Here is a 57671-nt window from a genome sequence, read left to right as displayed (position 1 = left end):
GAGAGATGGTCAAGGTGGCAACCGCATATCTGGTGGTGTCGGTGATGATACCTTCTACTTAGGTAGCAATGACCGCGCTTTGGGTGGTGATGGTAAAGATATCTTCAGAGTTAGTCTTGGTGGTGGTAACTTAATTTCCGGTGGTGCTGGCGCTGACCAATTCTGGATTGTCAACGCTGAACTACCCTCTTCGGCTAATACCGTGCTTGACTTCCAACTGGGTACTGATGTGATTGGGATTAGTGGTGCTGTCAGTTTAGGTATTACCACATCCACACTCAAGTTAAATCAAGTTGGTGCAGATACCGCGATTGTCTTCAACAATCAAACTTTAGCTACTCTGACTGGGATTCAAGCCAGTAGTTTGAGTTTGACAGATCCTAAACAGTTTATCCTTGCTTAGAATATAATTCTCCTGTTGGGGTTTAGCGCAATGCGTTAAGCCCCTGATTTTTAGTGTTACGAGGTACAGTTTTTCATCGCCAAAACCGTAGGGGCGCAGGGACTGCGCCCTCCATTGTATTTCATTAGAGCGAGAATTGCTGTAAATCTCATTTTCCCACATCCCTATCGCCTTCCCATCATCCCCCCAAACAGCGATTACTAGTACACTGCGGCGTAAATAAAACAACCATTCTCAATCACTAAAAAGCTTACGTCATATTATTTTTGACTTTTGACTTTTGACTTTTGACTTACGGTACTAGGTCGTGCTTCGCTATCGCTATGATTCAATTAAGTAGGTTGGCGTTGAAAATTGTCGTTATAGCACTAGGCTTGAGGCAAGAGTAAAGAAGTTCTCAGCGATTTTACGTTTCTTTACACAGTTTGGTTTTATTGTGTTCACCTACTTATCACATTTAGTAAACTTCATCATGAGTACCAACCGATTCTAAAAGGATTGCTTGTGATTCTTCATGTTCAACAAATGTAAAAATAATTCTCAAATCATATCCTGCACTACAAGCCCAAGAATCTTGTAAGTCTCCTTTTAATTTATGAGTTTTTAGGCGTGGATGAAATGGATCTGTAGATAATAACTCCAAAATACTTTGAAAATTTTCAGTAATTTCTGGTTGTTTTTTTAATATTTTGCGTGCTGCTCGAATAAATGCACTTGAACGTAATAAAACAAAATTCACGAAAGAAGCTCCTCCATGAGTTGTGCAGGAGTTGCCGTCCTACATTTGCCTTCTGAAAACTCTTTTTGTGCTTCCTGAACATCTTTCACTAGACTAGTTCTTCGGTGATCGCGTAGTCGTTTTTGTAAAATCTGAATTAAATTTTCCTGATCTTCAGGTGGCAATTGATCAGCAGCTTCTAATATTTCTGCAAAAGTTGTTCCTGTCATCATGTTCTTATTTTTGTCTTTACTTGGTCACCTTAATTATATTTTATCTAAAACAGTGACAAATAGCGATTCCTGCGGAGCGCTTCGCTATCGCATCATCTCCAAATATCGAACTGACAAGTCAGCGTTTGCGCTATCACGCTCCCACAACCTATACAGCAGCAAACTGCTTGCAGCAGCACTTCGCTATCGCACCTCCCAAGATCCCCAAAAAGCGATATCTTCGGTCAGCTTCACTATTCCTGTTTCATTAATTTCTTAATAACGCCCGAAATCCCATTTGATTGAAATGCTCATCCGCAGTTAGCACATCAGTAATTCTCCGATTTTGCATCACAATACATGATATGCAGTCAACCAATCCCCATTCTTTATCTTGACGACTTCTGAATAATTGAAAAACAGCATTGTACAGTTCATTAGTTAGAGGAACTATTTCAACGTTTGGATCTGATTCTGTGAGATTCAAGAAGTTGGATTGCGGCGGTTCTATATCTTTGCTTAGAAAGAGCATTGCCAATTTCTAGTAAAATTGCTTGAGTTGTAACGAGATAAGAATTTTGAGCCTCAATTTGTTCAGCAAGCTCAACTGCTCTGGCATGATTTTGATCTGTAATTGCAGATAAGGCAATTGTAAAAGATGTATCTAAAAAAATTTCATTCATTATAATCCGAACTCGCGTACCTGATTTGATGTTTAAAGGTACTTCAGGAAGAAGGGCTGCGCTATCGCATCCCATCCCATCATCCCCCAAAACAGCGATCGCATCCCCACATCCCAGCAATTACCATTCTTTCTTCAGCGGAATTAAATGGGGCAAATGGAGCTTTTGCGGCTACTACGAATACAATTTATCTATCGCAAGAGTTTATTGCAAATCATCAAGAAAATATCGCAAGTATCACCAGCGTTATTTTAGAAGAAATAGGTCATTGGGTTGATAGCCAAATTAATACTGTTGATTCACTGGGAGATGAAGGGGCGATTTTTTCGGCTTTGGTACAAGGTAATAGCCTTGATGATGCAACCTTAGTAGCTTTAAAAACGGAAGATGATTCAGGGATAATTATAATTGATGGGGAAGCGATCGCTGTAGAAAATGCTGTTACTCCTTCCATTGGTTTAAATGCTCTACTAAATGAGACAGGCAAAATTTATCTATCTGTCGATGGTAATGGAACTTCCAGTTCCACCGGAACTTACGGAAATGTTAGAATTAGCTAAAGCTAATAACACTGGTTATCTTGCTGCTGTTAATGCTGTAGAAAATGCTAAATTTGGGATAACAGAAGCTAAAAATCAACAACAATTGGATTTAAAATTAAATGTAAGTTATGGTTTTAATAGTGCTTCTAATATTCAAGATACAAATAATTTAAGTTCGTCTTTAGTATTAAATCGTGAGTTTGGTAATCTCAGTCAAGATAATGCTGTAGTTAAAAGTGAAATCAGTTTACAAAATGCTAATTATACTCTAGCAAAAACTCAGGATAATTTAAATGAAGAGTTAAAAAATAAAATTCGTAATGTTAAAGATACTTTTAAACAAATTGAATTAGCACAGCAAGCCCGAAAGTTAGCAGCATCAAAAGTGATAAATGCTAAGGAAAGAATGAGATTAAGTAGTAATATTTCAATGACGGATATTATTAACTTTGAAAAAAGTTTAGTTGATGCTCAAAATCAAGAACTTAATGCTATCATCAATCATCTTAATAGTATCACGCAACTAGAACAGTTTTTGGGAATTACTCTGAGTAAATGGGTTAAATAATGCGATTGTAATTTCAGAGGGAACAGGGAACGGGCAACTTTTTAACAGGAAAAACTCATGTTTAAAAACATGAGATTGAAATAATGACACGGTCACTGAGCGGTGTCGAAGTGCTGTTTTTTTGGTGCTTACCCATCTTTTAAAACATCTTTTTTTTTGACAGAAGCTCTAAACTGGTGCAAATGAGTGTTTCTTATCTGTTCCCTGTTCCCTTTTTTTGTAACTTTTCCTGGTCTAATGAGGTACAAAATTATCTATTCATTAATGTTGCTATGAATCTTAAACCAAATTCTTCTTCAAAAACTCCTTTTTTGTAATCTAAACTCCACATTTCTAAGGCACATTCATCATCAATTAATGATGGAAATATCAACATCTTAAATTCTTTGAAGTTGGGAATATATTCACATTGAACATGAGAAATAGCCCCTATTTGTCTTCTGTCTAAAGCAACAGCTAACCTTAAAATTGCACTGAGTTGATTAACCATTGTCCGATGTTCTTTGTGCAATAGATTCCGATAGCTTTCATGTTTTTTCTTGGGTGGAGATTTGCGGTGATAACGGGCTATATTGGCAATAATTTCGATTTCGGTTTCGTTATAACCCAGTAATTCACCATTTCTAATTAAGTAGTATGAATGTTTGTGGTGTGCAGAATGGCTGATATAGTGACCACTATTGTGTAAAATGGCAGCAGCCCATAGTAATTGACGTTGATCTGCATTCCAATAATGTAATTGTCCTTTGGTTTGGTCAAATATATTAAGTGCAAAAGCGGTAACACGCTCGCTATGTTCTAAGTTAGTTTGATATTTTTTGGCAGTTTTTAATACACTGCGTTCCCGAATGGAACTTTGAAACCGCAGTCTGTTGTCAATGAAGCCATGAGTTAGCATCCAGTCTACAATTACGCCTTCCCTAAGAGACCGTTCACAGACTGTTACGGATTGTACTCCTAACAAGGTCATTGCTTCCTGTAAAATTACTGCCCCTGAAAGTATCACTTCTGACCTTTTTTCTGGCATTCCCGGAACGGTAGCCCGTTCTACATTGGTCATTTTGCGTAAGCGATTTACCCAGGTTCGCAAGTCTTGGAGACTGAATTGATACCCATTGAGGGTGGAAGGAACAAGACCTAATTTTTCCCGCGCATGGATGGTAGCGATGGTTTCTATTGTCCCAGATGTGCCGATTAACTGGGGAGAATCGCCAATTTTGAGTTTTCCTTGCACTTCTTCCACAGAACGTTCTAGCATTCCTCTAGCGTAAGCTTGGAGGTATTTAAATTCGGTTTCGCTGATGGGATCTGAGGCGATTAATTCCCCAGTTAAGCGCACTGCACCAACTTTTGTACTGGTGAGGCTGCGAGGTTCTTCACTGTCTCCTAAAATCAATTCTGTTGAACCACCACCAATGTCAATTATGATGTGTGGTTTGTTGTTAAATTCCATCCCCGACAATACACCTAAGTAGATGCGACGGGCTTCTTCAGGTCCGGAAATCAAGTCAACGCTTAAACCGACTTCGGTTTCGACTTGGTGGAGAAAATCTTTACCGTTGGGAGATTCCCGGACTGCACTTGTCGCCACAGCAACAATACTATTTGTCCCTAAGCTGTCAGCAAGAGTTTTAAATCTTCCTAAACAGGCGATCGCTTTCATCATCACTTCCGGTTTTAATTCGCCAGTAATTAAATTGCGATCGCCTAATCTCACCGTTTCCTTTTCTCTGGCAATAATGGTAAAAGATGGTAAAGTTGCTTCAATTTTTACCACCACCATGTGTAAAGAATTTGTACCAATATCAATAGCTGCAATCATCTGATTTTCTTGAACTGATTCACTAGGTTTATTTTCCCAGTTAGCCGAGATTAAATTTACCATCTTGTTTTGTGAATAGATGAATAGGGACTGGAGGACAAATAGCAAATCAGGATATTCTATAAATGTAAAGATATGTTAAATAAGCAAATATGTTGGAGACACCAAAAACCAACCAAGAACCATTATGGCTTGTAATTATCCGGCTGTTAAGGTGGAATAAACCAGAAGGGAGGTTAATTCTGATGATACCCGCATTGTGGGCGGTATTTTTAGCCGCTGCGGGTAAACCACCGTTACCCCTGGTGGGAGTGATTATTTTTGGTAGTATTGCCACCAGTGCGGCTGGATGCGTAGTTAATGATTTATGGGATAGAGATATTGATCCCCAAGTTGAGAGAACACGCGATCGCCCCCTTGCATCTCGTGCCATTTCCGTTAAAATTGGCATTGTGGTGGGGATAGTCTCCCTCGTCTGTGCCGCAGTTGTCGCTTTCTATCTTAACCCTTTAAGCTTCTGGTTGTCTGTGGCCGCAGTTCCGGTAATTGTCCTTTATCCCGGTGCGAAACGGGTCTTTCCTGTTCCCCAATTGGTGCTTTCGATTGCTTGGGGTTTTGCGGTTTTAATTAGTTGGAGTGCTGTTACAGCAAATATTACAGCACCGACTTGGTTGCTTTGGGGCGCGACGGTACTATGGACATTAGGATTTGATACCATTTATGCCATGAGCGATCGCCAAGATGATCAACGCATTGGCATTAATTCTAGCGCTTTATTCTTTGGTAAATATGCCCCTACAGCGATCGCTGTTTTCTTGATTGGTACGGTTATTCTCTTAGCTGGAGTCGGTTTATTAGTTAATTTAAATACAGCATTTTGGATCAGTTTAATTTTGGCTAGTATCGGCTGGATTTGGCAAATTATCCGCTTACAACAGCCTGAAATTCCTCATTCTGCTTATGGAGAAATGTTTCGCCAAAATGTCTGGATTGGTTTTTTAATTTTAGCGGGAATGATTCTTGGTTCTTTGTGAATTTGTCATCAATTTAACCAAATCAAAATTTTTCTGTCAATCTAACTCAAGCTAGATTCAAAACTATCAGGACTACTGTTTTAAAGGTTGGGATATTAATCTACAAGCTAGATGCAACCAACGGAATGAAGCGATCTATTTTTGTTAAACTCGCTCCAATAATTTTACTGTCCCTGGGTAGTTTTGGTCTAGTTATTGGCAGTTTCTGGATGACTAAAGCTGCTAGTAAAACCAAACAATTACAGTTAATTACTGATACATCACAATATCAAGAAATCCGTAACCACCAATGGGCTGATATTCAACAAATCCAACATTTTCCCGGACAAATTCCTAGTGATTCTCAAGTTTTACAAATGGCTTATGCTTCAGGATTAACTCCAGGAAGTAATTCTTTACAACTTCGGATCAAAGAACCACAAGCAAAGATTAAAAACCTCCTGACACAGTACAAAAAAATCTCTCAGCATCAATACCAGGGTGGGAATACAAATACTCATAGTAACCAACCCAACGGCGTACCGACAACATTCTTTTATACTAGCGATTCAGAAACAGAAACCTTTCCTAGCAGTTATGAAATATTGGTATTAAAAGCCGAAGATAAAAGCCAACCTGGTGCAAAATGGAATCATGGTAATAGTCATGGAGTCGCAATTGATGTTGCATCTTCAGAAATTATCTATTGGGCGGAAAAATGGTAAAAGCAGGAGTAAATTCAATCCCTGAAGAATAGAAGTTATATTTGATTTGTGGAGATTGCAAAAGTCAGATCCCCGGCTTCTTAAATAAGTCGGGGATCTTGTGTTATGTAGTCTTTGCGTAAGTATTGGTAGCGATCGCTCTCCCAGCGGATTTACCTGACACGTGAATCAAATTCTGGATATAGAATTTTTACCATAACAATCACACAATCTGCAAAACCACCAACGTCATATCATCGGTATTTTGCCTATCAGCACCGATAAATTGCTGAACTTGATCAAATAGATATTCCACAATTTCCTGGGGACTATTGCAATACTTACAAGCCGTTCTGAAGGATATAACAAAATTATCTTCATCAAAGCGATCGCCACCAGCCGCCGCCGCATCAGTCAAACCATCAGTATAATAAATAACTGTGTCCCCAGATTCTAACTGAACCTGAGCATCTTCATATTCGCTATTGGCATCTAAACCAATTAACATCCCCAACGTATCCAAACGGCTCACAGTTTTTGTCGCTGAGTGCCACCATAAAGGCGGATTATGGGCGGCATTACTATAAGATAAAATTCGCGTTTGCGGGTCATATTCTGAATAAAACATCGTCACAAAGCGGTGGGAATTTTCCAAATCCGCATACATAACCCGATTCAAATTTTGCAAAATTCCCGCTGGGGAATTACCATGCAATACTTCACCTCGTAGCATTCCCCGCAACATCGTCATAATCAAACCTGCGGGAACACCTTTACCCATCACATCCCCAATTACCAAACCCCAACTGGCATTTTCTGGAGATGCTTGTGGTTTGGACTTTAACTGGTTTTGATTAGTGGGAATAAAATCATAGTAGTCACCACCAACATGATTAGCCGGTTTACAACGGGCTGCTAGAGACAAACCAGGAATATTTGGACATTGACGCGGTAAAAGTCGGCGTTGAATTTCTGCACCAATTTCTAATTCTTGATCTAAACGTGCTTTTTTTCTTAATTCTACAGATAATTCATCATTGTCAATCGCAACTGCGGTTTGGTCTGCCACTAACCGCACTAATTTTTGTCTAGTTTCTGTCCAACTATATTCTGGATCACGACTCAAAACATACAGCCAACCCCGTTCTGTATGCTTAACTAAAATAGCTGTCCCAAAGATTTGCACATCTGGACCTAAAACGGCGTGCATTTGGTCATCTAGAATGCCTGTGGAAATGGCAGCAGGAGCAGAATTAACTAAAAGAGTAATTTGACTACTGGCAGTTTCTAGGGCTTTTCTAATATTTTTTCGTTGCTGAGTATCTTGCCAATGTAGTTGTTCTAATCTAATTTGTCCATTGGGTTTATAAAGAAAAAGTGCGCTACCTTCCGCATCTGTCACTCTGGTAGCCATGAGGGGAATCAGTTCCAAAAACTGATTTAAATTATTAAAGCTTCTGAGGGCAAATCCTAAGGAACTCAGCAAGTCTTGAATTTTATTTTGTTCTCGATGCAGCCTGGACACAAGTTCTTTGAGTGCCACCACAGGAGTGACATCTGTGGTGGTGCTGCTATTACTATCAGTAGGATGGGGGGGAAATTGTGACACAGGTTAATATTGCAGTTGAGAATAGCAAATGTGTGATTCTTTATAAATACTCTTTCTTGATAAATTGTGAGATCATATTCAACGAAATTCGTGATTTTAGCAAGAGTAGAAGAAATGTTGAAAGTAATTTTTTAAGTCTTGGTTAATGCTGAGGACATTTTTGATGGTTAATTTTCCATGATGATAAATTCTCTAATTTGTCAAAAATAAATCTTTGGGAATTGGTAATTTTTATGATTAATTAACAGCCCCTAATTCTTTCACAACTGAATCAACCCTTCATATATCTTGAGAAATAAAAGTTTGCGATTAGCAAAATTACCTCTATTCCTAAGAGAATATATATTAAGAATCATCAAACTAAAAAACCAGATAGATTTTCAGTGAGTTAATTCATGGTTTTTGTGTTGCTGAGATTTTGGTTAAAACATAGTTGTCATCATGCTTTTAATCAAAACTTGTTCAATTATGGACTACAAACATTTAACCTATATACCATAAATTCTCGAAATGTTTCCTTAGATAGATTTCTTTTATGGAAAAATTTCGCTTATTTTTGCTTAATGCTCTAAATTCAGTATATTTTTATACTAACATTTGAATTAAAGCGTGGGATTAAATATAAGTGTGACATTGCGGGGGATTTAGCTGATCAAAGGACATTAATATTCTGCGTTTATCTGCGTTTATCTGCGTTTATCTGCGTTTAATTATTCTTTAAGGCTTATTTTGTGCAGATTCATCTTAATATAAACTATTAACCAATAGATTCAATCTCACCCATATCATTGAGCAATACAGAAGATCCTACTGATAAAGATGAGATAATTTCACTAATTTTTTCCATTAAAGGTAGTAAATGATCAGGACGAGTGCTGCGAGAATCTAAAACAATAATTCTCAAAATTATATTAGTTAAATTTTGTTGATAGGGAAGATTTTTATCGGCTGTAATAAAGGCATCAAAAGGATATTTTTCAGCTAAATCAATAATTTCTCGATCTTTCAACCCACGCCATCCCATATCATTAACATTGTAAACTATGTCGCCTTTCCTTAAAAAAGGTTGTTTGAGTTTTTTACTCAAAAGATTTTCATCTAGTAATATAATCATTAAGCACAGCGTTCTTGAGCGATGATCAATTTAGCTGTATTTTCCAAGACTTTCATAGTTTGAGTCTCCAGATAGGGAAAATCACTAATAAACTCAGCTAATCCATTCTCCCCTTCGAGATAGTCAAAAAATGTTTGTAAAGGAACACGAGTTCCCACAAAAACAGGAACTCCACCCATAATTTCGGAATCGCGGTGAATAATTCCTTGAATTTCTAATAAGTTATTTAGCGTCATTTCTCATTCTCTAAAGATAATTTCACTTTTGATTATAGCTTGAGAGTAAAGGGGGGAAGAAAAAGCCGACTTTTGTTAGCATTAGTTAGCTTTTTTGGATCGGTTTTATAGATTCCGCGCAGCATTTGGACTTTGTTTGTGTAGTTGCGTATCCCTGACGGGAGCCGGAGGCATCTTTATAATCGCCGGAAACTTTTCAAACATCCTCTGAGGACAATTATTTTTCGGCAACGATATTAATCGCTTAACAATGCTTCTACAAATTCATGACTAGAGAATGGACGCAAATCTTCAATTCCTTCACCAGCCCCAATAAAACGAATGGGTAAGCCTAATTGCTGGACAACGGCGAGGGCGACACCTCCTTTGGCTGTTCCGTCTAATTTGGTTAAAACAACGCCGCTGAGTTGGGCTGCTTGGGAAAATACTTCAGCTTGTCGCAATCCATTTTGTCCTAAAGTAGAATCAAGAACTAACAGCGATTCTACACGGGCATTGGGGGCTTTTTTATCAATGATTTTGCGGATTTTGCTGAGTTCGTCCATGAGATTTTTCTTATTTTGCAGTCTCCCAGCGGTATCTATTAATAGTAGTTCGGTTTCTCTAGATTGAGCAGCAGCGATCGCATCAAACACCACGGCTGCCGGATCTGTGTTTTTCCCAGGATTGGCGATAACTTCAACACCGCTTCTCTCTCCCCAAACTTTGACCTGTTCCACAGCCGCAGCCCGAAAGGTATCCGCCGCACCAATTAAGCACTTGTAACCGGATTTCTGTGCTAGGTGAGAAATTTTACCGATGGTGGTAGTTTTTCCCGCCCCGTTAACTCCGGTAATTAACCAAATGGTCAGGGTGTCTTTTGCCGGTGCAAAACTAGGTTTGTCTTGATTTTGCAAGGGTGCATCTAGGATATCTCGGAGAATTTCTTTGAGATAAGCGATCGCTTGTTCTGGGGGAGTAACTTCTGCGAGTAATTTCTTTTGTAACGCACTAATAATATAATCAGTTGCCTCTACCCCCACATCTGCCTGGAGAAGTAATGATTCAATTTCATTGACAGCCTCTTGATTAAGAGGCCCTTGACCAACAATTGATTTTAGTTGGTTAAGAATATTCCGCCGAGTTTTATCTAAACCTTGACGGAGTTTTTTCAACCAAGTAATTTCTTCCAGGGAAATATCTTCAGCTTTTCTCCCTTGGGCGGCTAAAACCTTTGCTGACCACTTAAACCCATCATCAAATACCAGTTCTGGAATCTCTATTTCTGGTGCTGTCGGAGTTATCTGTATTTCGGGAATTTCGGTTTCTATGGCACTAGCAATTAATTTCTCTTGTTTAGCTTGTCTTTCTGCCGCAGCCCGTTCTAAAAAAGATAAATTAGCTAATTCTGGTTCTGGTTGTAGTTCATTAACAACATCTTCAGTAATTTCTGCGATGGTTGCATCTATTTCTATCGGTGCAGTTATTTCCCCTACTTGAGTTTCTACTATTTCTTCACTGATAGTATCTTCTTCAACCGCTACAGATAATTCTGTTTCTAGTTGTTGTTTTTCTTGAATATTTTTATAAGCAGCTTTAGCAAAAGCCAACAAATCCGCCGTATCTGGTGCGGTTGTTTCTGGTTCAGTTGCTTCTACTGCGGGTGTTTCTTCCTGAGATTGGTTTTCAGGAGTATCAGCAGATTCATTATTTGGACGACGAAACCAATTAAAAGCCATTGTAGTTTATTTTAGATAAAAATTTAATTAGGATAGGAGTCAGGAGTCACCGAGTCAGGAGTTAAGAAAGAAAGAAAGAAGGAATAAAAGTCTTACCAATGACCAATGACCAATGACCAATGACCAATTTAAACAGTTTGTTTTTGTTCACTAACTCGACGGAGAACACCATTAATAAAACGGTGGCCATCTTCTCCACTGTAGCGTTTAGCTAATTCTACAGCTTCATTAATAGCAATGCTGTCGGGAACTTGCATGAATTTTATTTCTGCGGTGGCTATTTGGAGGATATCTCTATCAATTTGAGCTAGACGGGTAACTTGCCAATCTACTAAAGCATTAGAAATAGATTCTTCGATAGCTTGATGGTTCTCGCTGACAGTAATAATAATCGCTTTAGCGTAATTACGAACTTCTTTATTTTGATTGGCAGACTGAATTAATTCTGGAAAATCAACAGATGTACCTAATTGATTGATAGCTATTTGGGTATAGGAAATTGCCTCTTTCAGCATGGTTCTAGCTGTATTCAAATCCGCAGCTCTCGTTTCGCTGGTTAAGAGACGATCATTACTCCGTTGCAGTTCTCCTGCGGCATTGTTCAATGTGTCCTGTACCTCTACTGTGAGAGTCCGAACTGCTCCTAAAACTAGCTTAGAAACTAATTGCTCGTCTGATAGGCTTTCTAGTTTTTTAGGGTTGATTGGTAATTGGCTCAAGGCTAATAGTGCCAATTCGCGGGCTATTTGTTGGGGTTTACGATGCTGCATACAGTTGGGATGATGAAAAATATGTGAGTTCTAGCGCAGATGAACAATTAGCTTATCTATTTTTTGCTCACTTTGCTAGGTTGGTATCGAGTTTAGTTTCTATTTCTGGAATTTCCTGCTGTTTTATTTCCAAAGATGATATTGCAGGGAGGTGAGAAGGCTGGATATTGGGGGACACTATACCACCAGACACAACGATTTTAAAAGCATCTTCAACAGATATAGAGAGATTAAGTACATCCTCTTCTGGTACTATCGCATACCATCCTGTGGTCGGATTGGGTGTAGTGGGAATAAACAGGCTAATTACAGGACGAGATATTTGACTTTGGATTTCATTGCTCATTGCTCCAGTGACAAAGGCGATCGCCCAAATGCCCGGACGAGGGTATTCTACTAAGACTACCCGGCGGAATTTACCATGAGAATCTTTTAACAGAGTTTCTAATAGTTGCTTGAGGGTTTTATATACCTGTCCAGCTAAAGGAATGGCTTGCAATAGCCGCTCACCGAAATCCAATAACCATCGTCCAGCAATGTTTCTAGCCATTAAGCCAATAGCCAAAATACTTAATAATGGTACGGCTAATCCTACTAGTAAATTAAGTATATTTACTAAAATCGGATTTAAGCCATCAAAGGGATTGAGTTGTTTAGGAACTTGGGTGAGAAAGTTAATTACCCATGTGGCTATGGTAATTGTTAACCAGATGGTGGTTGCGAGGGGAATTACCACCAGCAAACCAGCAATCAGGTCATTTTTGAAGTCTTGTTTCCACCTTTCCATTCCCAAACCCCGATTCTCCTTATTTAGCTTCGTTAAACTGTTGTGATTATTTTCCATTTCAGCAAATTAGTCACATTGCGAATATCAGAAACTGATGACAACAGGTGTCAGTGTCTTACAATAGGCTACTTCTTACTGTTAAAAAACGCCTTTTGTATCCGTCTTTAATGGCAAAAAGTCAAACTATCGCTACAAAAGTTCACAATTTTCCTTGTTCAATGTAAATATAGCCATTAACCCACCGTAATAGCGGCTGACAAATCTTTTAGAGTGTTACTTATCTTTGTAATACTTGTAAATTATTGTTGCAAGTCTGAGAGATATTATCTATCCTACCGCGCTATATCGCCAAATGCTCACAATTTAGGAATGACTATTTGGAGTTAATGGGAATTAATTTCCGATCACTTCTCTCACCAAACTTGCCAATTTATCTACACTATCAGGAACAGCGATCGATGCAGCTTTCTCTGCCATTCTCCCTAATTCTGTCGGAGATTGCAACAAATTCAAAACCTGAGTCGTAAATATTTCTGGAGTCAAATCCGACTGTTTAAAGGATAAAGCCGCACCAGCTTTAGTAAACACCTCTGCATTATAAGACTGATGATCTTCCGCTGCAAAGGGATAGGGAATCAAAATTGCTGGAGTACCACAAACTGCCAATTCTGTCAAGCTACCCGCACCAGAACGACTAATAGCTAAATTAGCTCTTCGCAACAAAGCCGCCATATTATTATAAAAAGCCAAGGCTATATATTGAGGATGTTGAAGACTGTTAATATCGGGATCATTATCACCCGTCAAATGCACTATATAAGCCCCAGCTTGAAACAAAGCGTCCGCGGACTGTCGGACTAATTTATTTACGGCTACAGCCCCCTGACTACCACCAAACACCACAATTAGAGGAACACCATTAGGAATAGGTAAATCTAAAGTGTTATTAACAGGCTCATCTAAGAATTGAGAACGAACAGGAGTACCCACACAGACAGTTTTTGTCCGAGGTAAATATTGAGTAGTTACATCAAATCCTATCGCTACCACATTACACCAAGGACCAAAAAAGCGGGTAACTTTGCCGGGTAAAGCATTGGATTCATGAAAAACTACAGGTAAACCCAAAGAACGCGCTGCAATTACCGCAGGACCGGCAATATAACCCCCTGTGGTGAAAACTCCTTGGAACTTTCCTTGTTTAAGAATACGTCTGACTTTGAGAATCGAGCTGATCAATTTCCACAAGGTGCGGATAGAACCAAGACTCAAACCTTGCTGAAAACCTTCAACAGCGACCGTATTTAAAGGATATGTCTGGGGAACTAACTGAGTTTCTAGCCGATTTGGCACACCCAGCCATTCAATATTGTATTCTGGCAGTTTTTCAGCCAATGCGATCGCCGGAAACAAGTGTCCACCTGTCCCACTAGCTGCTATAAGTAATCTAATTGATGGATTTACCATTCCCGCCTATACCATTTATCGCCTAATTTCATTAAGATAAAACAAATTCCTGATCTTGTATCATCAAATCAGTAAAATCTTCCTTATGACTAAAATTATCCCTTTATTAATGAAACGTAATAAAACATTAACTGTGAGTATTTCCCTAATTTCCAGTTTACTGGCAATTGGTTTATCCAGCACTTGGCAATTGGCTCAAGCTGGTCAAACCGGAAATGCACCCGCTACACTCACGAATCTATTAACACAAATTGATAATGCTGCTAATCAAGGTAATGTCCATGGTGTAATGAAATTTTATAGCCCTACATTTACTCATGGTGACGGCTTAAACCGCAAAGCAATGGAACAAGCCTTAACAGGACTTTGGAAACGATATCCTAAATTGCGTTACACGACCAAGTTAGAATCCTGGAAATCGGAAGGCAATACAATTATTGCGGATACTGTCACCACTATTAGCGGTTTACCTGCATCTGGTAATAATAATTTAACCCTTAACTCTACCATTAAATCGCGTCAAAAAGTCACAGGTGCAAAAATCGTTCATCAAGATATTTTATCAGAACGGACTCAACTAACCTCTGGAAGTAAACCACCCCAAGTAGAAATTAAATTACCACAACAGGTAAAAGTTGGGGAAAAATATAGTTTTGATGCCATTGTCAAAGAACCATTAGGTGAGGATTTTCTGCTGGGAACAGCCATAGAAGAACCCATTCAAGGTAATAAACTCCTCAACCCCACAATTGCAAATTTAGAATTTCTCAATTCTGGTGGACTGTTCAAAACAGGACGCGCACCCTCTACTCCCGGACCTCAATGGATTTCCGCAGTAATTCGCCGAGGTGAAGATATGACTATTATTACTCAACGGTTACAGGTGGTTAAGAAGTAGTTATTGGTGATTGGTCATTGGTCATTGGTCATTGGTGATTGGTAATTGGTGATTGGTGATTGGCAAAGAAAAACAACTGACAACTGTACGGGCGAAGCATTTGGAGAAGTATTTTTGGCAATGACCGATAATTTATCTTCCAAATGCTTCGCCCCTACTGACAACTGACAATTGACAACTGACAAATTCATGCAAAATCAAATTGTTTTTATTACTGGTGCAAGTAGCGGTATTGGCGCTGCTTGTGCCAAGATTTTTGCTCATGCTGGTGCAAAACTGATTTTAGCTGCACGACGGTGGGAACGGTTACAACAATTAGCTGATTCTTTAGATATTCCATCTGACAAAATCCATTTATTACAACTTGATGTGTGCGATCGCTTGGCGGTAGAATCGGCTATTGCTAACTTACCCTCATCTTGGAAAAATATTGATCTTCTCATTAACAATGCTGGTTTAAGTCGCGGTTTAAGTAAATTACATGAAGGCGACTTTCAAGACTGGGAAGAAATGATAGATACTAATATCAAGGGTTTGCTTTACCTTACCCGTTATGTTGTACCAGGAATGGTAGAACGGAATCATGGTCATGTCATCAATATCGGTTCTATAGCGGGACATCAAACCTATCCTGGTGGTAATGTCTATTGTGGGACAAAAGCAGCCGTTAAAGCCATTTCTGAAGGCTTAAAACAAGACCTTTTAGGAACTCCTGTGCGGGTGACTTCTGTTGACCCTGGTATGGTAGAAACAGAATTTAGTCAAGTGCGTTTTCATGGTGACACAGAACGGGCTAAAAAGGTGTATGCAGGTATTAAACCCCTAACTCCTGATGATGTAGCTGATGTGATATTTTTCTGTGCCACTAGAGCGAGTCACGTTAATATTAACGAAGTTATACTTATGCCAGTTGACCAAGCCAGCGCCACCCTAGTAAACCGTCAAGTGTAACCCTCTTTCCCAGCCGGAGTCTGGGAACGAGTTGACAGTTTCAGATTTGTGTGTTATCGTGAATGAAACCAAGGCTGTGAAAGTTTCTGTTAAATTAAATAGCTCGAATTTCTGAAAAGTCACGAAGTCAAAAAAAAGATCGCTCCACTCCGTTACGCTTGGCAAGGGTAAAGAGGAAAAGAGCAGAGGGCAAAAGAGCAAGAGTGTAAAGGGCTACTAAGTCCTCGCCGCACCACCACATACAACCCGAAAACCAATACCGTGGTCGTAGGAGTCGAGGCCGTAGTAGTTGCGATAAGCAGAACGGCAATAATCAGGATTGCTGTCCCACGAACCACCGCGCAGCAGCTTAACGTTTTGATTAGTTTCGCTTATCCATGCACTTACATCATTAGGCGCATCCTCATAGCTATCATGCCAAGTATCAGCGCACCATTCCCAGACGTTGCCGTGCATATCATATAAACCAAAGGCGTTGGGCTGAAAAGTTCCTACTGGAGTTGTTCTTCCTCGATATTCCCCCTTGGGGGCATTACCATAGGTGTAGTTACCATCATAGTTTACCTCATTTGTGGTGATTGTGTCACCAAAAGCAAAAGGTTTTGCAGAACCGGCACGACAGGCATATTCCCATTCAGCTTCACTGGGTAAACGGTATTTTTGTCCTGTTTTGTGAGAGAGTCTAGCACAAAACTCAACGGCATCATTCCAAGATACTTGTTCTACAGGTAGTTTATCACCTGGGAAGTAGGCAGGACGAGAATTTAATTCTCTAGCAACTGGAGGACAGGAATAAACGACTTTTTCCCATTGTTCTTGAGTAATAGTGTATTTTCCCATGTAGAAGGGCTTCACCGTTACATAGTGTTGGGGACGTTCATCATCTAAACTGTCTTTCTCTGTTTTTGGTGCGCCCATGTAAAATGTCCCACCAGGAATATAAACCATCTCCAATTTTACACCAAAACCCAAATCTTGGCTAAAAGATTGATTTAAGGATGAATTTGGAGAAGTGATAGGTAATTTATTTAATTCTTCTTGACGGGTTTTGATTTCTTGTTTGATTGACTCAATTTTATTCTCCCACTTATTACGAAGTCCTGGATCATTTTCATTACGTTTCTCATTTTCATACTGTTTAAGAAGTTGAAAATCTTTTTCTAATTCTTCTTCAAGGTGCTGACGCAAATCCACAATTTACTTTCTCCCTAATTTTTTGATCACGAACTCCCAAGCAGACTTGATATTAAAACCAGTTCCCAATTCTAGCTCACCTTCATAATTAATTAAAAAAGGAACAATTGGTAAAGTGACAGTAATTTTATGTCTAGTATCTAATTCAGGAGATTTGATAATTTCGGCAATTTCTGCTTGACTGCTAGAAGGTAAAGAAGGTATGCGTGATTCTAGAACTGCCAACATTTGCAGCATTTCTGACTCAGATACTTGATTAGCTGCTACTGCATTTAACATATTTTCTGTAAAAGCTAATTGAGTCTGATTTAGCTGTTCAATAAAAACTCTCAAAATTGCTTGTTCAGAAACTTGATAACGAATTAAAAGTGAATCTTGGTTGATAAGAACAATATTTAATTTTGCGTCTATTTGCTGTAATTGGTTTTCTATTATTTGCAGTTGATTTCCTACTACCTGGATTTGCGGTGTAGATATACCAATTAACTGTTGTTCTAATTCTGTATATTCTTGTTTATAATTATCAATAGATTCCTGTTGTCGTTTAATTTCTTTTTTATATCTTTTTAATGTTCGAGGGTTGTCTTCAACAGTTAATTCTTCCTCAAATTCTTTCAGTAATTTTTGATCTTGAGTAATATTATCTAGTAAATCTGTCAATCTTTGTTGGAAAATCTGGGAAAGCATGAGTTAAATGCCTTAATTTGGGGATTGTTGAGGGTTTACGGAACTTTTCAACCTAGTGTATCATAAATATCCCCTAAATTAGCTATTAGTCATTTCAAACTTTTGCGCTATGCTATCAAATAGATAAATACAGATTATACTTAGCTAATGCACCCTGCCCGCCTGGGAATGAATTCTCAGTCTAATAGCTAAAGTGCGTTAAAACGCACTGTGGTTAACTCAAAATCAAAAATTACCCTATTTATGCCGAAGTAGTCGGTTTTAACCGACTTTAGCTTTTAGACAGGGAATTTATTCCCTGGCTGGAAGGGACATCAATTTACGTTAAGTTGACACCAATGAAGCTCTTGCTTTACCCCTACGAAAGATATAGTTTTCACCTAATACATATTTTGGGTTTTCTGTCAATGCTTGAGTCTTAATTACAAAAAATTTACAAGGTGCGCTACACTGAGTTAATCCAGATTAACGCACCCGATAGTTAATTAAGGAACAATCAAAACAGGACAGGGAGAAAGGTTAATTACCCGCATGGTGACGCTATCAGTTGCGCCTTCTTCCGTTAAACCTAGTCCTCGACAACCCATAATAATTAAACTGGCCTCAACTTCATCAGCAACATCACAAATAGTAAAGGCTGGTTTACCTTGTCTTTCTAGTAATTCGGTTATAATTCCTTGTCCAGAAAATAAGGTTTGGGCATTTTCTAGAAGTTTGGCAACTGCTTCTGGAGATACCATAGGACTGGTAGCAGGTGCTTCTGGGTCGGGTTCTTCAACGACTGAAAGCAAAATTAAGCGACTGCCATAAGTTTGCACAATATTGGCAACTATATCAGCGGCCTCTCTGGCTTCTCGACTTTGATCAATGGGAAATAGAACTGTTTTAAACATATCTCACCTCTGCGCCCCTCACTCCGGTAAAATCTTGATGGTCATATTTTGAAGACAATAACAAAAAAGTAATCAGGAGAGTTGTACTGTGTCTAAAAAAAGTTTAGCAAGTTTATCTGCGGCTGATATATCTGGAAAACGCGCTTTAGTACGAGTTGATTTTAATGTGCCTGTGGATGATCAAGGAAACATTACCGATGATACCCGGATTCGGGCAGCGCTGCCAACTATCCAAGATTTGACCCAAAAGGGTGCTAAGGTCATTTTAACAAGCCATTTCGGTCGTCCCAAGGGTGTAGATGAAAAATTGCGTTTAACCCCGGTTGCTAAACGTCTTTCTGAGTTGTTGGGACAGGAAGTTATCAAAACTGATGACTGTATTGGTGATGATGTTGCTGCTAAAGTTGCGGCTTTGGACAATGGCCAAGTGCTATTGTTAGAAAATGTCCGCTTTTACAAGGAAGAAGAAAAGAACGACCCCGAATTTGCTCAAAAATTGGCTGCAAACGCTGATTTTTATGTAAATGATGCTTTTGGAACTGCACACCGCGCTCACGCTTCTACTGAGGGCGTAACTGAGTTTTTAAGTCCTTCTGTGGCTGGTTATTTGGTTGAGAAGGAATTGCAATATTTACAAAGTGCAATTGAAGAACCTAAGCGTCCTTTGGCGGCTATTATTGGCGGTTCTAAGGTTTCTAGCAAAATCGGTGTGATTGAAACTTTGTTGGAAAAGTGCGATAAGTTGATCATTGGCGGTGGGATGATTTTCACCTTCTATAAAGCCCGTGGTTTGAATGTTGGTAAGTCTTTGGTGGAAGAAGATAAGCTAGAATTGGCTAGAGAGTTGGAAGCTAAAGCCAAAGAACGTGGTGTGGCTTTGTTGCTACCTACAGATATTGTTTCTGCTGATAAGTTTGCGCCTGATGCTAATGCTACTACTGTCAGCATTGAAAATATCCCTGCCGATGGTATGGGTTTAGATATTGGTCCTGATTCTATCAAGGTTTTCCAAGCGGCTTTGGCTGATTGTCAGACTGTGATTTGGAATGGGCCTATGGGTGTGTTCGAGTTTGATAAATTTGCTGCGGGTACGGAAGCGATCGCTCATACTTTAGCAGAAATTGGTAAAACCGGCGCAACTACCATTATCGGTGGTGGTGACTCTGTAGCGGCTGTAGAAAAGGTAGGTTTGGCTGATCAAATGAGCCACATTTCTACCGGTGGTGGTGCGAGTTTGGAGTTGTTGGAAGGTAAGGTTTTACCTGGTATTGCAGCTTTAGATGAAGCGTAAGCTGTTAAATTCCGCTAATTGATAACAAATTGAGTAGGGGTGTAGTTTTGCATTACCTTACTCTTTTTGTTAGCATTTATCTACTAGCATTAGGAAGTTAGCCAAAGGTAAAATTATGGAAACCCAAGAACTGAAAGCCTTGATTAAAGAGATAGTTCAAGAAGTATTGCAACAAGAAAAACTAACGCTTTATAATACCTTGTTACCATATATAAATAATACAGAAAATCAAGAATGGAATCAATTTTCTCTTGAACAGGCTATGAGAGGTTTTGAAAATGATCATCTTCCCGAATACACAGAAGCGGACATTATAGAAAAATGGCAATAGTTGGTCAAATTGTTTTATTCAAATTTCTCCAAACGAATCTGGCAATTGGAAAGTTACGCCCAGCACTTCTAATTAAGCCATTAATCAACAATTATGATGATTGGCTAGTTTGTATGATTTCCACTAAAACAGGGCAAGAATTGACTGGAATTGACGAAATTATTACACCCAATGATCAGGATTTTAAACAAACAGGCTTAAAATCAGAAAGTGTTTTTCGAGTCTCACGGTTAGCAGTTGTATCAGAAAAGATATTATTAGGAAATATTGGTGAAATTTCCACAGAAAGATTAGAGCGAATTAAAATGAATCTGGCTAACTGGATTTTAAGTAATTGAGTTTAGGAAGTATTTATTATGTTACATAATAACTTATAAATAAGATTCATAAGCAGCTATTTCTGCATCTAATTCACGGCGATTTGCAGCCATATCTTCTACAAATTCATCAAAAAGTGGATCGTCTTTGAAAATACCATCAAACTGAACAAAAGGATTAGATTTTTCAATATCTTCTGGCAAAATGTCTATGTTTTGAACAATCTCAGTTTGTTCGATTTTGTGATCAAGATTAATCTGATTAATTTTTTCATCAACAATTCTATTAATCAAGGATTCTAAATCCTGTAAAGTCAGTTCGGTAATAGACTGATTATTTAGCATTTATGATTTACCTCCAGTGGTAATATCAGGTTTGTTTTAACTACAATTTATATAATATCAAAATTGTCTGTTAACTAAACTGGTTTAATTCTAGCATACTTACTTACTGGGGAAAAAATCAGTCAATTGTCGATTTAAGTATATTTCGTGTATATTAGTAGATATTTAATCATAAACGTATCTACTACTACACAACCATGAATCAGATATGTTGTCTCAACCCGGAATGTAATAACCCCTCAGTTCCCGAACACACCCAATTGTGTCCTAACTGCAACGTTGCTATAGTCACCTTGAAAGACCGCTATCGTCCGATTAAATCATTAGGTAGTGGGGGATTTGGCAAAACCTATTTAGCGGAAGATGTTGACAAATTAAACGAAAAGTGTGTCATCAAACAATTTGCACCTCAAATCCAAGGAACAGCAGGACGAAAAAAAGCCACAGAATTATTTTTACAAGAAGCGCTACAATTACTAAAACTCGGCAAACATTCACAAATTCCCACTCTGTTAGCTTATTTTGAAGAAAATAGCCGTCTGTATTTAGTACAAGAATTCATTGACGGTGAAAATTTATTACAAGAATTAGAAAAACAGGGAATATTCTCAGAATCAAAAATCCGCGCTTTGTTACAAGATTTATTACCCATCTTGAAAGTAGTTCACGAGTATGGTGTAATTCATCGAGATATTAAACCAGAAAATATTATGCGTCGTCCTAGTGATGGCAAATTAATATTAATTGATTTTGGGGCATCAAAACAACTCCAGGGAACAGTTATAACAGGAACATTAATTGGTACTTTTGGTTATGCACCTTTAGAACAAATGCGGGATGGGAAAGTATATCCAGCTAGTGATTTATATAGTTTGGGTGCGACTTGTTTTCATTTACTAACAGGAGTTCATCCTGGGGAACTTTACCAAGAATATGGCTATGAATGGGTGAAAACTTGGCGTGTTCACTTACAAAAACCTGTTAACCGAGACTTGGACACAGTTTTAGATAAATTATTACAAAAATATTATCAACAGCGTTATCAATCTGCTCAAGCAGTTTTACAAGATTTAAAAAATTCAAAATTAACAACTAAAACGACTTATCAAGCTTCACACAAATCTTCTCAAATACCATCTCAGCAACAAAATTCACCGTTACAAACATCACCTATTCAAGTTAAATCAAAGCAAAATTCAATTATTCCAAAGCGGCGTATTTCTCAGCCAAATAACTCACTTAGGATAATCATGTGGAGTTCAATAGGAATTTTCGTGCTGGGAATAGTTTTTTTAGGAACTCAATCGGCTCATATTCCAACTATTTGTAAACCACTGGATAACTGTGCTAGTGATGAGGAATTTAGTTCTAAATACAAACAAGCAAAAGATATAACTGTTACTGCTCAAAATTTGTTTGAAAGTGCCAAGAATGTGGAAGATTTACAAGCATCTCAACAACAGTTACAAGATGCGATCGCTCAACTAAAAACTATACCAACATCTGCTAAGGTATATGATGCTGCCCAAAAGGAACTTTCCGATTATCAAAGTCAATTAACCAAGATACAACGTCGTTTAGATAAAGAAAATCAAGCGATTGACTCCATTAACGAAGCCGAACAACAGGCTAAAGATACAGATGAACAGATAAGAAAGGCGCGAACGGTTAGTGAATATGAAGCGGTTAAGGATAAATTTCAACAGGCGAAGGATAAATTGCAGCAGGCGATCGCTACATTAAATGATATTCCATCTGATACTTTTATCTCAGAAAGGGTTACTAATCTTAAAGAAAGCTATCAATCAAAAAGGGAAGAAGTAGATGCTATAATTGAAGATTTGAAAAAGCCAACACCATCACCTGAACCAACACCTACATCAACTCCTACACCTGATCCCACTCCAACACCAACTCCTACTTCTGAACCGACTCCAACTTTATCAGATACAAAATGGGACTATAGTGTTTTTAATTCTAGAAAAACTTACAGCGATCGAGAAATACAATATATTTTGAAATCAGGAGCTAGATATGATGATTCTAATAAACAGGTAGAGTGGATAGTTGATGAAAAAATTAACTGTTTTGGAGGTTCTCAACTTCCTGATGGCAGCAGAGTTTGCTTCGATTTTAAACTAGGAGTAGAGTTTAGTGCTGTATTTAAGGATGCGGATGGAGTAACTATTGAGACGACAAATCTTTATGAAGATGGAAAGAACTCTCCAATAAAACAACAGGGCAATATAACTATATATCGCTATAGATACATATTAAGCATTCCCGAATCAGTGTGGTCAAGATGGTCAGAAGTTAGTCAAGTTATTATTGAAAAACAGTAAGTTAGTAGGGTGCGTCAGTATGAGTAATTTATCGGTGTGGTTGGGGTTTATAGCACTGACGCACTCCAAATTGAGATAAAAGTGCTGATTTTCTCATTCAACTTTCTAATTCAAGCATAATTGTAGAATATAAAAATAGTCTCATGTCTCTTGATACAAGTAAATATTTACATCCTCAAGGAATTGCAGAACTTTGTGCGATCGCTCATACTTAAATCCAATCTTTGATCAGTTGAATATTTTGTATTTTTGGATAAATAGCATTGTACAATTTTGCATCAGCAGTGATAAATTTACAGTTTTCTCTAATGCTTAAAGCTAGGTAAAGACTATCGTAGACAGTTCTTTGATAATTCACGGCAAACTGATAGGCATCTTTTAATAATTCATCGGCAGGGAATATTTTTAATTGTATTTGTTGAAATAAATCAATTATCATCTCAGCGTCCTGATTTGTTAAACCTTGAAATCGCTGTATTTTCCAAACAATATTACCAATTTCTGCATAAATTAAGTCTGGAGCAATCAAGGTAATTTGTTGTGATTGATAAGCATCAAGAATTTTATTTGCCTCTAATGAATAATCTTGAGCAATAAACCATTTAATGGCTACACTACTATCAATGACAATTTTATCTGTGATCATCTGTCTCTATCTTCTCGCAATAATTCTGTCAAATCAGAAAATTCTCCATATTTTTGCTTTAAGTTTTCTTGAAAAATATGTATGTTTTTAACAAGTTCAGACTGTTCTATTTTGTTATGTTTAGCGAAATTTATTCGATTAATTTTTTCATCAACAATTCTATTAATTAAGGATTCTAAATCCTGTAAAGTCATTTCGGGAATAGACTGGTTTAGCATATTTGATCTACCTCCAGTAGTAATATCAATTTTTTTTAAGCTAGAATTGAACTAAACTGAGCTTTATTGTAGCATACATTCGTATTAGGAAAAATTCATAAAACGTTTGGTATGTTACCAATAACCGTTGAAATACTTCCAGATAACGCAGGAGTTCTGGATCTAGTGTTCCTAGAAGGGGAGCATCTGGATCACGCACACGAACTATATCTATTGCTGGGTTAAGACGCAAAACAGCAAACTTTAGCTTTGGTGACAAATTTTCATCGAGCAAGAAACGGATTTTCATACAAGATTTAACCGCTCCTGTTCTCGTTGCGCTTTGATTGCTCTCAAACGCTGTATCATTGGAGAGGGATTAGCAGCAGCCTCTTGAAGTCCTTTGATTTTATCTTACTTGACAAAGGCTTCTTCGTGGGAGCTTAATTTCTGAATTTTATGTGTTGTGATTGTGCTTGCTGCGGATACGGAAGCGAACTGATAAGTCAGAGCTTGCGATATCACTCATACTCTAGCAGAAATTGGCAAAACTTCCACAACAACCGTTATCCTTAGTGGTGTATCTGTCGTTGATAGCGTTATCAGCGCTATGCTAGAAATAGCAAACTTCAAGGAGAGAGCAAATCATGGAAGAATTACTAGAACTCAGAGAATTAGTGGTTTCTGGCAACCTAGAAGCGGCTCTATCTTTAATTGATGAATTAGAAGAAATGAGTAAAGAAGATAAAATCAATAAAATTTATAGTTATTGTGTAGTGCTTTTAGTCCATTTAATTAAACAACAGGCAGAAAAAAGGACAACTCATGCTTGGGATGTTTCCATTCGCAATGCTATTGACGCAATTGATCGGATCAACAACCGCAGAAAAGCTGGAGGATATTACATGAACAAAAAAGAAATAGAAGAAATTTTACCAGGAGCTTATAATCGAGCTTTAGATAATGCTTCTTTAGAAGCTTTTGGCGGAATTTATGATGAATTAACCTTGAGAAATATTGTAGATCAAGAATTAATTATTAAACAGGCATTAAATTTTATTTTTAATTAAATAAAGCGCGAAGTTGATTAATGAAAAAATTCTTTTCCTATTAACTATCTACAATTAATAAACCAAATTAAGGAAAACAATATGCAAGTACAAACTCGCAAACATATTTACACCCCTGAAGAATATTTAGAATTAGAAGAAAAAGCACTTTACAAAAGCGAATATCGCAATGGAGAAATTATACCTATGACTGGTGGCACGACAAATCATAATCAAATCGCGCTTAATTTTGCATCATCTTTATTATATGTTATTAGAGGAAAAAAATATCGTGTTTTTATTGGAGATGTGCGTTTATGGATTCCTGAATATAGAGAATATACTTATCCTGATGTGATTGTAACTGATGGAAAACCTATTTATGCAGGTAAAAATAATACTACTGTGACTAATCCTTTGTTAATTGTTGAGGTTTTATCCAAGTCTACAAAAAATTATGATCAAGGGGATAAATTTACTTTTTATCGTTCTATTCCCCAATTTAAAGAATATGTTTTAGTAGAACAAAATCAATATCAAGTGATGCACTATAGCAAAACTAATGAGGGAGAATGGATTTTTAGAGAATATAAATGTGAAAATGATATTGTTAAATTGCAATATCTTGATTTTGAAATTAGTTTAGTAGACATTTATCAAGATGTTAATTTTGACGATAAAGAATAATATCAAGTTCGGATAATTACTTACGATATACAGCAATTTCTGGTGTTATGAGGTACATATTCAGCGGGCAAGATGCCCGCACTACAAGAGCGAAATCTGCTGTAAAAGGTCAAATTATGGAAACCCAAGAATTAAAAGCCTTGATTAAGGAGATAGTTCAAGAAGTATTGCAACAAGAAAAACTAACGCTTTATAATACCTTGTTACCATATATAAATAATACAGAAAATCAAGAATGGAATCAATTTTCTCTTTAACAGGCCATGAGAGGTTTAGAAAATGATCATCTCCCTGAATACACAGAAGCGGATATCATAGAAAAATGGCAATAGTTGGTCAAATTATTTTATTCAAATTTGTTAGATTGCTGATATTTTCAATATGGTTATTGCTCAATTTTCCAAATCGCTTGGATAATATACGCACCAATAAATTTGTTGCTTGTCGAATTTCACTAACTATTAAATCGGTGGTTAGAAACCGCGTCTACACAGGAAAAACCCACGCAGGTGGGTTTCAAACCTTTGATTTTTGTTTAGTCCGCGCCGGCGGACTTTGTTTGTGTAGCCGCGACTTCTAGTCGCCAAAGCTTAACTATTTTGATTAGTTGATTCAGGTTTAGGAACTATGGGATTAGGAAGAGGTGGAGGTGTAGGGATTTTCGATTCTGGATGGGTTTTGCTATTAGTTTGATTCCAAAGAATCATAGACAACAAACCATCTGCTAAACCGTTATTACTACCATTATTACCACCAACAATGATATCGGGAATAATGCGGACATGATGATCACCGACAATTTCCATCAACTGCATAGCTGTGTAACCTTGTAAACCCACTGCTTGTACACCTGTCCGGTAGGTTTCTGCTTTGGCGTTACCTGTGGCTCGGATACCTTCTGCTCCAGCTATGGCTTTGAGTTTAATAGCTTCAGCTTCACCTGTTGCTTGCTGAATTTGGGCGTTAGCTTGTAACTCGGCAATTGTCACACCTTGTTCCGATTTTACCAAATCTTGCTGAATATCTGCGATCGCTGTTTCCCTGACCAACATTTGCCGTTGGGTTTGTGCCATTTGCTGAACTTCGTAAGTTTTGCGTTGTTCCTCAGCAATTTTCCTGTCTGTCAGCGTGTGCATTAATTCATTCGGTGGGGTAATCAAACCAATCAACGAATCCACTGCTTGCACATCATAAGCACGTAAGGCAGATTTAACGTATTCAGAAGCTTCTACTTGGCGCTCGCTTCGGGCAATCAAGAAATCCAGGATAGTATATTCTTGAGCCGAGTTGCGGAAATAATTCCCCACAATGGGACGCAACACTTGATCAATAACATTTTGCATTGAACCTAAGCGGGAAATAACTTTCGGTGCATCTGAAGCACCAATGTGAATAATTTGGAATATCTCCAAATCAAAGCTAAAACCATCAAATGACAGAAGTTTCAGTGCCGTTAAATTCGTATCATACCCATGCTGACCACTAATTCTATCAGTAAAGTTTAAGACAATGTTTGTTGTTGGCACTAACTCAACTTTCATCACTTTAGTGTTAAGCGGGTGTTTCCCAGGATATAAAGGCTCAACCCAAACACCCTTATGTCCTTGATTGACCAAATTTCCGTGAGTGAAAGATGCCCCGCTCACATCTTCCTGTTCTTCACCGACAAAAGAAATCACCACACCTACATAACCGATAGGGATTTCAGTCATCGGTACTTGTTCAATATTTACCAACCAAGGATTCAGATTCCACGAACCCGACAATAATACCTGTTCTTGCAAACCCCGTTGTCCCCCAGCGTCAATAAACTTTTGACCATTCTGAAAATTATTATGTCCAGTAATAGCACGCCCAGCAATTTCACCGGCGGCAATTGGTGAACCATCCAAAGTAGTCACAATCCCAACTTTTTCTGCGGCTATTTCATAGATTTTTAACTGTTCTGGACGCATACCCTCTTTACTGGCATTTCCGGCTGTAATCACTTTAAACAGCGCTGTATTGATGCGGTAACTACCTGCGGTGATAAAAGCAATCTGTCGTCCTTTCTCCCCACCTTTGGTCAAGAATTTGCGCGCATCTTGGAAATTATCACATTCGACAATTTTGCCCAAAATCCGTTCTGGAGGGTTAGAAGCGCCATCGGCGGCGACAATCAGAGCGATTTGACCTTGGGGGACAACGATTATTGATTCTTTCTTAACTGCATATTGCCAAGGCCAATAACCCCAGTGCCAACCAGGGGCGAGGGTATCTGCTTGTAAGCCCGCTTCACCATTCAAAGCGATTAATCTACCAGGAGGTAGTCCTTTACCGGAAAGGGTGAATTTTTTGACAACAATACCAACTTCCCGTTCACCGATAACTACCAGTCCACCAAATAAGAAACAACCACCAATAATAATGGCAGGAATAATGATCAAAGACTCAATCCCCATGGCTTGATAGGGGATTTGGCCAGTTACAGACTGAGTAACTGATTGTTGAGTTTGACGAGACGGGATTGAGACAGAAGTTAATTCTTTGGCTGTCAGTGTTTTTATGGGAGTGGCATTAACAGCATTAACACCACCGGCTAAGGCTAAGGCTGCAATTGCAGATGTAGCCAAGCTGACAAATTTATTTTGCTTACTTTTACCAAGAGAAAATGGAAAGCTTTTCATATATCTGCCTCTTTGGGCAATTAATCATCTAAGGTATCACTTCATGAGGATGGAATGATTTTTCTGAAACTTAATGTAATTTTTTTACCAGACTTCCGATTTTTTTAAGGTTTAAATTTTGTTAACAAATATTACAATATATTTCTTAATTTTAATTCGATGCTACAATACAATGCTGAATATTAATAATAAAATTATAGTTTTTGGTAATTCAATATGATTAACAATAAAATTAAACCTAGACAAGCATTAAGCAAAGCATTTCTGAGAATTAAACCAATTAGAAATGAGTTTGAGATATTTAAAAGGAATCTGATTACACTACTTAATCAAATTGATGAAAACGAAAGAGAGGAATTTCATAAGAATATTCTGACTGATTTTTTGAAAAATACCTATTACGGTGCTGATTACTTGATCAATATTAAAGCAAGTAATGACTTGGTGATTTATAATGGCAAAGATACTAAAAGCAATGTTGGTGTGATTTTAGAAGCTAAAAAGGTAAATAATAATGAAATGCTCAAGGTTGATAATTTAAATACTAAAGCATTACAACAATTAGTTTTATACTTTTTACGAGAACGGATTACAAATAAAAATTCAGAAATTAAATATTTAATTGCTACTAATATTTATGAATGGTTCATTTTTGATGCAACACTTTTTGAGAATCTGTTTGCTCAGAATAAACAATTAGTCAAGCAATTTACTGATTTTGAAGAAAAACGTCTATCTAATTCTCGCACAGACTTTTTTTATAAAGAAATTGCTCAACCTGCAATAGATAAAATTCAAAATGAACTAATTTTTACACATTTTGATATTAGAGATTATGAACAGTATTTAATTAATCAAAATCCTGAAAATGATCAAAAACTGATTCCTTTATTTAAGCTGTTTTCACCACAACATTTATTAAAGTTACCTACTATTAATGATAGCAATAGTTTAAATAGAAACTTTTATAGTGAATTACTACACATTCTGGGTTTAACGGAAATTAAAGAAGGTGGCAAAAAATTAATTCAGCGTAAACCAATTAATGAAAGGGAACAGGGTTCATTAATTGAAAATACTATTACTCGCTTGCAAGAATTACGCAAGATTGATAGATTAGAAAATTCCGAACAATTTGGAGAAAATACCGAAGAGAAACTTTTTAATGTTAGTTTAGAATTAGCTATTACTTGGATTAATCGCATTCTCTTTTTGAAACTATTAGAATCCCAACTAATTAACTATCATCAAGGTAATAAATCTTTTGCATTTCTCAATTTAGCAAAAATTCAAGATTTTGGTAATCTCAACCGTTTATTTTTTGGGGTTTTATCTCATAAACCAGATGAAAGAGAAGAACATATAAGAAATCTTGTTACTAATATTCCTTACTTGAATAGTTCTTTATTTGAAGTATCAGAAATTGAACATAAAACCATAGTTATTAGTAATTTAATCAATGATGCAAAACTTTCTATTTTCAATAAAACAGTTCTTAAAGAGAATGGTAATACACGTACAGGTAAATTAAAAGCACTAGAATATATTTTTGCATTTCTTGATGCTTACGATTTTAGCAGTGAAGGTACAGAAGAAATCCAAGAAGAAAATAAAACTTTAATTAATGCTTCTGTTTTAGGTTTGATTTTTGAGAAAATTAACGGTTATCAAGATGGTTCTTTCTTTACTCCTGGTTTTATTACTATGTATATGTGTCGGGAAACTATTCGCAGAGCAGTTTTACAGAAATTCAAAGAAATTAAAGGTTGGAACTGTGAAAGTATTGACGAATTATATGATAGAATTACAGATAAAAAAGAAGCTAATCAGATTATTAATAGTTTAAAAATTTGTGATCCAGCAGTAGGTTCTGGACATTTTTTAGTTTCAGCTTTAAATGAAATTATTACTATTAAAAGTGATTTGAAAGTTTTACTTGATAGACAGGGAAAAACTTTAAGAGATTATGATATAAAAATTGAAAATGATGAGTTAAATATTACAGATGATGACGGAAAATTTTTCACATATAATCCTAACAACTCAGAAAGTAGACGCATACAAGAAACAATTTTTCATGAAAAACAGACAATTATTGAAAATTGTTTATTTGGTGTAGATATAAATCCCAATTCAGTAAAAATTTGTCGGTTACGTTTATGGATTGAGCTTTTAAAGAATGCTTATTATAAGACCTCACCCCTAACCCCTCTCCTGGTAGGAGAGGGGAATATAGGAGAATTGGAAACTTTACCAAATATTGATATTAATATTAAAATTGGAAATTCTTTAATCAGTCGTTTTCCTTTAAATTGGAATTTACGGACAATTTTGAAAAAAAGTGATTGGAATATCGAAAGTTATCGAAATGCTATAAAAACCTATCTCCACCCTGATAACAAAGATCAAAAACAGGAAATGGAGAGGTTAATTAATGATATTAAAGGTAATATACGTACAGAAATTAGTAGCAATGATCCGAATATAGAAAAGCGAAATCAAAAAATTGCAGAACTTCGTCATTTACGAGATCAAAAGTCATTATTTGCAGAAAGTAAAGCAGAAGCAAAAAATCGTCAAAAAAAGCAAGAAGAGTTAGAACAGCAAATTAATGAACTTAATGCTGAAATTGAAGAGAAAAAAAGTGGTAAATTGTATCAAAATGCTTTTGAATGGCGGTTTGAATTTCCTGAAGTTTTGAATGATGAAGGTGATTTTATCGGTTTTGATGTAATGATTGGTAATCCTCCTTATATTTCACTATCTAAAATTAAAGAAAAATCTCAAACTGCTTATTTTGAAAATAATTATCAAACTTATACAAAGGGTTCAGATATTTATTGCTTATTTTACGAAAAAGGAAGTTGTTTGTTAAGAAAATCAGGATTTTTAACTTACATTACTTCTAATTCTTGGTTAAGAACTATTTATGGTGATTCTCTGAAAAAATATTTAATTGAAAATCTGCAACCTCAGACTTTATTAAATATTGAAGATATGCAAATTTTTGAGGAAGCTACTGTAGAATCAAATATTATTATCTTGAAAAAAGATAAAGTTAATGAATTTTTTGATGTTGCTAGTCTCAATAATAATTATCTTGTCGGTTCTTCATTAGATGAGTATTTCGATAAAAATTGTTTTCAATTTATAATACCTAATACATCAGAATGGATTATAGGTAATAAAGAAAGCGGAAGTTTGAAACAAAAAATAGAGCAATCTTCTAAGCTTTTAAAAGAATTTGATATTAATATTAATAGAGGTTTACTTACTGGACTAAATGCAGCTTTTATTATCAATGAGGAAACTAAAAATCAATTAATTGCTGAAAGTTCTAATTCTGCTGAAATAATTCAGCCAATTTTAAGAGGTAGAGACTTAAAAAAATATAGTTATGAATTTTCTGGATTTTATCTAATTAATACACATAATGGAGTGGCAAAAAATAACATCGAGAGAATAAAAGTTAAAGAAAATTATCCATCTATTTATAATTATTTAATTTCTTTTCTTCCTCAAATTGAACAAAGACAAGATCAGGGTAAAGATTGGACAAATTTAAGAAACTGTGCTTATTTAGATGATTTTGAAAAACCTAAAATTGTTTGGGGTGAAATTTCTGATCAACCTAAATTTGCGTTTGATGATTCTAATTATTATGTTGAAGCTACTGCTTTTTTAATGACTGGTGAAAAACTTAAATATTTGTTAGCAATTTTAAATTCAAAACTATCAGAATGGTATTTTAACCAGATTTCAACTACGACAGGAATGGGTACAAATAGATGGAAAAAGTATAAAATTGAAATGTTACCCATTAAAGAACCTACGGAAACTGAAGAATTGTTATTAGAAAAAATAGTTAATCAAATTCTCAACGCTAAAAAATCAGATCCAAAAGCAGATACAACCGCATTAGAAACAGAAATAGATCAGTTAGTTTATCAACTTTACGAATTAACAGCAGAAGAGATAAAAATTATAGCAGGATAAACACCACAAATCCCAGATATCCGACTTCTTAAAGAAGTCGGATATCTAAAAGATAAAGCTATTTAAAATACTAATAAAATAAGGGTAGGCAATTTGCCCACCCTCATTAGTTTTAGATGCAGTATACGATTTATACCGAACCGCCGGCAGCTTGAAAACGAGCGCGAGCGCGTTTAAATGCTTTTGTTGCCTGGATTTGTGCTTGACGATCTTCTGGTTTGACTTGATTTAGGCTAGTCTGTGCTGCATTAAAAGCAGTGCGGGCTTCTTCAAGTTGAATCTTGTCCCCACGTTCAGCACCGTTGACTAAAATTGTGACTTCATTTTCATCAACTTCAGCAAAACCGCCTAAAAGTGCGATCGCTTGCCAAGGGGCATTTTTAGAAGCACGAACACGCATGACACCTATATCCAAAGCTGTCAACATTGGAGCGTGTCCACTCAAGATACCTAATTGACCAGTAGTGCTAGGTAAAACTACTTCATCAGCTTCAGCATCCCAAACGGTTTTGTCTGGAGAAATTACACGAACGGTCAGAGTCATAATTCTTAATTGGTGATTGGTGATTGGTGATTGGTAATTGGTAATTGGTAATTGGGAGAAATTTCTTACCCATCACCCATTACCCATTACCCATTACCCATTAGCCTTTCAGCTTTTCAGCTTTAGCTTTAGCTTCAGTGATATCGCCTACCAAGTAGAAAGCTTGCTCAGGTAAAGCATCTAATTCACCAGAAAGAATTTGTTGGAATCCTTTAATGGTGTCTTCCAACTTCACATACTTACCAGGAGAACCAGTAAATACTTCAGCTACGAAGAAAGGCTGAGACAAGAACCGCTCAACTTTCCGCGCCCGTGCCACAATCAAACGATCTTCTTCAGACAATTCATCTAAACCCAAAATGGCGATGATGTCTTGAAGTTCTTTGTAACGTTGCAGGGTGGATTGTACAGCCCGTGCAGTATCGTAGTGATCACTACCAACAATGTTGGGTTGCAACATGGTGGAAGTAGAACCCAAAGGATCAACCGCAGGATAGATACCTTTAGAAGCCAAACCACGAGACAATACTGTTGTACCGTCCAAGTGGGCAAAGGTAGTTGCTGGTGCGGGGTCAGTCAAGTCGTCCGCAGGTACGTATACAGCTTGAATAGAAGTAATAGAACCTTCGGTGGTGGAGGTAATCCGTTCTTGCAAAGCACCTACGTCAGTACCCAGAGTAGGCTGATATCCTACCGCAGAAGGCATCCGACCCAATAGCGCGGATACTTCAGAACCAGCTTGTACGAACCGGAAGATGTTATCAACAAATAGCAATACGTCTTGCTTGTTGACATCACGGAAGTACTCAGCCATTGTCAAACCAGACAAACCAACCCGCATTCTTGCTCCGGGTGGCTCGTTCATTTGACCATAAACTAGAGCAATTTTGGATTCGTTGAGGTTATCTTTATTGATAACTCCAGATTCCATCATTTCGTTGTAGAGGTCATTTCCTTCCCGTGTGCGTTCACCCACACCCGCAAATACAGACACACCACCGTGTTGGGTAGCGATGTTGTTGATCAATTCCATCATGATCACGGTTTTACCAACACCAGCCCCGCCGAACAGACCGATTTTACCACCGCGTTTGTAGGGAGTGAGCAAGTCAACAACTTTAATCCCAGTTTCAAACACAGAAGGTTTGGTTTCTAAATCTGTGAATTTAGGAGCGTCACGGTGAATAGGTAGATATGCTTCGGCGTTTACGGGACCTTGCTGATCTACAGGTTCGCCTAAAACATTGAAAATCCGTCCCAAGGTGGCTTTACCAACGGGTACTGTAATCGGAGCGCCAGTATCAACTACTTCTAACCCACGAACTAAACCGTCGGTGGTACTCATAGCCACCGCCCGTACTTGGTTGTCGCCTAGAAGTTGCTGTACTTCAACGGTTAAGCTGATGTTTTGTCCAGCTTCATTTGTGCCTGTGATGGTTAAAGCGTTGTAGATTTGGGGTAATTTACCGCCGGGGAACTTAACGTCTACAACCGGACCAATTACTTGGGTAATGTAACCTATGTTTGTTTTTTCTGCGGTGGTGACCATGCTGCGCCTAAATGATTGAAGCTAGTTTTCACAAGTGGGTCGTTTAAGACCCCAGATCAAGCGATATCATCTTTTAGGTTAGCACTTAACGACTCCACCTTCGCCTTAAATTCATTATTAAGACCAGATCCTTGATTTTTTAAAAGCAGTTGGAAATTTCTGGTATCAGATGCAAAAACGCTATCTAGGACTCAATCCTGCTTGCAAACGTTTGCAGGTGATGATGAAAGCTTTGTCAGGCAGCTTGTTGTAGCGACAGTTGATCTCCTAATATCCAAATTCCCATCATAGATAATTTTCAGTTTTATGTGAATTTATGTTTTCTGATTTTGGGATTTAAATCTACCGGCAATAAATTCTCTCTTTTCTAAATGTTTGGTTTGGCGTTTGGTAACTCTTTCTCTCCACATTCGGAAACTCGATGATTTCATTTCTCTTCTCATGAGAGCAATTACCTGTTTTTCTAAGAGTCCAAATTGTTTTTCTATCACATCAAATGGTGTCCGATCTTCCCAAGCCATTTCGATAATACGATCTATGCTTTCAGCATCTAAGTCAGGTAATTTCATAATTCTTTTTTCTCTTGTTTTTTATTGGAGGTAGAACCTCTAAGATAACATTCCCAGTCTGGAGACTGGGAACTAGTACACAACGGCGTAAGTCAATCAACCATTAAAAATTTGACAAAAGCTTGTGTAATCTGCTTTTTTAATTTTTAATTTTTAATTCCGCACTGCGGTACTAGTAGTCTGTCAAATTTATTTTGACGGGTTTTTGGTAGTGCGGGCATACTTCGACAAGCTCAGTACAAGTCTTGCCCGCGTGAGCGAGACGCTCACACTACAGTCCATCATTTTTATCTTGACAAACTACTAGAAAGAACCTCTAAGATAATATTCCCAGTCTGGAGACTGGGAACGAGAAAACGAGAAACGAGGAATTGGGAAAGAGAGAATAGATCCAGACCATGTTCCATAAAACGCCTGAATACTCTAAAATAAGAGCAGGTACAAAAAACTCTGTACTTTCCCTCCAGTCGCTTCATCCTTATTGCTTATGAATTTCTCGTTAGCACGACAGTATTTTTACCAGGAGATTCAACAACCTGACGAGGATATCAATCTCGCAAAGGCAGCTTTATATATTGCCCAGGAAGAATATCCAGATATTGACCCTGAAGAATATTTAAATGCTCTTGATACAATGGCAATGGAGTTAGAGGAACGTTTGCCTTCTTCTCGCTATCCCCTGCGGATTATTCAAAGTATTAATCAATATTTATATGAAGAATTGGGTTTTGATGGTAATAAAATTGATTATTATGACCCGCGCAATAGTTTTTTTAATGATGTCATTGAACGGAAAATGGGAATTCCCATTACTTTGGCATTAGTTTATATAGAGGTGGCAAAACGGATTGATTTTCCCATGGTAGGGGTAGGAATGCCGGGACATTTCCTGATTCGTCCAGATGTGGAAGATATAGGCATTTTTGTGGATGCTTTTAATGGTGGAGAGGTGATGTTTGCCCAAGACTGTCAAGAAAGGCTTTCACAAATTTATCAACAAGAGGTAATGCTAAAACCTGAATTTTTAGCAGTTGTGAGTAATCGGCAATTTTTAGCTAGAATGTTGACTAATTTAAAATATATTTATCTTCAGCAGCAGGATTTAGAAAGAAGTTTGGGAATAGTAGAACGAGTTTTAATGTTATTTCCAGAAGCGAGTTTTGAATTAAGAGATAGGGGTTTGTTGTATTATCAACTGGGGCAGTTTTCTCAAGCTATGGAAGATTTACAAATTTATTTAATTAAAGTTCCTGATGCTAAAGATGCCGATGTTATTCGTCAATTACTTGCTAAGTTAAATTAGTTAGTTGTATAATCTTATCAAGAGTCTATCGAGTCAGGAGAAGTTGTTATGCTGACCATTGATACTAATAAAACATTATATGAGCAAGATTTTTATCTGTGGATACAAACTACACTTGCAATCTTGAGAGAAAGAAAATTAGAACAATTAGATATTGAGAATTTAATTGAAGAAATTGATAGTATGGGAAGGAGTGAAAAGAAAGAACTAAAAACTCGTCTAGTTGTCTTAATTGAACACTTATTAAAACTACAATATTGGACAGAAGAAAAAGATTATAATGCTAGGGGCTGGCGTAATACTGTTGTTGAACAAAGACGACAAATATCCTATACTCTAGCAGATAGTCCTAGTTTAAAAGGTATTTTAAATGATGTATTTCTAGATTGTTATACAGATGCTAGAAATGATACAATAAATAAATATCAACTTCCTTCAACTTTATTCCCTGAACAGCCATCTTTTTCTTTAATTCAGGTTCTCAATGCAGATTTTATGCCCTAAGTCTAGAGTATAGATGAAGATGGAATGTTACTAAAAATTTAATCAGATTCAGATTTTTTTCTGCGTCTAACTTTAATCAGTAATTCATCTTTAATTCGGTTTAAAATAGAAGTTTCATTTAAAGTTGATAAAATTTGACTAACTACTGCTTTTGGTCCATCTGGTCCCCAGGTTGCACCATTGGCTAAATAGGCTTTGGTAACTTGGCCAATACTGTAGGAAGAGACACCAGCTACTCCTGCTTGAGTTATGGCTATAGATAAATAGGGTCCAATTGTCATTCCTGCTGTTGCTGTTGTAGAGACACCAAGGAGGGTTTTTAAACCACTTAAACCCAAATTTGCTAATAGTTCACTAGCACCGATACCACCCATACTCAGGGCGATTTTTTGGAGTAATTTCACAGCACCGGTTTCGGTCATAGGGATACCGTAAAGTTTGGATAAACCTAAGATTAAGGAGATATCTATAATTACGGCACTTAATATATCAACTACTGTAACAGGATTGAGAGCGATCGCTAATGCTTTTGTGATGACTGCTTTCCAAATTAACTGATTAGCATTTTCTTCCCTAATTATTAGTTTACGCTGTACCAACTGCTGATTGACATTATCAGCATAAAGCATCGTATTCAAAGCCACTAAAGCCTTCCCTTCATGGTGGAGAATTTCCAATATTTTCAATTTTAATTCATCAACTTGGGATTTACCTTTTTGCAATTTTACACTCCTAGAACCATCAGGATTTTGTTCGGCAATTTTGACCAATGGTGAAGCTGCGGACATGACTATTTCTGCGGGTGAAAGTAATTCCCGCACTCTATCATCTCGAATTTTTTCGTAAATTGTCATGCGGTCAGTTTCCGGATATTGATCAACTTTATTAAAGACTAAAATTATCGGTTTACCGACTTCTCGCAATTGCGATAAAGCTATTTGTTCAATCTTGGTCATGTCTCCAGAAATAACAAAGAGAATTAAATCGGCTTGTTTAGCAATTTGTTCAGCTAAAGCTGCGCGAGTTTCACCGTCTACTTCATCTAATCCAGGAGTATCAATTAATTCGACTTGGGATTGGCCATTGCTGGGTAATGTGGCTTTTAAAGTTCCTAAAGCTTCTTCACTAATACTCCAATTTACTGTTTGTGCATCACGAGTAACACCATGTAAGGGACCAGTAATAAAGACTTCTTGACCAACCAAAGCATTAAGAAGGGAAGATTTACCCCGTCCTACCATCCCAAAAGCTGCAATTTGTACTACCATGCTTTCGAGTTTATCTAGCATGATTTCTAAATCATTAATTTCTGCTTCTAAACCTGATTTTTCCGCAGCAGAAAGATCAAGATTATTCACTAAGTTTTTGAGTGCGGTTTTGGCTTGTTTATAGTTAAGTTCGGCTTGAATATCATCAAAGGTAAAAATGACGTTATCTAGTTCTTCTTCCCAATTGGGGATGGATTCGGGTAAAGTATTCATTAAGATTAGGGAACAGGAAACAGGTAATAGGAAGTAATTACATTTTTAATTTTTAATTCTTAATTTTTAATTCCCTAAGATATGACAACTTGATGTAATTCATTGGGAGTAAGATGAGAATGAACCACTTCACCATCACGAAACCAAACAATCCGCTTAGTTTGACGCGCAACTTCTGATTCATGGGTGACAATAACAACGGTGATACCACTGCTATTAAGTTCATTAAACAAGTCTAATACTTCCTGGGTGGTGTGAGAATCAAGTGCGCCGGTGGGTTCATCTGCGAGGAGAACGACGGGATTGTTGACAATGGCGCGAGCAATTGCTACTCTTTGTTGTTGTCCTCCTGATAATTGGGTAGGTTTGTTATTGAGGCGTTTTTCTAACCCAACTTTGATTAATGCAGATGTCGCGCGATCTTTTCTTTCCCCAGGTTTAACGCCAGCATACACCATTGGTAACATGACATTTTCTAGAGCCGTTAATTGATTTAATAAATGGAATTGTTGAAAGACAAAACCTAGTTTTTTATTACGAATATGCGCCAATTCAGTATCACTCATTTGGGCGACATTCAAATTATCTAAATAATAATTTCCGTCACTGGGACGATCCAAACAACCGATAATATTCATGGCTGTGGATTTACCCGAACCAGAAGGACCCATAATCGAACAGTATTCACCTACTTCTATGACTAAATTTACATTATTCAGTGCTTTAACTTCTATTTCTCCAATTCCATAAACTTTGAAAATATTTTCCAGCCGAATAATTCCTGATGGCGGTGCAGATTGGGGAATACTTGTATCAGTTATCGTAAAAGTATTATCCACGGAAATTTATCCTCATGTCAAAGTATAATTGTAGCGAATATCCATTAATTTTAAATTTTTTTACGCCGTTCTCAGTGCTACCATTGGGTCAAGTTGAGCGGCACGACGGGCAGGAACTACACCAAAAAATAAACCAATCCCACCAGAAACACTAGCAGCTAATAAAACTGCACTTGGTGAAATTGCCGCCTGTAATGGGGTAAGGATACCCACTAAAATAATACTACCACCGCCTAAAGCAATACCGATTACACCACCAGCTACTGATAATATCACGGCTTCAATCATGAATTGCAAAAGAATATCTTCTTGAGTTGCACCAATAGCTTTACGCAGTCCAATTTCTTGAGTACGTTCAGTTACAGAAACTAGCATAATATTCATAATCCCAATCCCACCCACAAATAAGGAAATACTGGCAACCGCAGCTAACATTAGTGTCAAGCCGCTGGTAATTGTATTGGTAATTTCCAAGATATTTTTTTGGCTTTGAATAGTAAAATCATCTTCACGGACAATTTTGTGCCGACGACGGAGTAAATTTGTCATTTGAAATTCTGCTGCTGAGATGCTATTTTCATCTTGAGCAGATACAGAAATTAAAGAAACATTAATACCAAAAGGGGATGTTCTCCCCACTAACCGACTAAACATAGTGTTGATAGGAATAAAAACTGTATCATCACTGTTATTGCCAAAGGAAGAACCTTTAGCCACTGTTAAGCCAATCACCTGAAAAGTAGTATTTTGAATGCGGATTTTTTGACCAACAGGATTTTGATTATCAAAGAGTTTGTTGGCTAAATCTGGAGCTAATACTGCTACTCTCTTATTACGTTTAATATCGAAGTCATTAAAAAACCTGCCTTCTTTAATTTCCACATTACGAACTGTTATATAATTAGGAGTAGTGCCAATAACTGTACTAGTTGTATTTCTATTTCTATAAGTAATTGTAGTTCTGTTATTAATTTCTGGAGCAACTTCTTTAACTGCACGGACTTGTTTAGCGATCGCTTTAGCATCTTGTAAAACTAAAGTTCTGGGCATTGTTGTCACCCTTCCCCGACTACCTGGACTCCCAGGGACAATAAATAAGGTATTCGGTCCTAATGATGCAAATTGCTTAGTTGCCAATGTTTGTGCGCCTTCTCCAATGCCAATCATGGCAATAACGGAAGCATTGCCAATAATAATTCCCAACATAGTTAAACTACTTCGCAACTTATTAGCTAATAAGGTAGTAGTTGCCATTTTTACACTTTCTAAAATGTCCATAATTTATGCTTACTTTTTATTTTCTTTTCCCTGTTCTATTTTCTCTTTTTCCTTCGTTTTAGGCAGATCAATAAATACCCGATCTCCGGCTTTAAGACCATCTAAAACCTGAATTTGGTTATCAATATTCGCGCCAATTGTCACAAGACGAAATTGAGGTTTATTTTTTTCACCTAATAACCACACGCCAGTTTTTCCCTTGCGAGTAACAATTAATTCCTGGGGTATTAACAGCGCATCTTTGATATTATTGCCAAGAAATGTGACTTCACTGACATTCATCCCTGAACGCAGTTTTTCAGCCCCCGTGTTAATCGCCACGCGCACCTGAAATGATGTGACATTTTGATCAACTACCGCTTCGGGAGCAATCAAACGTACCTGTCCCTGAAAAACTTCTTCAGGATAGGCATCAATGGTAATTTCCACTTTTTGTTGCTGTTTAATTTGGGATATATCTACTTCAGGAACATTTGCTAAAACTTCTAAACCTTTTGCCAAAGCTACTATAGAAGTTGAAGTGGCAGAAGCATTACTAGAAGCGGAAATTGCTGGACTAACATAACCTCCCACCGTCGCATATCTCTGAGTGACAATTCCCGAAAAAGGAGCGCGAATAATTGTATCTTCTAATTGAACTTGTTGTTGTTTTAACTGAGCTTCCGCACTAGCTACTGCTGCTTTTAATCTAGCAATTTCTTGGGGACGATTACCATTTTCTAATTTTCGTAATCCTTCCTTTTCCTGATTAACAATTGCTGCTTGCTTTTGAATATCTTGGTTGCGGTTGCCCACTTTCAGTAAAGATAATCGGCGTTGTGCTTCTTCTAAATTAGCCTTAGCTTTACTATTTTCACTGACATATTGTTCTAAACTATCTTGGGAAATAGCCCCATCTTTAGCTAAATCTTGATAACGTTTGACTCTGGATTGGGTAAGTGCTACAGAAGCTTTTGCCGAGTCAACTTGAGCTTGTGCTTGTTGAATTTCCTGTAACCGATTACCATCTCGAATAATCGCTAATTGTGCCTGTGCTTGGTCTACACGGGCTTTTGCTTGGGCAATTTCTTCGGGACGACTGCCGGCTTCGCTTTCTGCTAATTGTGCCTTTGCTTGTGCTAAATTAGCTTGGTACTGGAGAATTCGCATTTTAATTTCCGAATTATCCATGCGAGCAATTATTTGTCCTTGCTTGACAGTATCTCCCTGTTCCACATTTAAATATGCCAAAAGTCCTGGACTTTTAGGACTAATATTTACACTTTGAACTGGTTGAACTTTGCCACTAGCAGTAATGCGGACAGTTACACTTTTTGCCTCTACAGGAACAGTTAATTTAGTCACATCTAGCGGTTTATTTTTTTGCTGGATGGTTTGAATAGTGGCTGTTGTTCCCACAATTAAAACACCACTAGCTATTAAACCCATTAACCAACGGAATGGATATTTAACTTTTTTGCCAATTAAGGGAATTTCTATGTAAAAAATCATGATCAAAAAAGGTTAGGAATAGAAGTTAGCAAGAATATTCTATAGTTGAGAATCTATGATAATCATTTGATTTATCTAATTCATCACCTGATTAGGTGAATTTTCAATTTCTATTTTATAAATTTCTATCTCTCTCCTAGTTATACTATCATATTTCTCTTTGATTCGTGATCATGACTTATTTCCTATTTTTTAATTTAATTTAGATCCCCGACTTCTAGATCTCCGACTTCTTCAAGAAGTCGGGTATCTGGGATTTTGACTATTAATTTTATAAACTAATAAACTTTGTTGCTTGCTATCTTCTAATTTCTGGGCTATGGAAATAGCTTGTTTATATAAAGCCTTGGCTTTGGTAAAGTTATCCATGTTTTCAGAGATTTCCCCAGAGACGACTAAATATTTTAAATCTTCTGCGGGATTTTTATTTACTTCTGTAATTGCGACACGGTTTTGTAACATTATCTGAGAAATTCAGCCCTAGCATTTTCCCTTTGGTTTTGGACAGCAGATGAGCTATTGTGATTATTATAGCTAAAGTTAGGACTAAATCCCAGCTTCGCCTAAGTAAATAGCCCGAATATCAGTAGGTAATTTATCTTCTAGCATCAGATAACCTTCTTGGAGAGAACTTGCTACTTCAGCGGGGGAAATTTGTTCTCCTTCAGCTTGCAAATATGCAGCAATTCTGGTTTCACTCCAGTGGAAAGTTTGTGCCATTAAGACGATTAATCGTGATATTGGTGGGAGTTGATCTAATGCCTGTTCTACATAGCACCATAGCGGTGGTGATGTATCCTTGAGAGAATAATGAATAGCTTCTGTGGGTGGTAGTTTAATCTCGTTAATATGGAATGCCGTGATATTAATTAACCAATTTTGTAAGGTTAAAGATTCCGTCTCTGTCGCTGCTTGGTTTAAATTCAGTCCACCTAGTTCATAATATATATTGCGCCAAATCAGAGCAAACAAATAATCAGCTTGCACAGGCGATCGCGCTGAATGCCGAATTAAGGTGTAAACTATGGGGCTATAACGGCAGAAAATCACCGTAAAATACTTGCCATAATCAGGATATTGCTGAAATAGACTCAGTAGTTCTTGATCACTGTGATGAAATAGCGACTTCACCAATGGGTGATTAGCTTCGGGAAAGTGGGGAATTTGCACAATCTCTGGACTAGATAACTGTTAAAATATACTAGGGAATGGTGATGTGATAGCTAACAATATTTGCAAGTCAGTTAATTTGTCAATGTCAGACAACCAGACTATTGATAAACTAGAAATTAGGACTTAATGTTAGTCTTAACTGACAACTAAAAGCGTTTCCTTTATTGTGATCTTGTTTGTTCATGGTTATAGAAGCTAGTTCCCTAATGTTCCTGCCAAGTCCACTAACTTTCGGCTCGTTTTTGCCTTCCCTGCCCTTGGATAGCCTGTTCTCCACCCAGGGGATTATGATTATGCTGCTGGCAGCTTACGCGGGCGCTATGTGGATGTTTTTGAGTAGCGCACCTAAAGTTTATACTGTCATGGTATCAGATTTAGAAGTTGCCCGACAGTTATATGCAGGTTTGCTAGATTTGCCAGTGGCGGAAGTCCCTTTGCACTATTATTACAACTACGAGCAAACTATCGGTGCAACAGGTATTGATCCGCTATATATGTCCGCTAGTCCCAGTTGGTCTAATAACACCATGAATAATGGTAATGACGGGCTGTGGTATCAACTCAAGAAAAATACTCAATTACATATTATCACTGGTGCAAGTTTAGGCAAAAAAGATCAGCATCGTCATGTTTGCTTTGATCATGATTGTCTAGAATTAATTTTAATGCGGGTAGAAGTCAGGGGTTTAAAGTTTAAAATTCGCAACCAAAAGCCTTTGAATTTTTTAGTTAAGGATTATGAAGGGCGCGTCATTGAAATGGCTGAAGTTGCTAATTAGTCATGGGTGTGTTGGGTTTTCCTGACGCACCCTGAATATTTTTTATCTCCCTGTTACCTACCTAAACAGTTGACAATCATGTGACATACTCCACACACTCCCTTTCAGGTGACTGTGGGCTTCTCGGCGACTCCTCTATGAAGACATTAACCGAGCTTTAAAGCCCTATGCCCTAGGGACTTTTTGAGATAATTTTTAACTTTTTTGATAGGCCGCTTTTCAGCATTTAATTGAGTTACACCTACTGTTGAAAACTATATCAAATATTTGAAAAAAAATCAAGAAAGTGTTCATTCCGCACTTCGTGCCGCTGCGCTAACATCGCCCAACAACACTGATTAAGCTGCGCTTAATTTTGCTCGTTGGGCAATTCGTCACTTCCGCTTATTCATCTCATCACCTCCCTATCGGGTAGGTGAGAGGCTTCTACTGTTTAAACTAAACAAGATTGTTTTAACCGATCTGAATTTTTTCTATAAATAATTTTGTTGCTAACAGATTTTTCCGGATAGAGTCGGAATATTTAGCACCTATATTTTAGGGGGTTTACTTTTTACTGATAGCTGAAAGATTCTATATATCTATGATTACCAGTTAGAGGTATTCAAATTTAACATGAAGTAAATGCAATAATTGATACCTTAACAAATGATAAAAAATATGTCAGTAACAACGGTGAAAATAATGGGAATAAATGCTATGACTCAGATTCCCAAATTACTCATATTTTCTGGCGATTTGGCACAAAAATAGCCCATATTTAGAGTATTCTAGAAACAATAGTTAGATTTAACAACTTTCCGAGTAGTTTCTGAGTAATCTCTTGGGAAGATAACTGATAAATTATGACTATATTTGATTATGTAGATAACTCATCTATCACTGATAAATTCCAGAAAATTAACCGATAATTGGCAGCAAAATAAGTGATAATTTGATAGTTTTGTTAACCATGTGTTGGATCATTTCTAGAAGAACTCAGAATACTTATTAAATCAAGAATAGAGAGAAGTGATATCTTAGAAAAATAACTCAAGCTAACTCTAAAATCCGTGATTATTCTGACAAATCTGAATGCTCACGAATTTAATATTTAAGAGAGGGATGAGATTTTTTTTGAATCAACAGAATCTAAAAATCCTATTTCTATATACAGCAGAATCCAGTGGGGATTTACCAGTGCTAAACCCATACAGAAGTAAAAGCCTTTTATTGAATTTAAGATAATGCCCTAATTCCAGTTAATTTATCAAGCTTAATTATGGAAAATATATCACAACTAGGGTCACAAGTTAGAGATAAAACAGCTTACCCAGATATTCTCGTTATTTCCCGAATATTCCGCCCAGAAGAGGCTGTAATTGGTGAATATGTCTATAATCGTTGTTTACAAGATCCAGATCGGGTAATTGTCTTAGCTGGTGGTTGTCATGGAGATAAAAAATTTGATAAATCTCAGCAATTTCCAGTTTATCGTTGGTTTCATTTTCCGGCTTGGTGTGATAACTGGTTAGGAGATATTTGTCAATCTGGTTTCAATATTATTTGCTCTTTGCTACTAGCTATTAAATTATATTTTCGCTATCATTACCGCTACATTGAATGGTGTCATGGTTATGATTTCCCAGCGGTGTTGGTACTCAGTTATATTTTACCAATTCGCTTTTTTATCTATTTACATGGTAATGATTTATCACGTACAGTTAATAACCCGTTGTGGAGATGGCTGTTAAAATTAACTCTCACACGTGCTGATGGAATTGTTTGTAATAGTTCTTATATTCGGAATTCTTTAAGAAATACTTTTCGTTTAGATACACCTACTCATGTAATTAATCCGGTAGTGAGGCCAGAAAGATTTGGTAATCCTACTAGTCTTAGTCATATTAATGATTTACGTAACCGCATCCGTCAGACTTACAATATTTCGGAAACAGCAATTGTAATTCTTTCTGTTGGTAACTTGGTTAAATATAAAAACTTTGATCGAGTAATAGACAATATTCCCGTATTACTAACTATTGGTGTGGATGTTCATTGCATTATTTGTGGTGAAGGAAATTGTGAAACTCAGCTAAAATCTCAAGCGGAAAGGTTACGAATAGATAAACGGGTACATTTCGCTGGTTATGTACGAGAACGCGATTTAGCTGGTTATTATGCAGCCTGTGATATTTTTGCGATGTTGAATTCCGATAATTATGAAGATGCAACCACAGATAACTTTGGTGTAGTTTATTTAGAAGCTGGTTACTTTGGTAAACCTGTCATTGCTTCCCGCTTGGGTAGTGTTTTAGATGCGGTTCATCATGAAGAAAATGGCTTATTAGTAAATCAAGATTCTGGTTATGAAGTTTTGCAAACTTTCAATCGGATGTGCCAAGATTCACAGTTACGGGAAAAACTTGGCCGTCAAGGTAAGGAATTAGCGAAACGGAAAAACTATCATCGCTGGTTATATACTCCTGAGTCTTCCTATTCTTGTTTGTTGAACTAATGTCAGCACGATAAAACAAAACTAACTGTGATTCCATAGCAATAGGTAATAGTTAAGGCTGGCTGAATAAACCGAAAACCTAGATAGATTAAGAGTTTCCCGGTTAAAAAAGTGAATTAGGTGCAAGGAATAAGGATTGAAACCATTAAAAACCTATCACTTTCTGAAATTTGAGACTATTCTTCTCTCCTTTTAATTCTTCCTCCTGACTCGGTGACTCCTGACTCCTGACTCCTAGCCCTCACGAAAAGACTTTTTCAGCAATCCCTAGTTAGGCGCGTTCTATTACATTCCTGGAACCGTCAGGCGTTCGGTGAAGCGTTCAACTTAGATGATGTCGCAGTCTGAGTCGAACCGTCGAACGCTGGCCATTCCACAAATTAATTAATTTTGAGCAATACCTTCTTCCCGTGCGGCTTGTTGGACAGCAGCAGCCACAGCAGTAGCCACCCGCTTATCAAAGACAGAAGGGATAATATGCTCTCGATTCAAATCCGCAGGTTTAACTAAAGAAGCGATCGCACTGGCAGCTTGTAAACACATATTAGTAGTAATCGTCCTAGCCCGACAATCTAAAGCCCCACGAAACACCCCAGGAAACGCCAGGACGTTATTGATTTGGTTGGGGTAGTCACTTCGACCCGTAGCCATAACAGTGACGTTTTTAGGCACTAATTCTGGCTGAATTTCGGGAATGGGATTAGCCATTGCAAACACAATTGCATCCTTCGTCATTCCCTGAACCATTTCTGGTGTTAAAACTCCCGGTGCGCTGACACCAATGAAGACATCTGCACCTTGGACTGCACCGGCTAAAGTTCCTTGGGCTTTAACAGCAAATTCCAGTTTTTCAGCGGTTAAATCAGTGCGATTAGTCGAAATAATTCCCTTTGAATCGCACATTAAAATGGTTTCTGCACCGGCTTTGCGGAGTAACCGAGCGATCGCAATCCCCGCCGCACCAGCACCATTAATCACAATGCGGATATCTGCAATGGATTTTTGGATAAGTTTGAGAGAATTAAATAATGCTGCTAAGGTGACAATGGCTGTCCCATGTTGGTCATCGTGAAAAATGGGGATATTTAATTCGGCTCGCAGTCTTTTTTCAATTTCAAAACAGCGCGGTGCAGCGATATCTTCCAAATTCACACCACCAAATACAGGGGCGATATTTTTAACTGCTTTGACAATCTCATCTGTATTTTGAGTATCTAAACAGATGGGAAAAGCATCAAGTCCAGCAAATTCCTTAAACAACATGGCTTTTCCTTCCATGACGGGTAAAGCGGCTGCTGGTCCCAAATTGCCCAAACCGAGGACTGCACTGCCATCAGTGACGATAGCCACCGTGTTCTGTTTGATTGTTAGATTATACACTTCTTCGGGATTTTCGGCGATCGCTTTACATATTCTGCCGACTCCAGGAGTGTAAGCCATTGCTAAATCAGAAACACTTTTGAGCGGAATTCTACTAACAATACTGATTTTACCACCGCGATGTAAATTAAAGGTGCGGTCATAAACATCAATTACCTGAATATCTGGTAATTCCTTTACCGCTTGGACAATGGTTTCCGCGTGTTCCGTACTCGCGGCATCAACTGTAATATCACGGGTAGATTCTTGACGGCTTTGTTCAATTAAATCAATTTGTCCGAGATTACCACCAGTCAGAGCGATCGCTTGGGTAACAGATGCTAACATCCCCACTCGATTGGGAATCTGTAACCGCAGGGTAACACTAAAACTAGAATTAGGAGTAAGATTTGTCATGGTGCTAATCTCTATTTTAAATTTTAGATTTTATATTGTATTGCTACGGGAAATTTTATTTTCACAAAAAACCTCAGATTAAAAATATTTCCTTCCTCTGACGGTGACTCGAAAAATTTCTTTTTTTCACTTTGTGATCTCAGTGGTTAAATAAAATACTATCGAACCACAGAGGCGCAGAGGACACAGAGGTTAGAGTTTTTACTTACGTTGAAAGGTTATTTCTTCTTTGTCACCTGTTACTATTTCTAAGGGTGTTTGAGATAAGTTCCCAAAAAAGTCATAATGATCTAATGCTTCTAAGATGCCCCAAGCATAATTTCCTTGGGCAAAATAAATCTGTGGTAAACCGCGCAATTTTTCAATTTCTTGGCTGTGATTTCCCACCACAACAGCCAGAGTATTACCAGCTAACATTGATTCATCATTACCTGAAGCCCCAGCGACTAAGAAACGGTGAACAGGTAAACCCCATTTTAAAGCAGCATAACGGATAGCATCTCCTTTAGAAGCGCGAATAGGTACTAAGTCTAGATACATATTATGGCTATAAAATCCTTTGACATGGAGGCGATGTTGGCGCAGACGGCGGGTAATTTCTCGAAAACTAGGTGATTTCGTCTCATCCACAAAATAGCTAATCTTAAACTTACCCTGAGCATCAGGAGGTTGCAATTCCACCCCAGGTATATCCTGCATGACTTTGCGAATTTCTGACCGTCGCCAATTATAGGCAATGTGCCTTTGCCAACTTGTATCTGTGACTATCTGGGGACCGTAGTAGATCTCACTTCCCGCTGATGTAATCAACAAATCTGGCAGAGGGAAACGCCATTCCTCTAACATACTTAATGTACTTTTGAGACTGCGCCCGGTGGCAATACCCACTCCAGTTGTATTCCCTTGATCACGAATTCTCTGAATTAACTTTTCCAAAGCTTCCTCATCACCTAATAGAGTATGATCAATTTCGCAAACTAGAAACCGATCAGCCGTTGGTAAATGATTGGTATCCGGTACATTCCAATCTGGATGTTCATCTGCGGGAGATTTAACCAGGGGACTCAACAGAGATTGAATGCGTTTTTGGGGCAATAATCGGCGGACTTGCTCTAAATACTGCTCTACGTGACTATCCCAAGAGAAATGTTGACAAACATTAATCATGCCATTTTTAGACCATTGTTGCCATTGTTCTGGATTGGTGAGAGATGCTCGCAAAGCATTTTGGATATCTTGAATATTCAAAGGATCAATCAATAATCCATTCTGACAAGCAGCGAGAATATCCCGCGGACCACCATCAGCCGTAGCAATGATCGGCACACCACAGGCACTAGCCTCAATTAATGTCAGTCCAAATGGCTCTGTCAGGGCTGGGTTGATAAATACTCCCTGGGTTTTTGCCGTGAGCCGGTATAAATCTGGCACATCATCAGCATTATGGTGTTTAGGATAAGCAATATGACCATAAAGATCGTAGCGATCTATTAATTGTAATATCTCCACAAATACCTGACGCGGACCCGATTCCATCGCCAAAATATCCTCTCGTTTGCCTAGTATTAGTACCAAATTGGCCAATTGGCGCAATTCGGGATCTTCCCCATAAGCCTTAATGAGACTACTGACATTTTTCCGGATAGCCGGGCGAGAAATCGCCATAATCATCGGCTTTTGCAGGTCTTTGAGAAACTTTTCTAATTCCTTTTGAATAGGTGGATTTTGCCAATTATCCGGGGCTGGGTAAAAACGCTCTAAGGTGACACCTGGGGGGATAACTACCATGCGTTCTGGTTGATAGTGATCGTAAACGCTGTATTGTTCTTCAACCTCTTGATGAGTGCTGGCTATAACTAAAGCTGCACTACCAAGGGTAATTTCTTCAGCTTCAATTCTGGTACTGATGTGAAAATTATCTTCAATAGTTTTCTGTTTAGTACCATGTTCTAATAATCTTTGTTGCTTGATGCGTCCCAGAGAGTGACCTGTATGGACTAGAGGGATGCCTAGCCAACCGGCAACTCTAGAACCCACGTATCCGGCATCAGCATAATGTGTATGAATAATATGGGGAATTTTGCCAACTTTGCGAATATGTCTGAGCAATTCATCTGCAAAGGTATCTAAATGTGGCCAGAGAACTTCTTTGCGGAGGTAGCGTTTGGGACCACAGGCAATACGAACAATTTGGACTTTATCTGCGAGAATTTCTACTGGTTGAGCATAATCAGGGCTAACTTTTGGGTCATTTACCAACCGCGTTACTAAGTCAACTCTTGCTACTTGGGGATTTTTAGCTAATGTGCAAGCAAGTTCAACTGCGTATTTGGTTTGCCCACCAGTATCAGCATCTTTGCCTAACTCTAGATTATTACCGCGAATTAAACCATGAACGCTGACGAGTAAAATATACAACCCTGAGTTGTTTGACACAGTGCTGATTCCTCCATTATTAGCAATAAATCCAACATTTTTGCCTGATTTATTATAGTTATATCACCACTAATGCACTAAAGGTTACAGGTTTTTCCGTCAGCGTCAAGATCAGGATCATGAACAAGTCAATTCTTGATATCGGTTCGGGAATGTTACGCAGCACCATTAAATACAAAGTTGAGCAAATTGGTGGTGTGGTTGTGAAATTTCCGACCCGGTAGTTCATACTAATATCTGTTCCCCAATCAATTAAGATTTTATATGTAGCCACAAATAAATTACCAATTGTCCTGTCCCATATTGAGAACTGTGTTACCAAACAAACAATGTGTTGGCAATTTCTGGAGTTTCAGCTAAATTTCCCCTGAAAAAATGAATGAATATACATCAATTAGCAGCGCAGTAGTGAAAGCAAAAGCCAAAGAGTTGGGATTTCACGAAGTGGGTATTGCTGCTGTCGGTAATTTAGAGAGAACAGAGACAGAAAAATTGCAAGCTTGGCTAAAAATGGGTTATCACGCTGACATGGAATGGATGAAAAATCCCAAACGTGAGGATATTAGTTTAGTTATGCCAGAAGTGCGATCGCTCATATCTGTAGCCTTGAATTATTATACTCCCCAGGAACGGCCGCAGGGGGATGAATACGGGAAAATTTCCCGTTATGCCTGGGGACGGGATTATCATCGAGTGATGCACAAAAAGCTGAAGGAATTGGCTATTTGGCTAGAATCCCTGGGCGAAAATGTCAAAGCCCGTTATTATGCAGATACAGGGCCAGTCCAAGATAAAGTTTGGGCGCAAAAAGCCGGCATTGGTTGGATTGCTAAAAATGGGAACGTTATTACCAGAAAATATGGCTCTTGGGTGTTTTTGGCAGAAATATTAACCAATTTGGCACTAGAAAGCGATCGCCCATCTACCCAACATTGCGGAACTTGTACTCGTTGTTTGCAAGCTTGTCCTACAGGTGCAATTACTGAACCATTTGTAGTAGATGCTAATCGCTGTATTGCCTATCATACAATTGAAAACCGGGCTGAGGAATTACCCGCAAACATTACACCTCATTTACAAGGATGGGTAGCAGGTTGTGATATTTGTCAAGATGTTTGTCCTTGGAATCAGCGATTTGCTCAAGCCACTGATGTCACTGATTTTCAACCCTATCCTGGAAATTTAGCCCCCAAGCTGGTAGAATTAGCCCAAATATCAAACGAGGAGTGGGATAAAAGATTCACCGCATCAGCCTTGCGACGCATTAAACCAGAAATGTTACGACGTAATGCTCGCGCTAATCTTGACAAATCCAGGCATAATAATGACCCAGAAAGTAATAATTTTTGATTTTGATGGGACGATTGCGGATACAGTAGATGCTCTTGTAACTATTGCCAATCGTTTAGCCCTGGAATTTGGATATGTGCCGATTAATTCGCAAGAACTAGTTCTCCTGAGAAATTTAACAGCCAGAGAAATTATTAAATATTCTGGTGTTTCCCTATTCAAAATTCCTTTTATGGTTAAAAAAGTCAAAGGAGAATTAAAACATAAAATCCCAGAATTAACACCTATTGAGGGAATTAATGCCGCATTAATAGAACTCCATAATCAAGGTTATCACCTGGGAATCATTACTTCTAACTCTCAAGAAAATGTCAATCAATTTCTCAAGTGCCATAATTTAGATTATTTGTTTGACTTTATTTATTCAGGAGTCACTATTTTTGGGAAAACCACAATTATTAATAATGTGTTACGGCAAAAACAGTTCAAACCAGAAGTAGTAATTTATGTAGGAGATGAAACTAGAGATGTAGAATCTGCCAAAAAAGCTAATATCAAAGTGGTTGCAGTCAGTTGGGGGTTTAATTCTTCCGAAGCCCTAGGTAAACAAAACCCAGATTTCTTAATTCATCATCCTCGTGAATTACTAGATGTAATTAAAAGCTGTTAAGAGGAATGGGCGACTAGAAGTCGCAGCTACACAGACAAAACCTACCTGCGTAGGTTGGAGATATTTAATTTTGATTAGTCCACGCAGGTGGACTTTGCTTGTGTAGTAGCAAATTCCCTTCGCCCAATATCTATTCCTCTAATTCAATCTCTTCTTCCTCTTCAACGTCATGAGGTTGAACTACAGAATTAGCAGAAACTACCGCCCCCTTATCGAGTTTTTCCAGAACTTGTTCCTTAACTTTGGCCGCAAATTCGGGTTTTTCTTCTAAATATTTAATCGCGTTATCTCGACCTTGGGAAATATTTTCACCACTGTAGCTATACCAAGCACCTTTACGAAGAAGAACACCAGTTTCTTCGGCTATATCCACTAAACAACCAATGGTAGAAACTCCTTTGCCAAAGATAATGTCAAATTCGGCAATTCTAAAAGGTGGTGCCACTTTATTTTTCGCTACTTTGACTTTGACCCGGTTGCCAAATTCATCAGTTCCTTTTTTCAAAGTTTGAATTCTGCGAATATCCAAGCGCACGGAAGCGTAAAATTTCAGCGCATTACCACCCGTTGTAGTTTCTGGACTACCATAGGTGACACCGATTTTTTGCCGCAACTGGTTAATAAAAATAACTGTGCATCCAGATTTACCAATATTACCAGTAATTTTCCGTAGGGCTTGACTCATTAACCGAGCTTGTAAACCTACGTGAATATCCCCCATATCCCCTTCAATTTCAGCGCGGGGAACTAAAGCGGCAACGGAGTCAATAACAACAATATCAACCGCCGCAGAACGCACAAGTTGGTCAACTATTTCTAATGCTGATTCGCCATTGTCTGGTTGGGAAACAAGTAAGTTGTCAATATCTACACCCAACGCAGCGGCATAGGTAGGATCTAGGGCGTGTTCAGCATCTACAAATGCGGCAATACCCCCATTTCGCTGCACTTCTGCGAGGGCATGAAGGGCGACGGTAGTTTTCCCAGAACTTTCTGGTCCGTAGATTTCGATTACCCGTCCTTTAGGTAAACCACCACCTAAAGCTAAATCTAGGGTGAGCGCCCCGGTGGATATTGTTTCTACCTTCATGCGGGTGGCATCACCCAGGCGCATAATTGCTCCTTTCCCGAAGCTGCGCTCAATTTGTCCCAGGACGATATTTAACGCTTTTTGCTTGCCAGAAGTCTCGGTATTAGCTGCCATTCTTGCCTCTAAGTATAGGATTTTTCAAAATTACTGGGACGGGAGTTTTAATAGAACGAATATACTATCCTAACCGGAAAGTGTGCCAATTAGGAATATTTACAAAATTAGGTTTGCCAAGCTCCTAAAGCGATCGCTGAAAGATTATAGCATTTTAGATTGAGAATTGCGAAAGACTGACTATATAGGCAATTCATATTTTTAGCTATCGTCATTGCCAAAGCCAATTGGTATAATTTTTGCAATAAATAATAGCAAGTCTGGTGACTATATAGGTATGGAACGGGTCATTAAAAGTGGGATTGGTTGGCGCATAGGTTGGAATCCAGTTGCACCAGAATTTACAGGATTAGTTGGTACAGAAGATTGGGCGATAGAATTAACAGAAGCAGAATTAAACGAATTTTGTCGCCTTTTTAATCAGCTTGCAGATACGATGAAGCATCTAAGTACGGAGTTAATGGACGATGAAAAAATTGCCTGTGAAGCCGAAAGCGATTTATTATGGATGGAGGTGGAAGGTTATCCTTGTGCCTACAATCTCCGCTTCATCCTCAATACAGGAAGGGGGACAGAAGGTAAATGGGTTGCTTCAGCCGTCTCAGAATTGTTGCAAGCAATCAGAATGCTCAAGCCATCAGCCTGAGTGCGGATCTATCGGCACGAGTTGGTAAATTTATAATAGCATATTTGCGAAGTTAGGATTAAGTTGTGCGTTTTGAGGAGATTTTCTCTACTTTTAGGAATTATTAATTGCTCATCAATCCAGTTTTATCCGTAAACAACGTTCAACCGCCTATTCCTAATTACCAATTACCAATCCCTGTGTTAGATTGGGCATACTTGATATATATTTTTTCCTTTGACACAGCCGCCATTATGGTAATTACAAAAAGTAAACTGGTTTTGAGTGCTACGGTGGTAACGCTTTCTACAATCGCCGTTACTGGTCTGGGTATTCACTCAATTGGTAAGGCTTCATTTAAAGATAGTCACAAGGATTTGGTAGATGAAGTTTGGCAAAATATTTACTACCGATATGTAGATGGCACTTTTAATCAGGTAGATTGGCAAGCTGTTCGCAAGGAATATTTAAGCAAGTCCTATACTGATGATAAAGCGGCCTATAAGTCCATTCGGGAAATGCTGAAAAAGCTGGAAGATCCTTACACCCGGTTTATGGACCCAGAGGAATTCAAGAATATGCAAGTTGATACCTCTGGTGAACTTACGGGTATTGGTATCACTATCAGTCAGGATGAAAAAACTAAACAACTGGTTGTAATTGCTCCCATTGAAGATACACCAGCATTTAAAGCCGGTATTTTAGCTAAAGATATCATTCTCGAAATTGATGGTAAAAACGCCAAAGGTATGGATACTAATGATGCAGTATCCCTAATTCGTGGACAATCAGGCAGCAAGGTGAGGTTGACAATTCTGCGGAATGGTCAGAAAAAAGAATTTAATATTCAACGAGCGCGCATTGAAATTCATCCTGTCCGCTTTTCAGAAAAGAAAACTCCAGCGGGGAATCTTGGCTATATTCGCTTGAATCAATTCAGTGCTAATGCCAGCAAGGAAATGAAAAATGCTATTCAAAGTTTAGAAGCTAAAAAGGTTTCTGGATATGTTTTAGATTTACGTGGTAATCCTGGAGGGCTGTTATACGCGAGTATAGAAATTGCTCAAATGTGGATGAATAAAGGCACGATTGTCTTTACTATTGACCGTCAAGGTACACAAGATAAACAAGTTGCCAATGGCAAGGCTTTAACTGATAAACCTTTGATAATATTAGTAGATAAAGGGTCAGCTAGTGCTAGTGAAATTGTTTCTGGGGCATTACAAGATAATAAACGGGCGACTTTGGTCGGAAATCAAACTTTTGGGAAGGGTTTAGTTCAATCGGTGCAACCTTTAAAATCTGGTGCTGGTTTGGCTGTAACTATTGCCAAATATCATACTCCTAGCGGTAAAGATATTAATAAACATGGTATTGATCCAGATGTGAAGGTAGAATTAACTGATGCCCAACGTCAAAAGTTATGGTTGGGAGGAAGGGATAAATTAGCGACTCTTGAAGATCCTCAATTTGCTAAGGCTGTGGAATTGTTAGGTAAAAAATCGGCTCAAAACACCAATACAATTCAGCAGAATTAAATGATTTCTTCACCCATTACCAAGAAACTTAGCTTTTAATTCTTCTAATTCTTTATCTATGGGATTATTGCTAGGAGATTGTGGTTGAGAATTAGGGTTTTGTGGTTGGGGTTTACTACCTGTGAATTGAGTTTTTAGTTCTTGTAATTCTTTCTCAATTTGGGTGGAAGTTCTAACCACAGCAGGAGGTTGAGACGTGGGTGGAGTTATTTGTTTGGGTGGTAAAGATGATGGTTGAAAATTCAAATCTTTGATCACTTCATCAACTGTTTGGTAGCGGTGACTGGGGATGGTTTCTACCATTTTGTCAATGATTCGGCTCAATTCTTGACTAACAGGAGTTTTTAGATATTGTCCCCATATCCAAGCTGCGTTATGGGTATCGTAGGAGTCGAAAGGCGATCGCTCTGTTAACAGATTAATACAAGTTACTCCTAAACTATAGATATCACTGGCGAAAAGTGCCTTCCCGCGCATTTGTTCCGGGGCGACATATTCGAGACTACCTATACTGGTTCCCGTGCGGTTTAGGGCTGTTTCTGTGGCGGATTTCGCTGCCCCAAAATCAACTATAACTAATTTGCGATCGCTATTGCGACGAATGATATTTTCTGGTTTAATGTCTCGATGTATAACTCGGTTACCATGACAAAATTGCAGCACTGACAATAAATCATGCAGTAATTGTCGAATCTGCGTTTCATTGAAAGCCCCATTTTGTTCTAATTCTTGGTGTAAATTTAGTCCATTAATAAATTCCTGAACTAAATACTGTCTGTCATCTTGGTTACAATATGCCAAAAGTGCAGGAATTTGGGAATGTTGTCCCAATTCATCCAACTGAACAGCCTCTTGATTAAATAATTCTACTGCCTTTTGTACCGTATTTGTCCCTTGGGATTGGGGGAAAAATTGCTTAATTACACAGGGTGGCTTTGAGGGTTTATCCTCATCTACAGCGAGAAAGGTTCTACCAAAACCACCTTGTCCGATAGGTTTAATAGCGCGGTAACGTTCTTTTAGGAATAATTTCGTCCCACAGGTTTGACAAAACTTAACATCATCAGTGTTTTCTGGGTGAGAACAATGGGGATTAAGACAATAACTCATAAATAAATAAATGATACTTGTCTTTATTGTGCCTTATGCTTGTAAAAACGTGGTTATTAACTTTTATTTTGAGTATCTAAGTCCTCATCTTAGAGGATGTTTTAAAAGTTTTTAATGTGTAAACAGACCCCTCTCCAAACCTCTCCCCTACCAGGGGAG

Annotated in this window: 57 protein-coding genes (1 of these 57 running past the window's edge); 23 read left to right on the top strand and 34 right to left on the bottom strand. The window is 37.8% G+C overall.

Going from position 1 to position 57671, the window contains the following annotated elements; genetic code table 11:
* Positions 1-403, top strand: partial view of a 5'/3'-nucleotidase SurE gene (gene surE / locus PN450_RS08035; RefSeq protein ID WP_271835948.1) — the 3' portion only. Its footprint begins 12869 nt before the window's first position; the window shows 403 of its 13272 coding nt (coding positions 12870-13272); its start codon lies beyond the left edge, outside the window; its stop codon occupies positions 401-403.
* Between the two features lie 457 nt (positions 404-860).
* On the opposite strand, the gene PN450_RS08030 is transcribed toward surE, so the two are convergent.
* The 3 genes from PN450_RS08030 to PN450_RS08020 all read right to left on the bottom strand — a co-directional run bounded on the left by PN450_RS08030 (position 861) and on the right by PN450_RS08020 (position 2136).
* Positions 861-1142 carry a type II toxin-antitoxin system RelE/ParE family toxin gene (locus PN450_RS08030; RefSeq protein ID WP_148765489.1) on the bottom strand — a complete coding sequence of 94 codons (282 nt, stop codon included), beginning with the start codon at positions 1140-1142 and terminating at the stop codon, positions 861-863.
* On the bottom strand, positions 1139-1354 hold the full coding sequence (locus PN450_RS08025) for a hypothetical protein (protein ID WP_148765491.1): 216 nt from the start codon (positions 1352-1354) through the stop codon (positions 1139-1141). Before PN450_RS08025 ends, PN450_RS08030 begins: the two co-directional genes overlap by 4 nt.
* A 434-nt stretch (positions 1355-1788) precedes the next feature.
* Positions 1789-2136, bottom strand: coding sequence for a type II toxin-antitoxin system VapC family toxin (locus tag PN450_RS08020; protein ID WP_246862986.1), 348 nt, complete (start codon positions 2134-2136; stop codon positions 1789-1791).
* Positions 2137-2348: 212 nt separating this feature from the next.
* Between PN450_RS08020 and PN450_RS08015 the strand changes: the two genes are divergently transcribed.
* Positions 2349-2576, top strand: a complete 228-nt coding sequence (locus tag PN450_RS08015) for a hypothetical protein (protein ID WP_271835947.1) — start codon at positions 2349-2351, stop codon at positions 2574-2576.
* The gene (locus tag PN450_RS08010) at positions 2527-3126 is read left to right on the top strand and encodes a TolC family protein (protein ID WP_246862987.1); all 600 of its coding nucleotides are present in this window, start codon (positions 2527-2529) and stop codon (positions 3124-3126) included. Before PN450_RS08015 ends, PN450_RS08010 begins: the two co-directional genes overlap by 50 nt.
* A gap of 250 nt (positions 3127-3376) precedes the next feature.
* Here PN450_RS08010 and PN450_RS08005 read toward each other — a convergent pair whose 3' ends face one another.
* Positions 3377-5011 (bottom strand): Ppx/GppA phosphatase family protein, encoded by a 1635-nt coding sequence (locus PN450_RS08005; RefSeq protein WP_271835946.1) that lies wholly within the window; start codon positions 5009-5011, stop codon positions 3377-3379.
* 89 nt (positions 5012-5100) lie between these two features.
* On the opposite strand from PN450_RS08005, the gene PN450_RS08000 reads away from it, so the two are divergent.
* Together PN450_RS08000 and PN450_RS07995 are read left to right on the top strand one after the other, a co-directional pair.
* A complete protein-coding gene (locus tag PN450_RS08000) occupies positions 5101-5982 on the top strand; it encodes a 4-hydroxybenzoate solanesyltransferase (RefSeq protein WP_271835945.1) in 882 nt (293 codons plus the stop codon).
* A gap of 125 nt (positions 5983-6107) precedes the next feature.
* The gene (locus tag PN450_RS07995) at positions 6108-6686 is read left to right on the top strand and encodes a hypothetical protein (protein WP_148765502.1); all 579 of its coding nucleotides are present in this window, start codon (positions 6108-6110) and stop codon (positions 6684-6686) included.
* Between the two features lie 202 nt (positions 6687-6888).
* On the opposite strand, the gene PN450_RS07990 is transcribed toward PN450_RS07995, so the two are convergent.
* The 7 genes from PN450_RS07990 to murG all read right to left on the bottom strand — a co-directional run bounded on the left by PN450_RS07990 (position 6889) and on the right by murG (position 14366).
* Positions 6889-8274, bottom strand: coding sequence for a PP2C family protein-serine/threonine phosphatase (locus PN450_RS07990; RefSeq protein WP_271835944.1), 1386 nt, complete (start codon positions 8272-8274; stop codon positions 6889-6891).
* A gap of 757 nt (positions 8275-9031) precedes the next feature.
* Positions 9032-9388, bottom strand: a complete 357-nt coding sequence (locus PN450_RS07985) for a hypothetical protein (RefSeq protein WP_271835943.1) — start codon at positions 9386-9388, stop codon at positions 9032-9034.
* Positions 9388-9624: a DUF433 domain-containing protein gene (locus tag PN450_RS07980; RefSeq protein WP_015080699.1), complete on the bottom strand. Its 237-nt coding sequence runs from the start codon at positions 9622-9624 to the stop codon at positions 9388-9390. Before PN450_RS07980 ends, PN450_RS07985 begins: the two co-directional genes overlap by 1 nt.
* A gap of 236 nt (positions 9625-9860) precedes the next feature.
* Positions 9861-11342 (bottom strand): signal recognition particle-docking protein FtsY, encoded by a 1482-nt coding sequence (gene ftsY / locus PN450_RS07975; protein WP_271835942.1) that lies wholly within the window; start codon positions 11340-11342, stop codon positions 9861-9863.
* A 128-nt stretch (positions 11343-11470) separates the two neighbouring features.
* Complete coding sequence (gene nusB / locus PN450_RS07970; RefSeq protein WP_015080701.1) at positions 11471-12112, bottom strand: transcription antitermination factor NusB; 642 nt, start codon at positions 12110-12112, stop codon at positions 11471-11473.
* 67 nt (positions 12113-12179) lie between these two features.
* Complete coding sequence (locus PN450_RS07965; protein ID WP_148765508.1) at positions 12180-12956, bottom strand: DUF502 domain-containing protein; 777 nt, start codon at positions 12954-12956, stop codon at positions 12180-12182.
* 336 nt (positions 12957-13292) lie between these two features.
* Positions 13293-14366, bottom strand: a complete 1074-nt coding sequence (gene murG, locus PN450_RS07960) for an undecaprenyldiphospho-muramoylpentapeptide beta-N-acetylglucosaminyltransferase (protein WP_271835941.1) — start codon at positions 14364-14366, stop codon at positions 13293-13295.
* Between the two features lie 85 nt (positions 14367-14451).
* Between murG and PN450_RS07955 the strand changes: the two genes are divergently transcribed.
* Positions 14452-15264 (top strand): nuclear transport factor 2 family protein, encoded by an 813-nt coding sequence (locus PN450_RS07955; RefSeq protein WP_271835940.1) that lies wholly within the window; start codon positions 14452-14454, stop codon positions 15262-15264.
* A 14-nt stretch (positions 15265-15278) separates the two neighbouring features.
* Here the strand turns inward: PN450_RS07955 and PN450_RS07950 are convergent, their stop codons facing one another.
* Positions 15279-15428 carry a hypothetical protein gene (locus PN450_RS07950; protein ID WP_271835939.1) on the bottom strand — a complete coding sequence of 50 codons (150 nt, stop codon included), beginning with the start codon at positions 15426-15428 and terminating at the stop codon, positions 15279-15281.
* Positions 15429-15453: 25 nt separating this feature from the next.
* On the opposite strand from PN450_RS07950, the gene PN450_RS07945 reads away from it, so the two are divergent.
* Positions 15454-16215, top strand: coding sequence for an SDR family oxidoreductase (locus tag PN450_RS07945; RefSeq protein ID WP_271835938.1), 762 nt, complete (start codon positions 15454-15456; stop codon positions 16213-16215).
* 216 nt (positions 16216-16431) lie between these two features.
* Here the strand turns inward: PN450_RS07945 and PN450_RS07940 are convergent, their stop codons facing one another.
* The 3 genes from PN450_RS07940 to PN450_RS07930 form a co-directional block, all read right to left on the bottom strand.
* Positions 16432-17409 (bottom strand): SUMF1/EgtB/PvdO family nonheme iron enzyme, encoded by a 978-nt coding sequence (locus PN450_RS07940; protein ID WP_334311482.1) that lies wholly within the window; start codon positions 17407-17409, stop codon positions 16432-16434.
* 3 nt (positions 17410-17412) lie between these two features.
* Positions 17413-18096 carry a hypothetical protein gene (locus PN450_RS07935; protein ID WP_271835937.1) on the bottom strand — a complete coding sequence of 228 codons (684 nt, stop codon included), beginning with the start codon at positions 18094-18096 and terminating at the stop codon, positions 17413-17415.
* 485 nt (positions 18097-18581) lie between these two features.
* Positions 18582-18989 (bottom strand): universal stress protein, encoded by a 408-nt coding sequence (locus PN450_RS07930; protein WP_015080709.1) that lies wholly within the window; start codon positions 18987-18989, stop codon positions 18582-18584.
* 88 nt (positions 18990-19077) lie between these two features.
* Between PN450_RS07930 and PN450_RS07925 the strand changes: the two genes are divergently transcribed.
* From PN450_RS07925 to PN450_RS07915, 3 genes are all read left to right on the top strand, one after another.
* A complete protein-coding gene (locus tag PN450_RS07925; RefSeq protein ID WP_271835936.1) occupies positions 19078-20280 on the top strand; it encodes a phosphoglycerate kinase in 1203 nt (400 codons plus the stop codon).
* A 115-nt stretch (positions 20281-20395) separates the two neighbouring features.
* Complete coding sequence (locus tag PN450_RS07920) at positions 20396-20611, top strand: hypothetical protein (RefSeq protein ID WP_148765522.1); 216 nt, start codon at positions 20396-20398, stop codon at positions 20609-20611.
* On the top strand, positions 20602-20949 hold the full coding sequence (locus PN450_RS07915) for a type II toxin-antitoxin system PemK/MazF family toxin (protein WP_271835935.1): 348 nt from the start codon (positions 20602-20604) through the stop codon (positions 20947-20949). Before PN450_RS07920 ends, PN450_RS07915 begins: the two co-directional genes overlap by 10 nt.
* Positions 20950-20982: 33 nt before the next feature.
* Here the strand turns inward: PN450_RS07915 and PN450_RS07910 are convergent, their stop codons facing one another.
* Positions 20983-21273: a hypothetical protein gene (locus PN450_RS07910; RefSeq protein ID WP_271835934.1), complete on the bottom strand. Its 291-nt coding sequence runs from the start codon at positions 21271-21273 to the stop codon at positions 20983-20985.
* Positions 21274-21470: 197 nt separating this feature from the next.
* On the opposite strand from PN450_RS07910, the gene PN450_RS07905 reads away from it, so the two are divergent.
* Positions 21471-23615 carry a protein kinase domain-containing protein gene (locus PN450_RS07905; RefSeq protein ID WP_271835933.1) on the top strand — a complete coding sequence of 715 codons (2145 nt, stop codon included), beginning with the start codon at positions 21471-21473 and terminating at the stop codon, positions 23613-23615.
* Between the two features lie 211 nt (positions 23616-23826).
* Here PN450_RS07905 and PN450_RS07900 read toward each other — a convergent pair whose 3' ends face one another.
* Genes PN450_RS07900 through PN450_RS07890 form a run of 3 tightly spaced genes read right to left on the bottom strand, consistent with a single transcriptional unit; the run spans position 23827 to position 24768 of the window.
* Positions 23827-24261: a type II toxin-antitoxin system VapC family toxin gene (locus PN450_RS07900; RefSeq protein ID WP_015080715.1), complete on the bottom strand. Its 435-nt coding sequence runs from the start codon at positions 24259-24261 to the stop codon at positions 23827-23829.
* Positions 24258-24479: a hypothetical protein gene (locus PN450_RS07895; RefSeq protein ID WP_271835932.1), complete on the bottom strand. Its 222-nt coding sequence runs from the start codon at positions 24477-24479 to the stop codon at positions 24258-24260. Before PN450_RS07895 ends, PN450_RS07900 begins: the two co-directional genes overlap by 4 nt.
* 40 nt (positions 24480-24519) lie before the next feature.
* Positions 24520-24768: a DUF5615 family PIN-like protein gene (locus tag PN450_RS07890; protein ID WP_168634721.1), complete on the bottom strand. Its 249-nt coding sequence runs from the start codon at positions 24766-24768 to the stop codon at positions 24520-24522.
* Positions 24769-25105: 337 nt separating this feature from the next.
* On the opposite strand from PN450_RS07890, the gene PN450_RS07885 reads away from it, so the two are divergent.
* From PN450_RS07885 to PN450_RS07875, 3 genes are all read left to right on the top strand, one after another.
* Positions 25106-25528, top strand: coding sequence for a DUF29 family protein (locus PN450_RS07885; protein ID WP_271835931.1), 423 nt, complete (start codon positions 25106-25108; stop codon positions 25526-25528).
* Positions 25529-25609: 81 nt separating this feature from the next.
* Complete coding sequence (locus PN450_RS07880) at positions 25610-26194, top strand: Uma2 family endonuclease (RefSeq protein ID WP_168652149.1); 585 nt, start codon at positions 25610-25612, stop codon at positions 26192-26194.
* Between the two features lie 47 nt (positions 26195-26241).
* Positions 26242-26451 carry a hypothetical protein gene (locus PN450_RS07875; protein ID WP_015080720.1) on the top strand — a complete coding sequence of 70 codons (210 nt, stop codon included), beginning with the start codon at positions 26242-26244 and terminating at the stop codon, positions 26449-26451.
* A 333-nt stretch (positions 26452-26784) separates the two neighbouring features.
* Here PN450_RS07875 and PN450_RS07870 read toward each other — a convergent pair whose 3' ends face one another.
* A complete protein-coding gene (locus PN450_RS07870; RefSeq protein ID WP_271835930.1) occupies positions 26785-28860 on the bottom strand; it encodes an SPFH domain-containing protein in 2076 nt (691 codons plus the stop codon).
* 216 nt (positions 28861-29076) lie between these two features.
* On the opposite strand from PN450_RS07870, the gene PN450_RS07865 reads away from it, so the two are divergent.
* A complete protein-coding gene (locus PN450_RS07865) occupies positions 29077-32856 on the top strand; it encodes a DUF7149 domain-containing protein (protein WP_271835929.1) in 3780 nt (1259 codons plus the stop codon).
* A 130-nt stretch (positions 32857-32986) separates the two neighbouring features.
* On the opposite strand, the gene atpC is transcribed toward PN450_RS07865, so the two are convergent.
* The 3 genes from atpC to PN450_RS07850 all read right to left on the bottom strand — a co-directional run bounded on the left by atpC (position 32987) and on the right by PN450_RS07850 (position 35518).
* Positions 32987-33400, bottom strand: a complete 414-nt coding sequence (atpC, locus tag PN450_RS07860) for an ATP synthase F1 subunit epsilon (RefSeq protein ID WP_168632891.1) — start codon at positions 33398-33400, stop codon at positions 32987-32989.
* Between the two features lie 100 nt (positions 33401-33500).
* Entirely contained in the window at positions 33501-34949 is a 1449-nt protein-coding gene (gene atpD, locus PN450_RS07855) for a F0F1 ATP synthase subunit beta (RefSeq protein WP_015080725.1), read from the bottom strand.
* A 314-nt stretch (positions 34950-35263) separates the two neighbouring features.
* Entirely contained in the window at positions 35264-35518 is a 255-nt protein-coding gene (locus PN450_RS07850) for a TIGR03643 family protein (RefSeq protein ID WP_148765537.1), read from the bottom strand.
* Between the two features lie 487 nt (positions 35519-36005).
* Here PN450_RS07850 and PN450_RS07845 point away from each other — a divergent pair, with 487 nt between their 5' ends.
* Both PN450_RS07845 and PN450_RS07840 read left to right on the top strand, forming a co-directional pair.
* Positions 36006-36821, top strand: a complete 816-nt coding sequence (locus tag PN450_RS07845) for a SirB1 family protein (protein ID WP_271835928.1) — start codon at positions 36006-36008, stop codon at positions 36819-36821.
* A 48-nt stretch (positions 36822-36869) separates the two neighbouring features.
* Positions 36870-37325: a DUF29 domain-containing protein gene (locus PN450_RS07840; protein WP_271835927.1), complete on the top strand. Its 456-nt coding sequence runs from the start codon at positions 36870-36872 to the stop codon at positions 37323-37325.
* A gap of 38 nt (positions 37326-37363) precedes the next feature.
* On the opposite strand, the gene PN450_RS07835 is transcribed toward PN450_RS07840, so the two are convergent.
* The 6 genes from PN450_RS07835 to PN450_RS07810 all read right to left on the bottom strand — a co-directional run bounded on the left by PN450_RS07835 (position 37364) and on the right by PN450_RS07810 (position 43584).
* On the bottom strand, positions 37364-38806 hold the full coding sequence (locus PN450_RS07835) for a GTP-binding protein (RefSeq protein ID WP_271835926.1): 1443 nt from the start codon (positions 38804-38806) through the stop codon (positions 37364-37366).
* Positions 38807-38880: 74 nt separating this feature from the next.
* On the bottom strand, positions 38881-39645 hold the full coding sequence (locus tag PN450_RS07830) for an ABC transporter ATP-binding protein (RefSeq protein WP_271835925.1): 765 nt from the start codon (positions 39643-39645) through the stop codon (positions 38881-38883).
* Between the two features lie 60 nt (positions 39646-39705).
* A complete protein-coding gene (locus PN450_RS07825) occupies positions 39706-40923 on the bottom strand; it encodes an ABC transporter permease (RefSeq protein ID WP_271835924.1) in 1218 nt (405 codons plus the stop codon).
* A gap of 9 nt (positions 40924-40932) precedes the next feature.
* Positions 40933-42414 (bottom strand): efflux RND transporter periplasmic adaptor subunit, encoded by a 1482-nt coding sequence (locus tag PN450_RS07820; RefSeq protein ID WP_271835923.1) that lies wholly within the window; start codon positions 42412-42414, stop codon positions 40933-40935.
* A 234-nt stretch (positions 42415-42648) separates the two neighbouring features.
* Positions 42649-42876, bottom strand: a complete 228-nt coding sequence (locus tag PN450_RS07815; RefSeq protein ID WP_168652152.1) for a hypothetical protein — start codon at positions 42874-42876, stop codon at positions 42649-42651.
* Between the two features lie 84 nt (positions 42877-42960).
* Positions 42961-43584 (bottom strand): RNA polymerase sigma factor sigma-70 region 4 domain-containing protein, encoded by a 624-nt coding sequence (locus PN450_RS07810; RefSeq protein WP_271835922.1) that lies wholly within the window; start codon positions 43582-43584, stop codon positions 42961-42963.
* 185 nt (positions 43585-43769) lie between these two features.
* Between PN450_RS07810 and PN450_RS07805 the strand changes: the two genes are divergently transcribed.
* Entirely contained in the window at positions 43770-44366 is a 597-nt protein-coding gene (locus PN450_RS07805) for a glyoxalase-like domain protein (RefSeq protein ID WP_148765565.1), read from the top strand.
* Positions 44367-45627: 1261 nt separating this feature from the next.
* Positions 45628-46863, top strand: coding sequence for a glycosyltransferase family 4 protein (locus PN450_RS07800; protein ID WP_148765567.1), 1236 nt, complete (start codon positions 45628-45630; stop codon positions 46861-46863).
* 384 nt (positions 46864-47247) lie between these two features.
* On the opposite strand, the gene PN450_RS07795 is transcribed toward PN450_RS07800, so the two are convergent.
* Both PN450_RS07795 and PN450_RS07790 read right to left on the bottom strand, forming a co-directional pair.
* Positions 47248-48639, bottom strand: coding sequence for a malic enzyme-like NAD(P)-binding protein (locus tag PN450_RS07795; RefSeq protein WP_271835921.1), 1392 nt, complete (start codon positions 48637-48639; stop codon positions 47248-47250).
* A 201-nt stretch (positions 48640-48840) separates the two neighbouring features.
* Complete coding sequence (locus PN450_RS07790; protein WP_271835920.1) at positions 48841-51075, bottom strand: HAD-IIB family hydrolase; 2235 nt, start codon at positions 51073-51075, stop codon at positions 48841-48843.
* Positions 51076-51450: 375 nt separating this feature from the next.
* Here PN450_RS07790 and queG point away from each other — a divergent pair, with 375 nt between their 5' ends.
* Together queG and PN450_RS07780 are read left to right on the top strand one after the other, a co-directional pair.
* Complete coding sequence (gene queG, locus PN450_RS07785) at positions 51451-52425, top strand: tRNA epoxyqueuosine(34) reductase QueG (protein ID WP_271835919.1); 975 nt, start codon at positions 51451-51453, stop codon at positions 52423-52425.
* On the top strand, positions 52400-53035 hold the full coding sequence (locus PN450_RS07780; RefSeq protein WP_148765575.1) for an HAD-IA family hydrolase: 636 nt from the start codon (positions 52400-52402) through the stop codon (positions 53033-53035). Before queG ends, PN450_RS07780 begins: the two co-directional genes overlap by 26 nt.
* A 130-nt stretch (positions 53036-53165) precedes the next feature.
* Here the strand turns inward: PN450_RS07780 and recA are convergent, their stop codons facing one another.
* Positions 53166-54239, bottom strand: coding sequence for a recombinase RecA (gene recA / locus PN450_RS07775; RefSeq protein WP_015080742.1), 1074 nt, complete (start codon positions 54237-54239; stop codon positions 53166-53168).
* A gap of 107 nt (positions 54240-54346) precedes the next feature.
* Positions 54347-54484 carry a hypothetical protein gene (locus PN450_RS07770; RefSeq protein WP_168204469.1) on the bottom strand — a complete coding sequence of 46 codons (138 nt, stop codon included), beginning with the start codon at positions 54482-54484 and terminating at the stop codon, positions 54347-54349.
* Between the two features lie 32 nt (positions 54485-54516).
* On the opposite strand from PN450_RS07770, the gene PN450_RS07765 reads away from it, so the two are divergent.
* Positions 54517-54885 (top strand): DUF1818 family protein, encoded by a 369-nt coding sequence (locus PN450_RS07765; protein ID WP_148765577.1) that lies wholly within the window; start codon positions 54517-54519, stop codon positions 54883-54885.
* A 233-nt stretch (positions 54886-55118) separates the two neighbouring features.
* Entirely contained in the window at positions 55119-56402 is a 1284-nt protein-coding gene (gene ctpC / locus PN450_RS07760; RefSeq protein ID WP_148767133.1) for a carboxyl-terminal processing protease CtpC, read from the top strand.
* Positions 56403-56411: 9 nt separating this feature from the next.
* Here ctpC and PN450_RS07755 read toward each other — a convergent pair whose 3' ends face one another.
* Positions 56412-57512, bottom strand: a complete 1101-nt coding sequence (locus PN450_RS07755) for a protein kinase domain-containing protein (RefSeq protein WP_271835918.1) — start codon at positions 57510-57512, stop codon at positions 56412-56414.
* Positions 57513-57671: the final 159 nt, after the last annotated feature.

This window comes from Dolichospermum lemmermannii CS-548 (assembly GCF_028330815.1).
Lineage (GTDB): Bacteria > Cyanobacteriota > Cyanobacteriia > Cyanobacteriales > Nostocaceae > Dolichospermum > Dolichospermum lemmermannii.
Note: the sequence above shows the minus strand (reverse complement) of the source record. Positions and strands in the feature narration are given on the sequence as shown.

What these genes read in the sequence shown, in the direction of transcription:
- PN450_RS08025 (WP_148765491.1), bottom strand. Translation starts at nt 1,354, where the DNA reads ATGATGACAGGAACAACTTTTGCAGAAATATTAGAAGCTGCTGATCAA.
- PN450_RS08010 (WP_246862987.1), top strand. Translation starts at nt 2,527, where the DNA reads ATGGAACTTCCAGTTCCACCGGAACTTACGGAAATGTTAGAATTAGCT.
- PN450_RS08005 (WP_271835946.1), bottom strand. Translation starts at nt 5,011, where the DNA reads ATGGTAAATTTAATCTCGGCTAACTGGGAAAATAAACCTAGTGAATCA.
- PN450_RS08000 (WP_271835945.1), top strand. Translation starts at nt 5,101, where the DNA reads ATGTTGGAGACACCAAAAACCAACCAAGAACCATTATGGCTTGTAATT.
- PN450_RS07995 (WP_148765502.1), top strand. Translation starts at nt 6,108, where the DNA reads ATGAAGCGATCTATTTTTGTTAAACTCGCTCCAATAATTTTACTGTCC.
- PN450_RS07985 (WP_271835943.1), bottom strand. Translation starts at nt 9,388, where the DNA reads ATGATTATATTACTAGATGAAAATCTTTTGAGTAAAAAACTCAAACAA.
- PN450_RS07980 (WP_015080699.1), bottom strand. Translation starts at nt 9,624, where the DNA reads ATGACGCTAAATAACTTATTAGAAATTCAAGGAATTATTCACCGCGAT.
- ftsY (WP_271835942.1), bottom strand. Translation starts at nt 11,342, where the DNA reads ATGGCTTTTAATTGGTTTCGTCGTCCAAATAATGAATCTGCTGATACT.
- nusB (WP_015080701.1), bottom strand. Translation starts at nt 12,112, where the DNA reads ATGCAGCATCGTAAACCCCAACAAATAGCCCGCGAATTGGCACTATTA.
- PN450_RS07965 (WP_148765508.1), bottom strand. Translation starts at nt 12,956, where the DNA reads ATGGAAAATAATCACAACAGTTTAACGAAGCTAAATAAGGAGAATCGG.
- murG (WP_271835941.1), bottom strand. Translation starts at nt 14,366, where the DNA reads ATGGTAAATCCATCAATTAGATTACTTATAGCAGCTAGTGGGACAGGT.
- PN450_RS07955 (WP_271835940.1), top strand. Translation starts at nt 14,452, where the DNA reads ATGACTAAAATTATCCCTTTATTAATGAAACGTAATAAAACATTAACT.
- PN450_RS07945 (WP_271835938.1), top strand. Translation starts at nt 15,454, where the DNA reads ATGCAAAATCAAATTGTTTTTATTACTGGTGCAAGTAGCGGTATTGGC.
- PN450_RS07935 (WP_271835937.1), bottom strand. Translation starts at nt 18,096, where the DNA reads ATGCTTTCCCAGATTTTCCAACAAAGATTGACAGATTTACTAGATAAT.
- PN450_RS07930 (WP_015080709.1), bottom strand. Translation starts at nt 18,989, where the DNA reads ATGTTTAAAACAGTTCTATTTCCCATTGATCAAAGTCGAGAAGCCAGA.
- PN450_RS07920 (WP_148765522.1), top strand. Translation starts at nt 20,396, where the DNA reads ATGGAAACCCAAGAACTGAAAGCCTTGATTAAAGAGATAGTTCAAGAA.
- PN450_RS07915 (WP_271835935.1), top strand. Translation starts at nt 20,602, where the DNA reads ATGGCAATAGTTGGTCAAATTGTTTTATTCAAATTTCTCCAAACGAAT.
- PN450_RS07910 (WP_271835934.1), bottom strand. Translation starts at nt 21,273, where the DNA reads ATGCTAAATAATCAGTCTATTACCGAACTGACTTTACAGGATTTAGAA.
- PN450_RS07905 (WP_271835933.1), top strand. Translation starts at nt 21,471, where the DNA reads ATGAATCAGATATGTTGTCTCAACCCGGAATGTAATAACCCCTCAGTT.
- PN450_RS07900 (WP_015080715.1), bottom strand. Translation starts at nt 24,261, where the DNA reads ATGATCACAGATAAAATTGTCATTGATAGTAGTGTAGCCATTAAATGG.
- PN450_RS07895 (WP_271835932.1), bottom strand. Translation starts at nt 24,479, where the DNA reads ATGCTAAACCAGTCTATTCCCGAAATGACTTTACAGGATTTAGAATCC.
- PN450_RS07890 (WP_168634721.1), bottom strand. Translation starts at nt 24,768, where the DNA reads ATGAAAATCCGTTTCTTGCTCGATGAAAATTTGTCACCAAAGCTAAAG.
- PN450_RS07885 (WP_271835931.1), top strand. Translation starts at nt 25,106, where the DNA reads ATGGAAGAATTACTAGAACTCAGAGAATTAGTGGTTTCTGGCAACCTA.
- PN450_RS07880 (WP_168652149.1), top strand. Translation starts at nt 25,610, where the DNA reads ATGCAAGTACAAACTCGCAAACATATTTACACCCCTGAAGAATATTTA.
- PN450_RS07875 (WP_015080720.1), top strand. Translation starts at nt 26,242, where the DNA reads ATGAGGTACATATTCAGCGGGCAAGATGCCCGCACTACAAGAGCGAAA.
- PN450_RS07870 (WP_271835930.1), bottom strand. Translation starts at nt 28,860, where the DNA reads ATGAAAAGCTTTCCATTTTCTCTTGGTAAAAGTAAGCAAAATAAATTT.
- PN450_RS07865 (WP_271835929.1), top strand. Translation starts at nt 29,077, where the DNA reads ATGATTAACAATAAAATTAAACCTAGACAAGCATTAAGCAAAGCATTT.
- atpC (WP_168632891.1), bottom strand. Translation starts at nt 33,400, where the DNA reads ATGACTCTGACCGTTCGTGTAATTTCTCCAGACAAAACCGTTTGGGAT.
- atpD (WP_015080725.1), bottom strand. Translation starts at nt 34,949, where the DNA reads ATGGTCACCACCGCAGAAAAAACAAACATAGGTTACATTACCCAAGTA.
- PN450_RS07850 (WP_148765537.1), bottom strand. Translation starts at nt 35,518, where the DNA reads ATGAAATTACCTGACTTAGATGCTGAAAGCATAGATCGTATTATCGAA.
- PN450_RS07845 (WP_271835928.1), top strand. Translation starts at nt 36,006, where the DNA reads ATGAATTTCTCGTTAGCACGACAGTATTTTTACCAGGAGATTCAACAA.
- PN450_RS07840 (WP_271835927.1), top strand. Translation starts at nt 36,870, where the DNA reads ATGCTGACCATTGATACTAATAAAACATTATATGAGCAAGATTTTTAT.
- PN450_RS07835 (WP_271835926.1), bottom strand. Translation starts at nt 38,806, where the DNA reads ATGAATACTTTACCCGAATCCATCCCCAATTGGGAAGAAGAACTAGAT.
- PN450_RS07825 (WP_271835924.1), bottom strand. Translation starts at nt 40,923, where the DNA reads ATGGACATTTTAGAAAGTGTAAAAATGGCAACTACTACCTTATTAGCT.
- PN450_RS07820 (WP_271835923.1), bottom strand. Translation starts at nt 42,414, where the DNA reads ATGATTTTTTACATAGAAATTCCCTTAATTGGCAAAAAAGTTAAATAT.
- PN450_RS07815 (WP_168652152.1), bottom strand. Translation starts at nt 42,876, where the DNA reads ATGTTACAAAACCGTGTCGCAATTACAGAAGTAAATAAAAATCCCGCA.
- PN450_RS07805 (WP_148765565.1), top strand. Translation starts at nt 43,770, where the DNA reads ATGGTTATAGAAGCTAGTTCCCTAATGTTCCTGCCAAGTCCACTAACT.
- PN450_RS07800 (WP_148765567.1), top strand. Translation starts at nt 45,628, where the DNA reads ATGGAAAATATATCACAACTAGGGTCACAAGTTAGAGATAAAACAGCT.
- PN450_RS07795 (WP_271835921.1), bottom strand. Translation starts at nt 48,639, where the DNA reads ATGACAAATCTTACTCCTAATTCTAGTTTTAGTGTTACCCTGCGGTTA.
- queG (WP_271835919.1), top strand. Translation starts at nt 51,451, where the DNA reads ATGAATGAATATACATCAATTAGCAGCGCAGTAGTGAAAGCAAAAGCC.
- PN450_RS07780 (WP_148765575.1), top strand. Translation starts at nt 52,400, where the DNA reads ATGACCCAGAAAGTAATAATTTTTGATTTTGATGGGACGATTGCGGAT.
- recA (WP_015080742.1), bottom strand. Translation starts at nt 54,239, where the DNA reads ATGGCAGCTAATACCGAGACTTCTGGCAAGCAAAAAGCGTTAAATATC.
- PN450_RS07765 (WP_148765577.1), top strand. Translation starts at nt 54,517, where the DNA reads ATGGAACGGGTCATTAAAAGTGGGATTGGTTGGCGCATAGGTTGGAAT.
- ctpC (WP_148767133.1), top strand. Translation starts at nt 55,119, where the DNA reads ATGGTAATTACAAAAAGTAAACTGGTTTTGAGTGCTACGGTGGTAACG.
- PN450_RS07755 (WP_271835918.1), bottom strand. Translation starts at nt 57,512, where the DNA reads ATGAGTTATTGTCTTAATCCCCATTGTTCTCACCCAGAAAACACTGAT.